We start from the raw sequence: 48,233 nt of genomic DNA, 5'->3' as shown, positions 1-48,233 counted from the left end.
ATAAAGGTGCGATCGACAACCTCACCATCCACACGCACACCACCGGAATTGAGCAGGTCACGCGCAACAGCCGAGTTCTTCACCAGGCCTGCTTTATTAAGCACAGCAGCGATCGGCATATCCTCAGCAGCAGACAGTTCGATTTCCGGCAGATCATCCGGCAGCTCGCCATCCTTCATACGGTTGCCAGCACCGCGATGCGCATTCGCCGCAGCCTCTTCCCCATGGAAGCGCGCAACGATTTCTTCGGCCAACTTGATCTTGATGTCACGCGGGTTGGCACCCGCCTCGACCTCGGCACGAAACGCATTGATCTCGTCCATGGACCGAAAGCTGAGCAGCTCGAAGTAACGCCACATCAGTGCATCCGGAATGGAAACCAGCTTGCTGTACATCACGCCCGGCGCTTCCTGAATACCGACGTAGTTGCCCAAGGACTTGGACATCTTTTTCACGCCATCCAGACCTTCGAGCAGCGGCATGGTCAGAATGCACTGGGGCTCCTGACCATAACCACGCTGCAATTCGCGCCCCATCAGCAAATTGAATTTCTGGTCGGTGCCACCCAGTTCGACATCCGCGCGCAGGGCAACCGAGTCATAACCCTGGACAAGCGGATAAAGGAACTCATGGATGGCGATGGGCTGATTGGTCGTATAGCGCTTGTCGAAGTCGTCACGCTCAAGCATGCGAGCGACGGTGTATTGCGAGGTCAGCCGTATGAAGTCCGCTGGCCCCATCTGATCCATCCAGGTGGAGTTGAAGGCTACTTCGGTTTTAGCCGGATCGAGAATCTTGAACACTTGAGCCTTATAGGTCTCGGCGTTCTCGAGAACCTGCTCGCGAGTCAGCGGAGGACGCGTGGCACTTTTGCCACTCGGATCACCGATCATCCCGGTGAAGTCACCAATAAGGAAGATCACCTGATGCCCCAGCTCCTGGAACTGGCGCAGCTTATTAATAAGAACGGTGTGTCCCAGGTGCAAATCCGGCGCAGTCGGATCGAAGCCAGCCTTAATACGGAGTGGCTGGCCGCGCTTGAGCTTTTCTACCAGCTCGGACTCGACCAACAATTCTTCTGCACCACGTTTGATCAGCGCTAGCTGCTCTTCAACCGACTTCATAACAGACCCGCAAGGCTCGAATTCAAAGGGAACCAACCATACAAGATCACGCGTCAAATACAAAATTTGGCCAGCGCAATGACGCCAATCCACCGGCAGAACGTCCGCGGACTTGCTTCACAGATGATTTGGTTATATTTTATACAGTTATTTCATCTTCATCATGTCATTCATCTTTTCCAATTCATCTTTTTCAAAGTCAAAACTACTTATGACCAACGAATCGTCTAAAGCGCCGCCGCTTTACCCGAAGACCCATCTGCTCGCAGCAAGCGGCATCGCTGCCCTCTTGAGCCTGGCGCTTCTGGTATTCCCTTCCAGTGATGTAGAAGCCAAAAAGACAACCTTGAGTCTTGAACTGGAAAGCCCTGCTGAACAACTGACACAAGATCAAGACGCTGCCGATGCAGCTCAAGCCACAAATGAGGCGGTAACTTCTCCTTTCGCCCAGATCGATAACGGCACCGAAGAGGTTCAGGAAACAGCTCAGGCCGCACCTGCAACTGAAGAGATCAAAAGCCCGAACCATCGGGAAGTGATCGTTGCAAAAGGCGACACGCTTTCGACACTGTTCGAAAAGGTCGGCCTTCCTGCCACCGCAGTGCATGAAGTGCTCGCCAGCGACAAACAGGCCAAGCAGTTCAGCCAGCTCAAGCACGGCCAGAAGCTCGAATTCGAACTCAACCCGCAAGGCCAACTGACCAACCTGCACAGCAAGGTCAGCGATCTGGAAAGCATTACCCTGACCAAAAATGACAAGGGCTATGTCTTCAACCGCATCACTACCAAGCCAACTGTGCGCTCGACCTACGCTCATGGCGTGATCAACAGCTCGCTGTCGCAATCGGCTGCACGGGCTGGTTTGTCGCACAGCCTGACCATGGACATGGCCAGCGTCTTCGGCTACGACATCGACTTCGCCCAGGATATTCGCCAGGGCGATGAGTTCGACGTGATCTACGAACAGAAAGTCGTCAATGGCAAGTCGATTGGCAACGGGCCCATCCTCTCCGCGCGCTTCACAAACCGCGGCAAGACTTACACCGCCGTTCGCTACACCAATAAACAAGGCAACAGCAGCTACTACACAGCTGACGGCAACAGCATGCGCAAGGCGTTCATCCGCACGCCGGTAGACTTCGCCCGCATCAGTTCGAAATTCTCCATGGGACGCAAGCATCCGATCCTGAACAAGATCCGCGCCCACAAAGGCGTTGACTATGCTGCACCGCGCGGCACGCCAATCAAGGCAGCGGGAGACGGCAAGGTATTGCTGGCCGGCCGTCGTGGCGGTTACGGCAACACCGTGATCATTCAGCATGGCAACACCTACCGCACGCTATACGGACACATGCAGGGTTTCGCCAAAGGCGTACAGACCGGCAGCTCCGTCAAGCAGGGTCAGGTCATTGGCTACATCGGCACCACCGGTCTTTCCACCGGTCCACATTTGCATTACGAGTTCCAGGTCAACGGGGTACACGTAGACCCGCTGAGCCAGAAACTCGCGATGGCCGACCCCATCTCCAAGGGCGAGCGCTCGCGCTTCCTCGCCCAAAGCCAGCCACTGATGGCGCGCATGGATCAAGAGAAAGCCACCATGCTGGCTTCGAAGCGCTAAGCAATGCCGCTCTATATAGGTGTGATGTCCGGGACCAGCCTCGATGGCCTGGACATTGCGCTGATCGAACTGAATGGGGCGATCAAGCTGATCGCCACGCATTACATTCCGATGCCTGAATCCCTGCGCGCCGAGTTGCTGGGTTTGTGCGCCACCGGGCCTGACGAGATTGCCCGCTCAGCCATTGCCCAACAGCACTGGGTGAAGCTCGCGGCAGATGGCATTCATGCCCTTCTGAATCAACACAACCTGAAAGCCCAGGACATCCTGGCGATTGGCAGCCATGGCCAGACCATCCGCCACGAGCCGGCACGCGGCTTCACCGTCCAGATTGGCAACCCTGCCCTGCTGACAGAACTGACCGGCATTACGGTCGTAAGCGACTTTCGCAGTCGAGACGTAGCGGCCGGCGGCCAAGGCGCACCTCTGGTTCCTGCATTTCACGAAGCACTCTTTGAAGAACAGGCAGGCAATCGTGCTGTGCTCAACATCGGCGGGTTCAGCAACCTCAGCCTGATCGAGCCCGGCAAACCGGTGGCCGGCTTCGACTGCGGACCTGGAAATGTGCTGCTCGATGCCTGGATTCACCAGCAACGAGGGGAAAACTTCGACCGCAACGGCCAATGGGCCGCCAGCGGCAAAGTGGAACCTGTGCTGCTCAAAGCACTGCTCAGTGACGCGTTCTTCGTGACCAAAGGCCCTAAGAGTACCGGCCGCGAAGTGTTCAACCTGCCATGGCTGACACAGCATCTTTCCGGTCTGCCACCGTTTGCCGCTGAAGATGTGCAGGCGACGCTGCTGGAGCTGACCGCGCTGACCATCATTGAATCGCTGCAAAGCGCCCAAGCGGATACCCGGGAGCTGCTGGTGTGCGGAGGTGGCGCGCACAACGCTACGCTCATGGCGCGCCTGGCCAGCCTGCTGCCGAACGCAACGGTCAGCAGCACCGCTACGCACGGGGTTGACCCGGACTGGGTCGAGGCCATGGCTTTCGCCTGGCTGGCCCATTGCTGCCTGGAAGGCATCGCGGCCAATCGCCCGAGCGTCACCGGTGCTCGCGGCCTGCGGGTACTCGGCGCCATCTACCCAGCCTGAAGCCAGACAGCAAAACGCCGCAGGACCCGGAAGTCTTGCGGCGCTGGATACTGCCTTGAAATGCGATCAGATCGAGAACGAAGAACCGCAACCACAAGTGGTGGTGGCATTCGGGTTCTTGATGACGAAACGCGAACCCTCCAAACCTTCCTGGTAATCCACCTCGGCACCTGCCAGGTACTGGAAGCTCATCGGGTCAACGACCAGGCTCACGCCCTCGCGCTCGACGATGGTGTCATCATCGGCCACTTCCTCATCGAAGGTGAAGCCGTACTGGAAACCTGAACAACCACCGCCCGTAACGAATACGCGCAGCTTCAAGCGATCATTCCCCTCTTCATCGACCAGGCTCTTCACCTTGTGCGCGGCACCGTGGGTGAATTGCAAAGCCGTGGGGGTGAAGGATTCGACGCTCATGCTAACTATCTCCCGGCGTTACGCCGCCATAATGCGTGATGACGCGCATTATCCGCTTCTCCGAGAAAATTGGTCAACTATTTGGGGAGCAGCGGCAAGCTTTGAGCTGCAAGCTTCAAGCTGCTCGCCGACAACTTGCAGCTTGCAGCTTGGCGCTTGAGGCTGATGTCAAGGCAACATACCTGCATGGGACAAGCCCAGACGCTCATCCAGACCGAACAGGATGTTCAGGTTTTGCACCGCCTGACCGGACGCGCCCTTGACCAGGTTGTCGATCACCGACAACACCACCACCAGGTCACCGTCCTGCGGACGATGCACAGCGATACGGCAAACGTTGGCGCCGCGCACGCTGCGGGTTTCCGGGTGGCTGCCCGCCGGCATCACATCAACGAAAGGTTCATTGGCATAACGTTTTTCAAACAACGCCTGCAAATCCACCGAGCGGTCAACCACTGTCGCGTAAAGCGTCGAGTGAATGCCACGGATCATCGGAGTCAGGTGAGGCACGAAGGTCAGACCGACGTCCTTACCCGCTGCACGCCGCAGGCCCTGGCGAATCTCGGGCAGGTGACGGTGACCTTTGACGGCGTACGCCTTCATGCTTTCCGACGTTTCGGAATACAGCGAACCTACCGAAGCACCACGACCGGCACCACTGACGCCGGATTTGCAGTCCGCGATCAAGCGCGTGGTATCGACCAGGCCAGCTTCAAGCAATGGCAGGAAACCCAATTGGGTGGCGGTTGGATAGCAACCCGGCACGGCGATCAAACGAGCCTGCTTGATCTGCTCGCGATTGACTTCCGGCAAGCCATAGACGGCCTCTTCCAGCAGTTGCGGGGCGCCATGCGGCTGGCCGTACCACTTGGCCCACTCGTCAGCGTCCTGCAGACGGAAGTCCGCCGACAGGTCGATAACCTTGGTCCCGGCCGCCAACAGCTCGCCGGCCAGTGCATGGGCCACCCCATGAGGCGTGGCGAAAAACACCACATCGCAGGCGCCCAAGGTCTTCACGTCCGGAACGCTGAATGCCAGGCCGTCGTAATGACCGCGCAGATTGGGATACATATCGGCCACGGCCAGGCCGGCCTCGGATCGGGAAGTGATGACGACCACTTCAGCTTGCGGATGCTGTGCCAACAGACGCAGCAGTTCGACACCGGTGTAACCCGTGCCGCCGACGATACCGACCTTGACCATAAAACTGCCCTCAACGAACCCACTGGAAAGCCGTCGATGATAGGGGCGGCGAGCGCCTGCGACAACCGTCAAGGTGACGTGCGGGCGCTCAAGCCTCTACTATTCGGGCTACCGTGAACCTGGGAATAATCAAAAATGCTTTATCTGTGGCTCAAAGCGCTTCATATCGTCAGCATGGTCTGCTGGTTTGCCGGCCTGTTTTACCTGCCGCGCCTGTTCGTCTATCACGCGCAAAGCGCAGACGCCATCAGCCAGGAACGCTTCAGCGTCATGGAGCGCAAGCTGTACCGCGGCATCATGGGGCCGGCGATGATTGCCACGCTGATCTTCGGCATCGCGCTGATTGGCCTGAACCCGAGCATCTTCAGTCAAGGCGGCTGGATTCACGCCAAGTTGACGCTGGTGGTGATCCTTATTGGCTACCATCACATGTGCGGCGCGCAGGTGAAACGCTTTGCCCGTGGCGAGAACACCCGCAGCCATGTCTTTTATCGCTGGTTCAATGAAGTGCCGGTTCTGCTATTGCTGGCTATCGTAATTCTGGTCGTCGTTCGACCGTTCTAACTTTAATCAGCCACCCCGGGGTACTGCCAATGTCGCTGCCTGCCTTGCTCGAACAACGCCTGCGCCTGCCCGTCGTGGCGGCGCCGATGTTTCTGATTTCCAATCCTCAATTGGTACTCGCCTGCTGTCGCAACGGCGTTGTCGGCAGCTTTCCTGCGCTGAACCAGCGCGAGAGCAGCGGCTTCAAGGCCTGGCTGGAAGAAATCGAAGCAGGCCTGGCGACATTGGAGAATCCCGCACCCTATGCGGTGAACCTGATCGTCCACAACAGCAATCCACGACTGCAAGCGGACCTGCAAATCTGCATCGAGCACAAAGTGCCGATTGTGATCACCAGCCTTGGCGCGGTGAAAGAGCTGGTCGATGCGGTTCACAGCTATGGCGGACTGGTTTTCCATGACGTAACGACGCGTCGGCATGCCGAGAAAGCCGCCGAGGCCGGCGTCGACGGTTTGATCGCTGTCGCGGCGGGCGCTGGGGGCCATGCCGGCACCTGGAGCCCGTTTTCGCTGGTCGCCGAAATCCGTCAGTTCTTCGACAAAACACTATTGCTCGCCGGCTGCTTGAACCATGGACACGAGATTCTCGCCGCGCAATTGCTCGGCGCGGATCTGGCCTACTTTGGTACGCGCTTTATCGGCACCACCGAAAGTCATGCACCTGACGCCTATAAAGACATGCTTCTGGCGTCCCGCGCCGCGGACATCATTCATACCCCTGCGGTGTCGGGTGTGCCTGCAAGCTTCATGCGGCAAAGCCTGGAAGCCGCCGGTTTCGACATGACAGCGCTGCAAAACAAGGGAGACGTCAATTTCGGTTCCAAGCTCAAACCCATAAGCGACGAGGCCAAGGCCTGGAAAACTGTCTGGTCCGCCGGACAGGGAGTTGGCGGGATCAGCGACGTGCCTGGCGTAGATCAACTGGTCGCACGGCTGGACGCGGAGTACCGCAAGGCCCTCGAGCTTTCGACACAGCTTGCGACACGCTGGCCACGCTAAGCGGAAAACTTGGCCAGTCATCCCCGGCTGGCCTTAAACTTGCGACGCATACCTCCCACTATTCAAAACCTCGCGACAAGGATGCCTCGCAATGAGTGACAACCGTTTCAAGATCGTTTTCAACGGCGCGCTACGACCGGGTGTCGAAATCACCACGGCCAAACTCAACCTGGCGGCGTTGTACAAAAGTGATGTTGCGGCAGTGGAACGGCTATTCACCGGGCAGGCGGTGACACTCAAACAGGGCCTGTCACAGGAGCAAGCGCAAACCTACCTGGAGGCGCTGGCCAAAACCGGGATCGATGCCCGGATTGAAGCCGAACCTGCGATTGAGTTGAGCCTGGCCGACATTCAACATGCGCCTGTCAGCAAGGCGGCCGCATTCGCTGACCCCGAGTCGCCCTATGCCCCGCCCCGCGCCAGCGTTGGCGATAACCTCCCAGAGTTTGCCGAGCTCAAACCCTTCAGCTTCGCGGGACGCATCGGCCGCCTGCGGTACCTGGCCTGGACCATGGTCCTGATCCTCGTGGTCATCGGCGCCGGCACGACCGCGGCTGTTTTCGCCATCGGGCTGATCAGCAGCGACTCATCTGCCGGGTTGATTCTTGGCGGGCTACTGGCGTTCTTCCTGTGCCTGGCCATTGGGCTCGTCAGCATCCAGATCTGCGTTCAGCGCCTGCACGACATCGGCTGGTCCGGCTGGCTCTGGTTGTTGCACCTCGTTCCAATCGTAGGCAGCGTCTTTCCGTTCGTGATCATGTGCGTGCCGGGCAACCAGGCAGTCAACCGCTACGGCCCTCCGCCTCCACCCAACAGCACCGCCGTCAAAGTCCTCTCATCGTTGTGGCTCGTACTTATTGCCGTCGTCTTCATTGGTGCACTGGCCGGCGGCTTCAGTACGCTGCAGCAACAATACGAAAGTGCCGCCGAAGCCAGCTACGACAGCAGTGTGATCGACCAAGTGGAAGTCGAGCCGGCCCAGGCCATCGAAATGCCGGATACCGCAGACGAAGAAACCGAACAAGTCCCGGCCCCTGTAGAATCTGCCAAAGAATGAACGGCGCTCCCCGCTCGTGACACCTGCGTCGCGGCGCGCAGCTGCTGCGATGGAGAACTGAATGACCCGTTACGCACTGATCACCGGCGCTTCCAGTGGCATCGGCCTGGCGATGGCCGAGGCGCTGGCTCGCCGTGGCCGCAGCTTGATTCTGGTGGCACGACAACGTGATCAGCTGGAAAGCATCGCCATTGAACTGACGCAGCGATTTGGCGTGGAAGTGTTGTTCCGAGCCTGCGACCTGGGCGAGCCGCTGAGGCTGTCCGGGTTCCTGCTGGAGCTGGAAGAAAGCGATCGGCAAATCGACTTGCTGGTCAACTGCGCCGGCATCGGCACCTGTGGCCCATTCCTCGCGCAAGACTGGATGACCGAGCAGGACCTGATCGAAGTGAACATTCTCGCCCTCACCCGCCTTTGCCACGCCATCGGTAACAGCATGGCGCTGCATGGGGGCGGACAGATCCTCAACGTCGCATCGCTCGCAGCTTTCCATCCCGGTCCCTGGATGAGCACCTATTACGCCAGCAAGGCCTACGTGCTGCATTTCTCCGAAGGGCTGCGCGTCGAGCTGAAGAAGTGCGCAGTCAAGGTTTCGGTGCTCTGTCCGGGCCCCACCCGCACCGCGTTCTACCGCACAGCACAGATGGACACCGACAAATTGGCCAACAGCAATCTGCTGATGAGCCCCGAGGAGGTCGCTCTCTACACCGTGCGCGCCCTGGAAAAAAACCGCGCCATCATTATTCCCGGTCGCCGCAACCGCTGGGTCGCCTGTCTGTCGCGGCTCGGGACGCGCTGGCTGAATCGGACAATCACTGGCATGGTCAACAAGGCTTACTGCCCACGCTGACGGCCGCAAGGCAAAAGGCTGGGCTCGAACAATCCCCATGGGTACACTCAGGCCAGCCCAAACAACGGAGAAAACAGCTGTGGATACTCTGTTCACCAAGATCATCAACCGGGAAATCCCGGCGAAGATCATCTACGAGGACGACCAGGTACTGGCCTTCCACGATATCGCCCCACAAGCGCCGGTACATTTTCTGGTGATCCCGAAGAAACCCGTGCGCACCCTCAACGACCTTACCGAGGACGACAAGGCACTGGCCGGGCATATTCTGTTCACTGCCCAGCGCCTGGCGCTGGAGCTGGGCTGTGAAGAGGGTTTCCGCGTAGTGATGAACTGCAACGAATTGGGTGGGCAGACCGTCTACCACATTCACATGCACGTCCTGGGTCAACGCCAGATGAACTGGCCACCGGGCTGATTGCTCCTCGCCTGTCTGTAGGAGCCAGCTTGCTGGCGATGGTCGTGAACGATATACGGGATGCCAGACAGCCCGCGTCGCCTGAACCACCATCGCCAGCAAGCTGGTTCCTACAGATACAGACGAAACCGTCGTGCAATGACCCAGCGCAAACCTTCCCCGGCCGATTGGGTTAAACTGGCGGCCGAGATTCTTCCCGGAGGTCAGCATGACTACCCAACGTCACTACTCGCCCATTGATCGTCTACTGCTGCAAGCCGATGCCGCCATGCGTACCCTGCTGCCTTTCAGCGGCCAGCCGTACCGTCCGTCGCCCGCCATCGTGCAGCCGGAAGCGCAAATGAGCGACGAAGACACCCGGCATGTCGCCGGCCTGATGCGTATCAACCATACCGGCGAAGTGTGCGCACAGGCGCTATACCAGGGGCAAGCGCTGACGGCCAAGCTGCCGCAGGTTCGCGCTGCCATGGAGCATGCTGCCGAGGAAGAAATCGACCATCTGGTGTGGTGCGAACAACGCATTCATCAGTTGGGCAGCCATACCAGTATTCTCAATCCACTGTTCTATGGCATGTCGTTCGGGATTGGTGCGGTGGCCGGGCTGATCAGCGACAAAGTCAGCCTGGGTTTCGTTGCCGCCACCGAACATCAGGTGTGCAAGCATTTGAACGAGCACCTGGAACAGTTGCCGGCAGAAGATGAGAAGTCCCGGGCGATTCTCGAGCAGATGCGTATCGATGAGGAGCATCATGCCGAGAGTGCTCTGGAAGCGGGTGGTTTCCGTTTTCCGGCGCCGGTGAAGTTCGGGATGAGTTTGTTGGCCAAGGTGATGACCAAGAGTACTTATCGGATTTGAGGTTTAGGTTGACTGGACGGGCCTTATCGCGACGGTTCGACGCTTCGACAAGCTCGCTCCTACAGGAGCGAGCCGTGACCCACGTATGAAAAAGGCGACTGCCGTGAGGGAGTCGCCTTTTTTGTGTTCGAAGTTCTTAGTTCGGCATGTTGCGCGCGTAGAAGATTTCGAGCATTTCGTGCTTCACACGTTCGGTCACCTGGGCGCGCTGCTCAGGGGACAGGCTACCGGTGGCGTCGCCGAACAGGTAGTTATCCAGTTCGAAGTTCTTCAGCAGCATTTTGGTGTGGAACAGGTTTTCCTGATACACGTTCACGTCGGTCATCTGATACGCGTCGCGCGTGTCGTCGGACAGGTAGTTCTGGATCGAGTTGATCTCGTGATCGATGAAGTGCTTCTTGCCTTCGACATCACGGGTGAAACCGCGTACGCGATAATCCACGGTCACGATGTCCGAATCGAACTGGTGAATCAGGAAGTTGAGCGCCTTGAGCGGTGAAATGACGCCACAGGTCGACACGTCGATATCGACACGGAAGGTAGCGATACCGTCATCCGGATGGATTTCCGGGTAGGTGTGCACCGTGATGTGGCTCTTGTCGAGGTGGGCCAGGATGATTTCCGGCAACGGGCCCGGGGACTCTTCGATCTGGCTCTCGGTCGGGGTCACCGGTTCTTCAGAGATCAGGATCGTAACGCTGGCGCCCTGCGGTTCGTAGTCCTGACTGGCGATGTTCAGGATGTTGGCACCAATGATATCGACAACTTCCGTGAGGATCTGCGTCAGACGTTTCGCGTTGTACTCTTCATTGATGTACTCGACGTAGGCCTGCTGGTCTTGCGGGGTTTCCGCGTAGCAGATGTCATAGATGTTGAAGCTCAAGGTCTTTGTCAGGTTATTGAACCCGTGGAGCTTGAGTTTGCTTTTCACCGTTAAAAACTCTCTATGTATTGCGGCCCGGCCGCGTGATCAAGCATGCCCGTCAGATGCGAACGACGCACCTGCGTAGGACGGTTAACACCTCTTCGCGATGGCGATTTTGGTTGTCTGATCGGGTAAGCGGCCTGTCGGCTGACGGGCCACCACCCTGAAAAAAGTGGCGCATTATGCAGACGTCAGCCATGGATCGCCAGAGTCTGCACTGCTTTTATGATAGTTGAATGTCGATTCAACCCAACTCGACGATTTCGTAGTCGTGGGTAATCGCAACGCCGGCGGCGCCGAGCATGATGGACGCCGAGCAATACTTCTCGGCAGAGAGCTCAATGGCGCGTTTGACCTGGGCTTCTTTCAGCCCACGGCCCTTGACCACAAAGTGCATGTGAATCTTGGTGAAGACCTTTGGATCCTCGCTCGCACGCTCGGCCTCGAGGAAGGCTTCGCAGCTTTCAACGGCCTGGCGGGATTTCTTGAGGATGCTGACCACATCGAAATTGCTGCATCCACCTACACCCAGCAGGAGCATTTCCATCGGCCGCACGCCCAGGTTACGACCACCGGCATCGGGCGGACCGTCCATGACCACGACATGACCGCTACCGGACTCGCCGAGGAACATGGCTTCGCCAGCCCATTGAATGCGTGCCTTCATCGCCAAGACTCCACTGTCTAAAAAAGGGTCGCCAGCTTAGCACAGGGCCCAGGATTGACAGCGCCCGCCTTCCTAGGACATAACCGGTCGCTTTGTAGGTAAATTCTCGAATATAGCAGGGAGTGTCTGTTAAGCTGACGCCAAATAGCTGGCGCTTAGCCAGCTCTGCAGCAACCTCAGCGCCTCATAAAAAAACCAAACACACCGTGCAGTCTTTTCGAGATACAACCATGGTTGCTATTGCCCCAACCCCCAAAATCAAGAACCTCGACAAGTTGTTGATGCATTGCCAGCGTCGGCGTCATGCCGCCAAGAGCAATATCATTTGTGCAGGCGACCGCTCAGAAACGCTGTTCTACATCATTAGGGGCTCGGTCACCATCCTGATCGAGGATGACGACGGCCGCGAAATGATCATCGCCTACCTCAACACCGGGGACTTTTTTGGTGAGTTGGGCCTGTTTGAGCAAGCCGGCCAGGAACAGGAACGCAGTGCCTGGGTTCGCGCGAAAGTCGAGTGCGAGGTCGCGGAAATCAGCTACACGAAATTTCGCGAGCTCTCCCATCAAGACCCCGACATTCTTTACGCGCTTAGCGGACAAATCGCACAACGCCTGCGTAACACCACACGCAAGGTCGGCGACCTGGCCTTCTTCGACGTGACCGGCCGTGTTGCCCGCTGCCTGTTGGAACTGTGCAAACAGCCCGACGCCATGACTCACCCCGATGGCATGCAGATCAAGGTTACGCGTCAGGAGATCGGGCGGATTGTCGGGTGCTCTCGGGAAATGGTCGGGCGTGTGCTCAAGGATCTGGAAGAGCGCAACCTGGTGAACGTCAAAGGCAAGACCATGGTGGTGTTCGGGACTCGATAAGCCCAAAACTCAACCGCCGAACATCTCTCCCAGCAGTTGCCGATAGAGTTCGTCCAGACGTGTCAGCGCATCCGGCGCCGTGAATTTCTCGTGCAGAGCGATGTGGCTCTGCGCACGGACGCGTTGCTCCAGGCCACAGGCCTCGTTGAAGCGATTGACGGCCGTGACCATCGATTCACGCTCGTCATCCAGCAGCATCGCCCCGTGCACCAGCCCCACCGGACGCTGTCCACCCTGACTCTGGCGCCAGCGCTGGGCGGTGCCGACCATCTTGCGTCCGTCCAGGTTGACGTTGAAGCGGCCGTCGCAAAATGCACCGTCGATTTCCCCAAGTGACGACGCGCCACCCAGTTCGTCGAGCAATTCACAGATCGGATTACACAGGCGCAGGTAGCCGGACTCGATTCGGTTCAAATCCCCTTCGCTGCGCGGTGGTGCGTAGACGAGGGCGATATTGAGGGTGGACGCCGATTGGGGAACCGGCTCTCCACCGGTTTCGCGCAGCAGCACAGGCCAGCCGGCAGCGGCACTGACTTCGCAGGCATGATCGAAATCGGGCAGACGATTCAGGCGGCGCGGCATGACCAATGCCCGGTCGCTGGGTTGCCAGAACAGCAGGCCGAACTCTGAAGCGCCGGCGCAGACCGAGGCGAGCAGGTCCTGTTCGGCTTGCAGGCCGGCTTCGATGGTCAGGGACAGGGCTCGCGACATGGGTGGCTCCGGCAGGCTTCAGTTCTTTGGGGGATTTGAAGGCCTCATCGCGGGCAAGCCCGCGATGGGGTCGACTCGATCAGTCGAGCGTGGAACCACTCACCGGAACACCACGTTCCGGGAAGAACAGGCGCTGCAACTCCATGCCCGGTTGCTCGGCGCGCATGAACGCTTCGCCCACCAGAAAGGCGTATACGTCGCTGATTTCCATCAGCTCCACATCCGCCCGATTGAGAATGCCGCTTTCAGTGATCACCAGGCGATCGCGCGGGATTCGCGGCAACAGGTCCAGTGTGGTTTCCAGGCTGACCTCGAAGGTGTGCAGATTACGGTTGTTCACACCCACCAACGGCGTGTCGAGGGTGTTCAATGCCCGCTCCAGTTCGTCGCCATCATGAACTTCCACCAGCACATCGAGGCCAACGCTCTTGGCCACCGCTGCCAGTTCGGCCATTTTCACGTCATCCAGCGCGGAGACGATCAACAGCACACAGTCAGCGCCTAATGCCCGCGCCTCGACGATCTGGTAGGGATCGATCATGAAGTCCTTGCGGATTACTGGCAGCTTGCAGGCGGCACGTGCCTGTTGCAGGTAAACATCGGCGCCCTGGAAGTAGTCGACGTCAGTGAGCACGGAAAGGCAGGTCGCGCCGCCCTTCTCATAGCTCCTGGCGATTTCCTCAGGCACAAAGTGCTCGCGGATCACGCCTTTACTTGGCGACGCTTTCTTGATTTCGGCAATCACCGCCGGCTGTTTCGACTTGGCCTGTGCGATCAATGCCTGGGCAAAGCCTCGCGGGGCGTCGGCCGCCTTGGCCAGGGTTTCCAGCTCCGCGAGGCTCACACGAGCATTACGCTCAGCGACTTCCTCGACCTTGCGCGCCAGAATTTTTTCCAGAACCGTGGGTACACTCATCCCTCATTCTCCACTTTGAATACCGCCGTAAACGCACCCAACTCCTCCAGTTTTTCTCGAGCGAGACCGGTGTGCAGCGCGTCATGCGCCAGGGCAACGCCCTCTTTCAGACTGCTGGCGTGATCGGCGGCGTACAGCGCAGCACCCGCGTTGAGCATGATCATTTCGGCAGCTTTCTGACCGTTTTCAGTTTTGCGCTTGCCCAGGGCATCGCGAATCAGCTCGTAGGAGGCTGCCGGGCTTTCTACCGCCAACCCATGCAGGCTCTGGCTCTTCATGCCCAGGTCTTCGGGCTCGACCCAATACTCGGTGATCTGGTCGTTTTTCAGTTCAGCCACAAATGTCGGCGCGGCCAGGCTGAATTCATCCAGACCGTCCTTGGAGTGCACCACCAGCACGTGTTTGCTGCCCAAGCGCTGCAATACTTCGGCCAGAGGCCGGCACAAGGCCTGGGTGAAAACACCTACCACCTGATGCTTGACGCCGGCCGGATTCGTAAGCGGGCCGAGCATGTTGAACAGGGTACGCAGGCCCAACTCCTTGCGCGGGCCGGCAGCATGCTTCATCGCGCTGTGGTGCGTCTGCGCAAACATGAAGCCGATGCCGACGTTATCGATGCAGCGCGCCACTTGCACCGGAGTCAGGTTCAAGTAGATACCGGCCGCCTCCAGCAAGTCGGCACTGCCGCTCTTGCCCGACACCGCGCGATTGCCATGCTTGGCCACGGTGCAGCCGGCGGCCGACACCACGAACGCAGATGCGGTCGACACGTTGAAAATATTGGCGCCGTCACCACCGGTGCCCACCACATCGACTACGCCATCAAGGGTGTTGAGTTCGACTTTGTCCGCCAGCTCGCGCATGACCGACACGGCACCCACGATTTCGTCGATGCTTTCACTCTTCATGCGCATGGCCATCATGAACGCGCCGATCTGCGCATCCGTGCATTGCCCGGTCATGATTTCGCGCATTACATCGCGCATCTCTTCGGTGCTGAGGTCGAGGTGATCGACGATACGGCTCAGGGCAGTCTTGATGTTCATTGAAAGTCCTTAGCGCGTGCCGCCGGTTTGTTTAAGAAAGTTGGCAAACAGTTCGTGCCCTTGTTCGGTCAGGATCGACTCAGGGTGAAACTGCACGCCCTCGATGTTCAGTGTCTTGTGACGCAGGCCCATGATCTCGTCGATCGAACCATCTTCCAGCTGGGTCCAGGCGGTCAACTCCAAACAGTCAGGCAGAGTTTCGCGCTTGACGATCAAGGAGTGGTAGCGAGTAACTGTCAGAGGATGATTCAACCCTTCGAACACGCCCTTGTCTTCGTGGAACACCGGGCTGGTCTTGCCGTGCATCACCTGACGGGCGCGGACCACGTCACCACCGAACGCCTGGCCGATGGATTGGTGGCCCAGGCAGACGCCAAGAATCGGCAATTTACCGCCAAAATGCTTGATCACGTCGATAGAAACGCCCGCTTCCGTCGGCGTGCAGGGACCAGGGGAAACCACGATCCGCTCAGGGTTCAGGGCTTCGATTTCGGCGATGGTAAGCTCATCGTTGCGCACGACCTTGACCTCGGCACCGAGCTCGCCGAGGTATTGCACAACGTTGTAAGTAAAAGAGTCGTAGTTATCGATCATCAGCAACATGGCTGGAAAACCTCTTGAATTCACTGACTTTAAAGGCTGCCTTCGAAGGAATGACCCGCAGCGTCCAGCACTCCGTCAACCAGAGCGGCATGGCATACGGGTCGCGCTCATCGGTCAGCTTTGCGGGGTTTGCTCAGCCAGGGCGACTGCACGGAACATCGCCCGACGCTTGTTCAGGGTTTCTTCCCACTCCAGCACCGGCACCGAGTCGGCGACGATGCCGCCCCCGGCCTGCACGTGCAGTTCGCCGTCCTTGATCACCGCGGTCCGAATGGCGATCGCGGTGTCCATGTTGCCGTTCCAGGCGAAATAGCCGACCGCGCCGCCGTAGACGCCCCGTTTGACCGGCTCCAGCTCGTCGATGATCTCCATTGCGCGAATCTTCGGTGCACCGGACAAGGTGCCCGCCGGCAGGATAGCGCGCAATGCGTCCATCGCCGTCAACCCGGCCTTCAACTGGCCAGTGACGTTGGAAACGATGTGCATGACGTTTGAGTAACGTTCGATGACCATCTTTTCCGTGAGTTTTACCGAGCCGACTTCCGACACGCGACCGGTGTCATTGCGCCCCAGGTCGATCAGCATCAGGTGTTCGGCGATTTCCTTGTCGTCGGACAGCAGGTCCTTTTCCAGGGCCAGATCCGCCTCTTCAGTGGCGCCGCGCGGCCGAGTACCGGCGATCGGGCGCACCGTGATCAGGTTGTCCTCGACCCGCACCAGCACTTCCGGCGAGCTGCCGACGACGTGGAAGTCGCCGAAGTTGAAGAAGTACATATAAGGCGTCGGGTTGAAGCAACGCAGCGCCCGGTACAGATCGATAGGCGCAGCCTTGAAGTCGATCGACATGCGCTGGGACGGCACGACCTGCATGCAGTCACCGGCGAGGATGTATTCCTTGATGGTGTCGACGGCTTTTTCGTAATCGTGCTGGGTGAAACTGGAGCGGAATACAGGATCAGCGGCTTGCTGCTGACTGAAATCCAGGCCCCGGCGCGGGGTGATCGGCTGACGCAGTTTTTCCAGCAACGCTTCCAGGCGCACGCGCCCTTGCTCGAAGGCGTCTTCCTGCGACGGATCGGCCAGGACGATCGCGTGCATCTTGCCGGCGAGGTTGTCGAATACCACCACGGCATCGGAGACCATCAGCAGAATATCCGGCACGCCCAGCGGGTCCGGGTTGGGGCATTTTCCGAGACGTTTTTCCACGTAACGCACGCAGTCGTAACCGAAGTAGCCCACCAGTCCGCCATTGAAGCGCGGCAGCCCCGGAATGGTCGGGACGTTGTAACGGGCCTTGAAGGTTTCGACGAACGCCAGCGGGTCTTCCACGTCATGGCTTTCGATCTCGACACCGTCATGGGTCACGCTGACGTGATGATCGTGTACCCGCAGCACGGTACGGCATGGCAGGCCGATGATCGAGTATCGGCCCCACTTCTCACCGCCTTGCACCGATTCGAGCAGGTAGGAATTAGGTTCGTCGGCCAGTTTCAGGTAGATCGACAGCGGCGTGTCGAAGTCGGCCAGGGTTTCGCAGGCAAGCGGAATGCGGTTGTAGCCGGCAGTGGCCAAGCGCAGGAATTCTTCGCGGATCATGGTGTAGCCTCGTGGCTTGAGGTGCGAACAGTCAGGTATGCAAACGCGCCGGACATACCGGCCAGGAAAAAGTCAGGCGCGCCAACGCCAGCGGGCCAGGGCCTTGATAACTTTCATCCAGAGTTTGCGAGTGACCACCACGATGGCGTTTCCAGAAGGGGATTGAACAGCGTCGCCCAACGTTATCTCAGCAGCCAGATCCAGGCAACCGGGAATTAACGTGCGCAGATCGTCAATGACCAGTGCTGGCGACTCTTCGGCAATCGGGCGACCGTGGTTGTAGCCATAGCTCAAGGCCACGCACTTGACCCCCGCCGCCTTCGCCGCCAGCACATCGCTGCGCGAATCGCCGACAAACAACGATTGCGACGCCGGGACGTTGGCCATTTTCATCACGAAAAACAGCGCAGCCGGGTCGGGTTTCTTCTGCGGCAGGGTATCGCCACCGATGATCCACTTGAAATAACGGCCGATTTTCATCTGATCCAGCAGCGGCGCGACGAAGCGCTCCGGCTTGTTGGTGATCAGGGCCATTTCCACGCCTTGCTTGCTCAACCACTTGAGGGTGTCACGCACACCGGGGTAAACCACTGTCAGCTCGTGGCCATCCTCATAGAAACCGTTGAATAACTGCAGGGCATGCTCGGCCTCGACCTCATCGACACCCTCGGCATCGATGTGATTGGCCAGGGCGCGGCGCACCAGCATGTGTACGCCATTGCCAACCCACTGGCGCACCGCATCGATACCGGCCGGTGGGCGCCCGAGCTTGAGCAGCATGTTGTCCACCGCCGCCGCGAGGTCAGGGACGGAATCGATCAGAGTGCCATCCAGATCAAACATCACCAGACGCGGCAGGCGGCCGGGGAACAGCTGCTCGAAGCCACTCATGGGCGAGTCAGCGCCAGTTCGGCGCGCATCTTCTCGATCACTTCCTGATAGTTCGGCGCATTAAAGATCGCCGAGCCCGCCACGAAGGTGTCGGCGCCAGCGGCGGCGATTTCACGGATGTTGTTGACGTTCACGCCGCCATCGATTTCCAGGCGGATATCGCGACCGGACGCATCGATCAGCGCGCGGGCTTCACGCAGCTTGTCGAGGGTGCCCGGGATGAATTTCTGCCCGCCAAAGCCCGGGTTTACGCTCATCAGCAGAATCATGTCGACCTTGTCCATCACGTACTTGAGCACGTCCAGCGGAGTCGCCGGGTTGAACACCAGGCCCGACTTGCAGCCGCCTTCGCGGATCAGTTGCAGGGAACGGTCGATGTGCTGAGTGGCTTCGGGGTGGAAGGTGATGTACGTCGCGCCCGCTTCGATAAAGTCACCGACGATGCGGTCCACCGGGCTGACCATCAGGTGCGCGTCGATCGGCGCGGTCACGCCATACTTGCGCAGCGCAGCGCAGACCATCGGGCCGATGGTCAGGTTCGGTACGTAATGGTTGTCCATGACATCGAAGTGTACGAAGTCGGCGCCGGCGGCCAGGACATTGTCCACTTCCTCGCCCAGACGGGCGAAGTCGGCGGAGAGAATCGACGGAGCAATTACGAAGGGCTGCATGACGCACCTTTTCTGAGCTAAATCACGATGGCGCGCATTGTATACCTCATGCTTTGGCGTGCGCACCGTGAGCGCGATGATCAGTAGGCCGAGCGATAGATCTTCTCGATATCAATGGCGCTCAACTTGCGCGGATTGTTGCGCATCAAGCGCTCGATACCTGCGGCTTCCGCCGCCATGGCGGGAATGGCATCCTCCGGGACCCCGAAACTGCGCAAACCTGGCGGAATTTCCACTGCCGCGCATAACTCGGTCATCGCCTCGACGGCTTTGTCGGCCGCTTCGTGGGCACTCAGGTGAGCGGTTTTCACCCCCATGGCTTCGGCAATATCCTGCATGCGCTCGACACAGGCCATCTTGTTCCAGGTCATGACATAGGGCAGCAACAAGGCGTTGCTGACACCGTGGGCGATGTTGAAACGCCCACCCAGCGGATACGCCAACGCATGCACCGCCCCAACACCGGCATTGCCGAAGGCCATGCCGGCCATCAAGCTGGCGGTGGCCATGTCTTCGCGCGCTTGCAGGTTGGATGGGTTGGCATAGGCCTTGGGCAGCGCCTTGGCGATCAGCTTGATCGCACCGATGGCCAGCGCATCGGTAATCGCCGAGGCGTTGATCGACAGATAGGCCTCGATGGCGTGCACCAGCGCATCAACGCCACTGGCGGCGGTCACGCTGCGCGGGCAGGTCAGGGTCATTTGCGGGCTGACCAGCGCCACGTCGGGCAACAGATAGTCACTGACGATGCCTTTTTTCAGCTGCGCGGCCTTGTCGGAGAGGATCGCAACGTTGGTCACTTCAGAGCCGGTGCCGGCGGTGGTTGGGATCGCGATCAGCGGTGGCCCCTTGCGCGGCACCTGGTCGATGCCGAACAGATCTTCCAATGCGCCGTGATAACCGGCGTACGCCGCGACACATTTGGCGATGTCGATGGCACTGCCACCCCCGAGGCCGATCAGGCCGTCATGTCCGCCTTCGCGGTAAACCCGCATGCAGTCTTCGACGATGGCGATTTCCGGATCGGGCAGCACACGGTCAAAAATCTCGTAAGTACGATCACCCAGCTGCGCCAGCGCCAGGGCAACCGTGCCGGACTTGACCAACGCCGCATCCGTGACGATCAGCGGGTTGTCGATGTCCAGACGGTTGAGTTCGGCGGACAACTGCTCGATGGCAGCGGCGCCCGTGATCAGTTTGTGAGCGATTTTGAACGAGGAAAGACTCATCGTGCGCAGCCTCTTATAGCTAGGGGAGCTGGGCACAATAGTAGCTGGGGAATTGGGGTTGTCTCCCATTCAGGTTGTGAATGGGAGACAGGGGACGGCATTTACACCTGCGCGGTCCGCAGTTTCTCGCTACGGCCACGCAGCCATTCCAGGGTCAGCAGCAGGATCACCGAGAAAGCGATAAGCAGCGTTGCGGCGGCGGCGATGGTCGGGCTGAGGTTTTCGCGAATGCCGCTGAACATCTGCCGTGGCAGGGTCGCTTGCTCAGGACCGGCGAGGAAAAGCGTCACCACCACTTCATCGAACGAGGTAGCGAAGGCAAACAGCGCCCCCGAGATCACGCCCGGCGCAATCAGCGGCAACGTCACCCGGCGGAACGTCGTCAGCGGCGAAGCCCCGAGGCTGGCAGCGGCGCGCACCAGGTTGTGGTTGAAGCCCTGCAAGGTCGCCGACACGGTAATGATCACGAACGGTACTCCCAGCACCGCATGCACCACGATCAGCGAGAAGAAGCTGTTGCCCAGGCCCAGTGGCGCGAAAAACAGATAACTCGCTACACCGATGATGACCACCGGCACCACCATCGGCGAAATCACCAGCGCCATTACCAGGGATTTGCCCGGGAAGTCCCCGCGCGTCAGACCAATCGCCGCCAGCGTGCCGAAAACCATCGCCAGTGCCGTAGCCGCCGGGGCGACGATGATGCTGTTCTTCAGCGCGCGCATCCATTCCGCCGAGGCGAAGAAATCGTGGTACCACTGCAACGAGAAGCCCTGCAGCGGATACACCAGGAAGCTGCCGGAGTTGAACGACAACGGGATGATCACCAGCACCGGCAGCACCAGGAACAACAGGATCAGGCCGCACAGAATCCGCAAACTGTAGAACCACACCCGCTCGATGGGCGACATATAAGGACTCAGCATTTCAATCTCCCCTTAGCTCAGACGCAGGCGACTGGCGCCCACCAGCCAGCTGTAAATCAGATAAAGCACGACGGTTGCCAACAGCAGCAGCCCACCGAGTGCGGTCGCCATACCCCAGTTGATGCTGGTGTTGGTGTAGAAGGCGACGAAGTAGCTGACCATCTGATCGTTCGGGCTGCCCAGCAGTGCCGGGGTGATGTAGTAGCCAATGGCAAGGATGAATACCAGCAGGCAACCAGCGCCGACACCGGCATAGGTTTGCGGGAAGTACACCCGCCAGAAACTCGCGAACGGATGGCAGCCGAGGGAAATCGCTGCGCGCATGTAAGTCGGCGAAATGCCCTTCATCACGCTGTAGATGGGCAGAATCATGAATGGCAGCAGGATGTGCACCATGGAGATGTAGACCCCGGTGCGGTTGAACACCAGCTCCAGCGGCTTATCGATGATGCCCATGGCCATCAGCGCGCTGTTGATCAGGCCGCCCGACTGCAGCAAAACGATCCACGCGGCGACCCGCACCAGGATCGACGTCCAGAACGGCAACAGCACCAGAATCATCAACAGGTTGCTCTGGCGCGCTGGCAGGTTTGCCAGCAGATAGGCCAATGGATACGCCAGCACCAGGCAGAGCGCAGTGATGATCAGGCCCATCCAGAACGTACGGGCGAAAATGTCGAGATAGATCGCTTGATCGGGGGTGGCCGGTGCCACCTCTCCAAGGTCATCGATGCGATGATCGACCGCAGCCAGCAGGTAATATGGCGTGATGCTGCTGGTGTTGCGGCGCACCGCTTGCCAATAGGCCGGATCGCCCCAGCGCTCATCGAGGCCTTCCAGCGCATCTTTATAAGAAGCCGGCAAATCGGCGAATGGCAAGGCACGGGCGGTTTTGGTCAGCAGGCTGCGATAGCCGGCCAATTCCATGTTCAGGCGCTTGGACAAGTCACCCAGGGTCTGATTCTTGCGGGCTTCGGCGAGGTCTTCGGCGGCCGCTTTGTACACAGGTTCTGCGGGCAGGCCGCGGCCGTCCCAACTGGCAATGGCCTCGACCGTGCGCGGCATGCCGCCGACCACTTCAGGGTTGCCAACGCTTTTGTAGAGCAGCGCCACGATCGGCACCAGGAACACCAGCAACAGAAACAGCACCAGCGGCGCAATCAACGCCTGGGCTTTCCAGCGGTTGACACGCTCGGCGTGCTTGAGCCGCTGCTTCAAAGTGGGGTCAGTGCCCGCGTTCGCGGGAACGGCGATAGCCATGGCGTACTCCGGAAATCTATTGTTCTAATTCAAACGAACGGTAGGAGCGGGCTTGCCCGCGATTGTGTCGGCGAATTCAACAGCAATGGCGACTGGCAGACCGCTATCGCGAGCAAGCTCGCTCCTACAGGGGTGAGTGGTTAGCCCACCCCGGCAAGGTGTTGCTTATTTGGCAGCCCAGGCGTTGAAGCGCTGTTCCAGTTGCTCGCCGTTGTCAGCCCAGAAGCTGACATCGATCTGCACCTGGTTGGCGATGTTTTCCGGGGTGGTCGGCATGTCTTTCAGGACATCCTTGTTCAACAGCGGCACAGCCTGGGTGTTGGCCGGGCCGTAGGCGATGTTTTCCGAGTAGGTCTTCTGCTGTTGCGGCTGCACCGAGAAGGCGATGAATTTCTTCGCCGCTTCGGCACGCGCCTTGTCCAGCCCACGTGGAATGGCCCATGCGTCAAAGTCATAGATGCCGCCGTTCCACACGACCTTCAGGTTGCTTTCTTTCTGCACCGCAGCGATACGACCGTTGTAGGCCGAGCTCATGACCACGTCACCAGAGGCCAGGTATTGCGGCGGTTGTGCGCCCGCTTCCCACCACTGGATGTTTGGCTTGAGTTCATCGAGCTTTTTGAATGCGCGGTCCTGGCCATCTTTGCCGGCCAGCACTTTGTAGACGTCTTTTGGCGCAACGCCGTCGGCCATCAGGGCGAATTCCAGGGTGTACTTGGCGCCTTTACGCAGGCCGCGCTTACCCGGGAATTGCTTGGTGTCCCAGAAGTCCGCCCAACTGGTTGGTGCGGTTTTCAGTTTGTCGGCGTTGTAGGCCAACACGGTGGACCACACGAAGAAGCCCACGCCGCAAGGCTGGATGGCGCCCTTGACGTAGTCTTCGGTCTTGCCGAACAGCGCAGGGTCGAGCTGCTCGAACATGTCTTCGTCGCAACCACGGGACAGCTCCGGCGATTCAACTTCCACCAGGTCCCAGGACACGCTCTTGGTGTCGACCATGGCCTTGACCTTGGCCATTTCACCGTTGTACTCGCCCGCTACGATCTTGCCGTTACCCGCCGCTTCCCACGGCGCGTAGAAGGCTTTGACTTGCGCCGCCTTGTTCGCCCCGCCAAAGGAGACGACGGTCAGGTCCGGGCCCGCCGCCATCGCGTGTGCCGCACCGATCATGCCCATGACCAGGGCGGTGAATTTCAGGGATCTCAACATTTATTGTTTTCTCCATGTGCAGGGTTGGTTGAAGCAGGGGGGCGATTAATTCGCCTCTAAAAGAGGGTCGAGCGCGCGAACGTGTTCGACCTGCCAGCCAAGCGGTACCACGTCACCGACGGCGAGCTGCGGATCGAGCTCGGCAATCGGTTGTTTCACGAAGAAGTCAGTCTTGCCGCAGACTTCCAGGCGAACTCGGACGTGGTCGCCCAGATAGATGAATTCCGCCACCCTCCCTGAGAAGCGGTTGACGCAGGACTCGCTCGAACCATTGAGGCTCACGCGCTCCGGACGAATCGACAGCGTGACGGGTTCGCCGGTCTTGCCGACATTGACCGCCAGGGCTTCAACCTTCTCACCACGACCTAACTCGACGACGCAGCGGTCGCCGGTCTGGCTGTGCAAACGGCCATTGAGACGGTTGTTCTCGCCGATAAAGTTAGCGACGAAGGTGTTTTTCGGTTCTTCATAAAGGTGGCGCGGTGGGGCGATCTGCTGGATTTCGCCCTGGTGGAACACCGCCACGCGGTCGGACATGGTCAGGGCTTCGCCCTGGTCGTGGGTCACGTAGACCACGGTTACGCCGAGGCGCTCGTGCAGGTGCTTGATCTCCATCTGCATGTGTTCACGCAGTTGCTTGTCCAATGCGCCGAGCGGTTCGTCCATCAGCACCAGTTGCGGTTCGAATACCAAGGCGCGAGCCAGGGCTACACGCTGTTGCTGTCCACCGGACAGTTGCGCCGGGTAGCGTTGGGCGAAGGTATCCAATTGCACCATGCTCAGGACACGTTTGACCCGCTCGCTGACATCACTTTTGTTCAGGCCACGCACGGTCAACGGGAACGCGAGGTTCTCCGACACGGTCATGTGCGGGAACAGCGCGTAGTTCTGGAACACCATACCGATGTCACGTTTGTGCGGCGGCACGTTGTTGATGGAGCGCCCCGCCAGAAGGATTTCACCGGCGGTCGGGGTTTCGAAACCGGCGAGCATCATCAGGCTGGTGGTCTTGCCCGAGCCCGAGGGCCCGAGCAAGGTGAGGAACTCGCCTTTGCGAATGTCCAGGTTGAGGTCTTTGACGATCAGGTTCTCGCCGTCGTAGCTCTTCTGCACTCCACGAAAGCTGACCAGAATGTCACTGGCCCCTGCGCTTGAATCAACCTGGCTCATACCCACACCTTTGTTATTGATGACTGCTGTGGACTAAGCCTAGTGGACGCTTTGGAGCACGCAAATCGGGGCGCAGGAGAGAATCGCCTCAGCAGGACGGAAGGTCGAGGGTAGGGATTGCCCTACAAGGATGGCGCGCATTGGCATCCGCAGTTGTGAGCTTCAAGCGGCAAACCGCAAGCAAGGGCAAAAGCGGTGCGCGGGCGTGTCGCAAATGGATATGAACACCGCATATACCCTGTAGGAGCGAGCTTGCTCGCGATTGCGAAGCGCGGGCTTGCACATTGAGATCTGACACACCGCATCGCGAGCATGCTCGCTCCTACAGGGCGGGATGCGTAGGCCTTAGAGGAGCTTATGCTCCATCGCGTACTTCACCAATTCGGCCAGGGAGGTGATGTTGAGTTTTTGCATCAGCCGCGCCTTGTGGGTGCTGATGGTCTTGTTGCTCAGGGCCAGTTGCTGGGCGATGTCATTGACGTTGGCGCCCTGGGCCAAGCGTTCGAACACCGAGAACTCGCGCTCCGAGAGCAGGGAATGCAAAGGCCGCGAATCGGTCAGACCGACTTCGAAGACCATGCGGTCGGCCAGTTCCGGGTCGATGTAGCGACCGCCGGAGGCTACTTTACGGATCGCCGTCAGCAATAGCGCCGGGTCGCTGTCCTTGGTGGCATAACCCGCCGCGCCAACTTTCAAGGCCCGTGCCGCCATTTGCGCTTCGTCGTGCATCGACAACACCAGGATAGCCGGCGGATTGTTCAGCGCGCGGATCCGCGGAATCGCCTCCAGGCCATTGACCCCGGGCATGGAGATGTCCAGCAGCACCACTTCACACGGGACATGACGCAAGGTCTCGAGCAATTGCTCGCCATTGCTCGCCTCCCCCGCCACCTGCAGATCCTTGGCCAGGCCAATCAACTGCTTGATGCCTTCGCGAACGATGGTGTGGTCTTCGGCTACCAGTACACGGATCACTTTCTTCTCCAGATCAGGCTTTATCCACCGGTACGCGCACACTTAACGTCGTGCCCTCCCCCGGCTCACTCTCCAGCAACAACTGCCCGCCCATGATCAGCACCCGCTCGCGCATGCCGACCAAACCAAAGGATGTTGGCCGACCAGTGGCGGCGATAAATCCTACGCCATCATCGCTGATCGTAAGACACAACTCGTCGCCTTCCAGAGTCAGTGTCAATTCGACAGTATGCGCCTGAGCGTGTCGCATGACATTGGTCAGTGCCTCCTGAAGGATTCGGAACAGGCCGATAGCCTTGGCATCACTGAGCACTGGCAGACTCTCCGGCACTTGCACCAGGCACGGGATCTGTGTGCGCGCCTCGAAGCGCCGTGCCTGCCATTCGATGGCCGAGGCAATCCCTGCATCGAGAATCGGTGGACGTAGCGCCGTCGCGACATCGCGCACCAATTGGAACAACTGGGCAATCAGGCGCTTCATGCTATTGAGGCGTTCGTTCAGACCCGGGTCCAACTGGGCGTAGGCCAGTTCGCACATGGACGTTTCCAGCTTCAATACCGTCAACATCTGACCCAACTCATCATGAACTTCGCGGGCGATCCGCGCCTTTTCCTCTTCCCTCACACTTTCCAGATGCGCGGACAACTCGCGCAGTTGTTCGCGTGAGCTGGCCAGCTCCAGTTCGATACGCTTGCTCTCGCTGATATCCCAGACAATACCGTCCCACACCGAGCTGCCATCCTCGAGTCGACGGGTAATCGCCTTGATCTCGGCCCAGCGCAACTCGCCCAAACGAGTGAGAATCCGTCCTTGCCACGACCAGTCGCTGTCAGTGTCCAGCGCCTGGTCCTGGGTCTGGTGGTAACTGGCCTTGTCATCCGGGTAAACCAGGCTGCGCAAGCCTTTGTCGCGATGAGCCAGGGTTGCCGGCGAGTAACCCACCAGGCTTTCACTACCCTCACTGATGTAGGCGAAGTCGATCTGCCCTGTGACCGGTGCACGCTCCAGGCGAAAGACCAGCCCCGGTACGTTGGCGGCGATCCCTTGCAGGCGAGCCTCGCTTTCCTGCAAGGCAGCCAGTGCGCGACGGCGCTCGGTCACATCGTTGAGGTAAACCACCAGGTATTCGCCACCACGAAAACGCAGAAAGCTCAGGGAAACATCGGTTGGGAGTATGCTGCCATCGGCCCGCAAGCAATTGGTTTCGAAGCTGAGCGGTCCTTCCTCACTGGCCCGCGCACGTTTCCACAGGTTCAACCAGCGGTCCATGTGCAGTCCGGGTTCGAAGTCGATCAGCGGCCGGTCGATGATGCCTCCCACGGGATAGCCGAGCATGGCTTCGGCCGCGCGGTTGGCATAGCGCACGTGGCTGTCCCAGTTCACCCAGAGGATACCGACAGTACTCTGGTCAATGGAAAACTGAGTCAGGCGCAGCGCTTCTTCACTGGCGACGCGCAGGGCAATGTCCTCCCGGGCGGCGAGCAGGCGCTGCTCCAGGCTGTGTTGCTGCCGACGCTGCCAGAACACGATGGCCATGCTGCTCAACATCAACACGGCCAACAGCAGGCTGAGGTTCTGCCAAAACCCCCGAGATTCGGTCAGGCGTGGATACTTGGGTTGCAGCCATTGATTGTGCAATTGCTCCAGGTCCTTGGCCGGAATCACCCGCAGTGCGCTTTCAACAATGCCGGCGAGTTCCGGCCAGTCGCGCCGCGTGGCCACGCGCAGCAGTTGGGGCAAACCGATGTCGCCGACCACCACCAAGCCCGCAAAATCCGGCTCAACCGACAGCCGCCCCAGTTGCGCTTCGTCTATCACCGCGTAGCTGGCCTGCTGGCTGACCAGCAACTGCAAGGCCTGGCGCTCGAGGGGAACGCCCTGAAGATTCAAATGCGGGTAATTGCTGCGCAGGTAGTCGGCGGTGGCGCTGGGCATGCGCACGGCAACGCGCACCTGGCTGTCGAGTTTTTCCAGCTCCACCAAACCCGTGGCTTTCTGGTCACTGACCACCAGTTGCGGCACCCGCATGTACGGGTCGGAAAACTGCCACAGGCGCAGGCCGGCGGGGGTTTGCGCCAGCCCAGGGGCGATGTCGATTTCGCCTTCGCGGAGGGCGGCCTCCAGTTGCGCCAGATCGGGAAAGTTGCGCCAACTCAGCTCGACCTTGAGCGACTTCGCCAACCACTTCATCAGCTCGATGTTCACCCCGGACAGACGCTGCAACCGGCGATCGTACTGCGCAAAGGGAGCCTGCAAGACTACGCCGACGCGGAGTTCATTGTGCTGCACCAGCCATTGTTGCTGGCTGGCAGACAGTGGCGCGACCTGCACAGGTGGCGCAGGCGTGGCCCAGCTCATCAAGGGAAACCACAAACAGCCGATAACCCACAGGCAGCGAAAACGCTTCATCGAAATCTCACACACTGACAAATACTGACCAACCCATTAGGCTGCCGGAATAACTTCTGGCCTGGAATATCCGATGCCCCCTGTCTTTCGCCTGGCACTGCCAGCATTGTGCCTGTCGCTGATCCTGCCTTGTGCCTTTTCCGTCGAGGCCGCTGACCCGACACCCGCTGCTGCGCAACAACCCGCCGACGAGAAGCCGTTGGAACGTCAGCCGCTGCTTGAGCGTAGCCAGGAAGAATCGACAGCACTTGAACGAAAAATCCCGGCGCAGGAACAGCAACAACTGCAGGCCGGCAGCGATACGTTTCTGGCCTTGTGGAAACCGGCCAATACTGCCGAACCCAAGGGTGCAGTCATTATCATCCCGGGCGCCGGTGAAACCGTTGACTGGCCGCAAGCAATCAGTCCACTGCGCCAAAAACTTCCGGACGCGCAGTGGAGCAGCCTGAGTATCACTCTGCCCGATCAACAAAGCGATGTCATCGCGCCCCGGGTTATCGAAGTCCCTTCCACGGTAAAAGCGCCTGATGTCGGCAGCAAGGACTCGACCACTGCCACCCCCATCGAGCAGGCGGCCGGCGGTGAAACCGATATGGTTGACAAGGCGGTTGCCGAAACCAGCGACGAACAAGCCAAAGCCGATGCCGAGCGGATCTTCGCACGCATCGATGCCGCCATGGCCTACGCTGAACAACAAAGCGCTCGCAGCATCGTGCTGCTCGGCCATGGCACGGGTGCCTATTGGGCGGCGCGCTATCTGAGCGAGAAACAGCCCCCGCAGGTGGAAAAGTTCGTGATGGTTGCGGCCCAGGCGCCCACGGCGGTTAAGCCTGAGCTGGTGGAATTGACGCCAACCCTGAAGCTGCCTACGGCCGACATCTTCTACATGGACAAGCGGCTGGATCGCAACGCAGCGCTGGAACGCCTGCAGGCCAGCAAGCGCCTGAAGGCGTCGGCATACAGCCAGGTGTCGCTCAAGACGATACCGGGCAACGATAAAGACCAGCAGGAACAATTGGTGCGTCGGGTGCGAGGGTGGTTGAATCCTCAGTCCCAAACGGATTGATAGACCGAGTCGCCTCCATCGCGAGCCTGCTCGCGATGGGCGCACCAACAATCTCCCTGCTAAAAATCCCGTTTCTGACGAATCAACGTGTAGGCACTATGCAATTCGCGCGTCATATCAGTGGCCTCTCGCACCTGGGCTGCCGTGGCGCCGCTGCCGGCGACCTTGTCGGGATGATGCCGACTGAGCATGCGTCGATAGGCGCGTTTGATCTGCGCCGGTTCTGTGTCAGCGGCCACCCCCAGTAACTGCATGGCGTCCTTGTAAACCTGGGTACTGTTGGGCATTGAGCGTCTGGCGGGCTCGTAATCCGCCGCCAGTGCCTGCACCTGATATGACTTCCAGCCGAGCCACTTGCCCCATTGTGCGATCAGCTTGCGCTCGGCAGTACCGGCGCGACCGTCAGCCCAGACCATTCGCCAGCAGGCGCGCAATACGCCTTCGGCCGCATGAGGCTGAACACTCAGTCGGCGCAGGTAGCGGCGTAATGGGTCATGACCTGACTTTCCCCGGTTGAATGCCGCGATGGCCCGCTGCCTGGCCGCCTCAGTCATCTCCAGCGACTCCATTTCCCGTCTCGCCTGCTGGATGTGGCCGTCCATCACCCTACCGTTACTCTTGGCCAACCGCCCCAGCAGCACGAACAACAATTCATCGTTACGCAGAGCCGACCGACCACCGAGCATTTCGCGCAACTGCGCCCAACTGTGCAATTGCAAGCGTCGATCCAGTGCCTGGCCCAGTAAAGCGCCAAGCAAGGCCCCCGGAATGCTGGCGACAAAAAAGCCTGCTCCGGCTCCAATCAGAGTCCCTGGCCACAACATGTCAGCGACTCGCTTCGATCAAGGTTTCGACTTGCGCGAGTCGCTCGAGCGTGCCGACATCCACCCAACGACCACACAACCGCTCCCCAGTCACTTGCCCTTCAGCCATCGCCTTGCGCAACAGCGGCGCCAGCTTGAACGCTCCGGCCGAACAGCCATCGAACAATTGCGGGTGCAGCACAGCGATACCGCTGTAGGTCAGGTTCGACCCTTGCGGTTGACCGTCCTGTACTTCACCATCGACCAGCAGAAAATCACCGCCCGGGTGATGAAGCGGGTTATCCACAAGCACCAAATGAGCCAGGCCGGTGATTGGCTGGTGCAACACGCTGAAATCGTAATCGGTCCAGATATCGCCATTAACCACCACAAACGCTTCATCGCCGAGCAACGGCAACGCACGGAAGATTCCGCCGCCAGTTTCCAGCGGCTCACCTTCCGGCGAATACTCAATGCTCACGCCATACCGTGAGCCGTCACCCAGATAGTCTTCAATCTGCTGACCCAGCCACGCATGGTTGATCACGATGTCGGTGAATCCTGCACCAGCCAGTGCGTGCAGGTGATACTCGATCAACGGAACGCCGTTGGCTCGCACCAGGGGCTTGGGTGTCGTCAGTGTCAGGGGGCGCATGCGTTCCCCTTGCCAGCCGCGAGAATCATTGCCTTCATGCATTGGCTCCGGCACGCAGACTGAGAAGTAGCACATCCAGTTCGGCCAGTTCTGGCCGGCGAGCGATCACCGACTCTATATAAGCAAAGAATCGCGGCACGTCAGCCAGGTAACGTGGCTTGCCGTCACGGTGGCAGATGCGGGCGAAAATGCCGATGACCTTCAAATGACGCTGAACGCCCATCAGGTCGCTGGCCCGCAGGAAGTCCTCGAAGTCAGGCTGTACCGGAATGCCCAGGGTAGCGGCCTGCTTCCAGTAATTTTCCAACCAGCCGAGCACCCGCTCTTCCGGCCAACTGAGGAAAGCATCCTTGAACAGGCAAGTGACGTCATAGGTCACGGGGCCGTAGACCGCGTCCTGGAAATCCAGCACGCCGGGGTTGGGTTCACTGAGCATCAGATTGCGCGGCATGTAGTCGCGATGAACCAGCACTTTGGGCTGGGCCAGGGCACTGTCGATCAACAACTGCGTCAAGTTATCCCAGAGCACTTGTTGAGCCGGGTCGAACTCGATACCCAACTCGTGCTTCACATACCACTCGGGGAACAACTCCAATTCGCGACGCAGCAGCGCGACGTCATAACTGGGAAGCGGCGCAACCATCGGCAACTGCTGAAAAGCGAGCAAGGCTTGCAACGCATCGCTGAACAAACCGTCTGCATTTTCATTGTCAATGACGTCCAGATACGTCTTGTTGCCCAGGTCATTGAGCAAAAGAAACCCGCGCTCGAGGTCTTCGGCATAAATTTTCGGCACATTTATTCCGGATTTCGCCAATAAAAAAGCGATATCCACGAAGGGTTTGCAGTTTTCCTGGGGTGGAGGAGCGTCCATGACGATAAAACTTCTTCCCGCTCCCTCCCACCGGAAATAGCGTCGAAAACTCGCGTCACTACTGGCCGCAGTCAACGTGGCCGGGGGTACGGCGCCCCAACCCTGCTCTGCAAAGAGGACCGCCAATTGCTCATCGAGCCAAACTTTCAGGTGTTGCAAACGTACATCTTGGTCAGGCATTACAAGGGTCTCCGACGGCCCTAGCCGTCAAGCGGGTCATGCTTTATTATCCAGCATCTTTTTCAGACCATCGAGAGGCGTGCGGCCCACACCGCGGGCAGATGGCACGCAGGAAGCCCGGACTAATAAGATGGCATTGAAATCCCCCGCGTTTCGTAAAAAATTTCCGTTGTTGGTTACCGGCAGTCTGCTGGCCCTGCAACCTTTAGCCACTTCGTACGTGGTCGCTGCGGAACAGTATGACTGCTCCGTCTCTGCTTCGGGTGCCTGGGACTGTGCGCCCAAGACGCCGGCGGCGGCATTGCCACCGCGTCCCGTCCATGACGGCAGCGCAGTCAGCTCCAGTGGCGACGCTCCGGCGCAGACCGGCTCAAGCGAAGAAACAGGCACCAAGCCTGTGCTGGTTACCGAATCAAAAGGTCGCGGCCTCAAGTCCCGTAGCGAAGACTACAGCCACCTTGACTGGGTTCCGCGCGAGAAGCTCACCGCAGCGCAATTGGCCGAAACCGGTCCTTACTGCTCTGGTTCCTATATCGAACCGATTCGTCCTGGCATGAATGACAAGACGAATAAAAGTGACGCCCCGACCTTCGTCGGCGCCAAGGCATCGCGTTACAAGCAGGATGAGCAGATTGCTACCCTCGCCGGCGACGTGGTCCTTCGCCAGGGCAGCATGCAGGCGGAAGCCGACGAAGCGAACCTCTACCAGGCTGAAAGCCGTGGTGAACTGGACGGCAACGTGCGCATACGCGACAACGGCGCGCTGATCGTCGGTGACCACGCCGAAGTGCAACTCGACACCGGCGAAGCCAAGGTCGACAACGCCGAATACGTGATGCACAAATCGCGTATTCGCGGTAACGCGCTGTACGCCAAGCGTGCCGAGAACGCGATCATCCGCCTCAAGGATGGTACGTACACCACGTGCGAACCGAACAGTAACGCCTGGCAGCTCAAGGGCAACAACATCACCTTGAACCCGGCCACCGGTTTCGGTACCGCGACCAACGTGACACTGCGGGTCAAGGACATTCCAGTCCTGTACACGCCGTACATCTACTTCCCGATCGACGACCGTCGCCAGTCCGGCTTCCTGCCGCCGACCATCGGCAGCGGCAGCGACACCGGCTTCCTGTTGGTCACGCCGTACTACTTCAACCTGGCACCGAACTACGACGCCACGTTGTACCCGCGCTACATGAGCAAGCGCGGCCTGTTGATGGAAGGCGAGTTCCGCTACCTGACCAAATCCAGCGAAGGTCAGTTCGGCGCCGCGTACCTCAACGACGAGGATACCGATCGCAGCAAGCAGACCGACTACGAAAAAACCCGCTACATGTACAACTGGCAGCACAAGGGTGGTCTGGACTCTCGCGTCTACACCCAGGTTGACTACACCAAGATCAGCGATCCGTATTACTTCCAGGATCTGCAGACTGACCAGATTGGCGTGAAAAGTGAGGACTACGTCAACCAGCAGGGCTCGGTCAGCTACCGTGGCGACAGTTATACCGCTCGCATAAATGCACAGGCCTATCAACTGGCGACCGTTTCGAATATCACTCCGTATGATCGTCTGCCGCAGATCACCTTCGTTGGTCAGTTGCCGATGCACCCTAACGGCCTGAATTTCGACTACGAGACCGAGCTCGTACGGTTTGATCGTGACTTGAAGACCGGTCAGTTCTCCGATGAAAATGGCACACTGTCGCCTCGCCTGGACACCAACGTGTTCGGCCTGGCTCGTGCCAACGGTGACCGTCTGAACCTCAAGCCGGGTGTCAGCCTGCCAATGAACTGGACCTATGGCTTCGTGAAGCCATCGCTCAAGTATCAATACACCCAGTACCAACTGGATCTCGACGCACAGGGCAAAGCCGACATCGCCGGCCAGGACGCCGAAGGCAATCGCCTCAACGGCACCTTCAGCAGCAACCAGAACCGTGGCGTGCCGATTGCCAGCATTGACAGCGGCCTGTACTTCGATCGCAACACCAACTGGTTCGGCAAAGACTATCGCCAGACCCTCGAACCTCGTCTGTTCTACCTCTATGTTCCGGAGAAAGACCAGAGCGATATCCCTGTGTTCGACACCGGCGAGTACACCTTCAACTACTCGTCGCTGTTCCGCGACAACCGCTTCTCAGGATCTGACCGCGTCGGTGACGAGAACAAACTGTCGTTGGGTGTGACCAACCGCTGGATCGAAGACAATGGCTTCGAACGTCAGCGCATCAGCGTGGGCCAGGCCTACTACTTCAAAGACCGCAAAGTACAGTTGCCGGGTATCGATGCACGAACCCGCAAAGACTCGCAGTCGGACGTTTCGCCCTACGCACTGGAATACGAATACCGCTGGAACCGTGATTGGCGCACCACTGCCGATTACAACTGGGACCCGGACAGCCGCAGCCCTCGCTCCGGCAGCGCGATGTTCCATTACCAGCCAGAAGACAACCCGAACAAGGTCATCAACGCCGGCTATCGCTATCGTAATGACCAGGTCCGTTACGACCAGAACACCGGTAAATGGTCGGTGGGTGGTGGTGACTACGGCACACCGGGCCAACCTGGCTACGTGAAGGACTACTACAAGATCCAGCAGCACGACTTCTCGGTTATCTGGCCGATCGTGCCGCAGTGGAACGCCATCAGCCGCTGGCAGTATGACTACAACCGCAACCGTACCCTGGAAGCCTTTGGTGGTTTTGAGTACGACAATTGCTGCTGGAAACTGCGCCTGATCAACCGTTACTGGGTTTCCTACGACGAATTCAGTCAGGAAGCGCCACAAAACGAAAAAGGCGACCACGGCGTCTTCCTACAAATCGTTCTGAAAGGTCTCGGCGGCCTCACCGGCGCCAAAGTAGAGAGCTTCCTCGACAAAGGCATCCAAGGTTATCGTGAACGTGAAGACCAAGCTTTCTGATTGTCTGCGCCCGCTCGTACTGGGCGCGCTGTTCCTGGGTACTGCGGCGAATGCCGCAGTTCAGTCCATCGATAAAGTGGTGGCCATTGTCGATAACGATGTGGTCATGCAGAGCCAACTGGACCAGCGTGTTCATGAAGTTCAGCAAACCATCGCCAAGCGCGGCTCTGCCATACCGCCGGCCGGCGTGCTGGATCAGCAGGTGCTGGAGCGCCTGATCGTCGAAAACCTGCAACTGCAGATCGGCGAACGTTCCGGCATTCGCATCACTGACGAAGAACTGAACCAGGCGGTTGGCACCATTGCCCAGCGCAATAACATGTCGCTTGAACAGTTCCGCACCGCACTGTCGCGTGATGGCCTGTCCTACGAGGACGCTCGCGAGCAGATTCGTCGCGAGATGATCATCAGCCGTGTGCGCCAGCGTCGTGTGGCCGAGCGCATTCAGGTTTCCGAGCAAGAAGTGAAGAACTTCCTCGCCTCTGACCTGGGTAAAATGCAGCTGTCCGAAGAGTTCCGCCTGGCCAACATCCTGATCCCTACGCCGGAAAGCGCCAACTCCGACGCGATTCAGAATGCAGCCAAACAGGCAGACGCGGTTTACCAGCAACTGCAGCAAGGCGCTGACTTTGGTCAAATGGCAATTGCCAAATCCGCCAGCGAAACCGCACTGGAAGGCGGCGACATGGGCTATCGCAAGGCTGCCCAGTTGCCACCTCCGTTCGATCGCATGCTGAGCACCATGAAAGTCGGTGATATCACTCCGCCGATGCGCACCCCGGGCGGTTTCATCATCCTGAAGATCCTCGACAAGCGTGGCGGCGAAACCCAGACACGTGACGAAGTTCACGTGCGTCATATTCTGGTCAAGCCAAGCCCGATCCGCGACGAGGCAAAAACCAAGGCGCTGGTTGAGTCGCTCTACAGCCGCATCGAAGCGGGTGAAGATTTCGGTGAGCTGGCCAAAAGCTATTCGGAAGATCCGGGTTCCGCCCTCAACGGCGGTGACTTGAACTGGATCGATCCAAATGCACTGGTACCCGAATTCCGCGAAGTGATGGCCAAGACCCCACAAGGTCAGTTGTCCAAGCCGTTCCAGACCCAATACGGCTGGCACGTACTGGAAGTCCTTGGCCGTCGCGCGACCGATAGCACCAACCAGGCGCGGGAGCAGCAAGCCATGACCGTGCTGCGTAACCGCAAATACGACGAAGAGCTGCAAACCTGGCTGCGTCAGATCCGTGACGAAGCCTATGTAGAAATCAAACTTCCTGGCGCAGACCAGGCAGCGCAGTGAAACCCAAACGTTTCGCGCTGACACCCGGCGAACCAGCGGGCATCGGTCCAGACCTGTGCCTGTTGCTCGCCTCGCAACCCCAGCCACACCCCCTGATTGCCATTACCAGCCGCGACCTGCTTGTTGAGCGGGCCGCGCAGCTGGGCGTAGCCGTCGATTTGCTATTGGTGACGCCGGACAACTGGCCGAATGTACCCGCGCCAGCCAACAGCCTGTACGTCTGGGACACACCGCTCGCGGCGCCCGTGACGGCAGGCCAGCTCGACGCGGCCAATGCCCCATTCGTTCTGCAAACCCTGACCCGCGCAGGCCAGGGCTGCCTGGACGGGCATTTCGCCGGCATGATCACCGCGCCGGTGCACAAGGGCGTGGTCAACGAGTCGGGGATCGCCTTTTCCGGCCACACCGAGTTTCTTGCCGACCTGACGCATACCGCACAGGTGGTGATGATGCTCGCCACTCGCGGCTTGCGCGTGGCACTGGTCACCACCCACCTGCCCCTGCGCGACATTGCCGATGCAATCACGCCGGAGCGCCTGGAGCGGGTCACGCGGATCCTGCACACCGACCTGCAGCAAAAATTCGGCATCGCCCGGCCACGTATCCTGGTCTGCGGGCTCAACCCCCATGCCGGTGAAGGCGGTCACCTGGGCCATGAAGAAATCGACATCATCGAACCCACCCTTGAGCGCCTGCGCGGCGAAGGCATGGACCTGCGAGGTCCCCTGCCAGCCGACACGCTGTTTACCCCAAAATATCTGGAGCACTGCGACGCGGTGCTGGCGATGTACCACGATCAGGGGCTGCCCGTACTGAAATACAAAGGTTTCGGCGCGGCAGTCAATGTGACTCTGGGCCTGCCGATCATCCGCACCTCAGTCGACCACGGCACCGCCCTGGACCTAGCCGGCAGCGGCAAGATCGACAGCGGCAGCCTGCAAGTCGCCCTGGAAACCGCCTACCAGATGGCCGAGACCCGTTTATGACCGAGCACTACCAACACAAGGCGCGCAAACGCTTTGGCCAAAACTTCCTGCACGATGCCGGCGTTATCGACCGCATCCTGCGCGCCATTCATGCCAAACCCGATGACCGACTGCTGGAAATCGGTCCAGGTCAGGGTGCCCTCACCCAGGGTTTGCTGGGCAGCGGAGCCCAGTTGGACGTGGTGGAGCTGGACAAGGACCTGATCCCGATCCTCAACCAGCAGTTCGCCGGCAAGAGCAATTTCAACCTGCATCAAGGCGACGCGTTGAAGTTCGACTTCAACAGCCTGAACGCCGCGCCGAACAGCCTGCGAGTCGTCGGCAATCTGCCGTACAACATCTCCACGCCACTGATTTTCCACCTGCTCAACAACGCAGGGATCATCCGTGACATGCACTTCATGCTGCAAAAGGAAGTGGTCGAGCGCCTCGCTGCGGGTCCTGGCGGCGGCGACTGGGGTCGCCTGTCGATCATGGTTCAGTATCACTGCCGTGTAGAGCACCTGTTCAATGTGGGGCCGGGTGCATTCAACCCGCCACCGAAAGTCGATTCGGCCATCGTTCGCCTGGTGCCGCATGCCGTCCTGCCGCATCCGGCCAAGGATCATCGCCTGCTGGAGCGTGTCGTGCGCGAAGCCTTCAACCAGCGCCGCAAGACCCTGCGCAACACCCTCAAATTACTGCTGAGCAGCGACGACATTACTGCCGCTGGCGTCGACGGCAGCTTGCGTCCGGAACAGCTCGACCTGGCCGCCTTCGTGCGCCTGGCCGACAAACTCAGCGAACAATCCCCGCAAAAGCCCGCCGCCGACTGACAGGCTTCGAACGCCATCGGGTAGGACACCAGCCATCATGTCTGGTTTACTACCCGATACTTGGCCTAGACTGAGTCTCATCAGCTACGCCCCGCGTCCCGCTTCGTTTTTAAGGCCTTTTGAATGTCCGATCCTCGTTATCAGGTCGACGTCAGCGTCGTCACCCGCTATCTGGCAGAACAATCGCAACCCGAGCACAACCGCTTTGCCTTCGCCTACACCATTACCGTGCACAACAATGGCGAATTACCCGCCAAATTGCTGTCTCGGCACTGGGTGATCACTGATGGTGACGGTCATGTCGAGGAAGTGCGTGGCGCCGGGGTCGTGGGTCTGCAACCGTTGATTGCGGTCGGTGATAACCATACCTACAGCAGTGGCACGGTGATGACGACCAAGGTCGGCACCATGCAAGGCACCTATCAAATGATTGCCGACGATGGGAAACACTTCGACGCCATCATCGCCCCCTTCCGGCTGGCCGTGCCGGGAGCACTGCACTGATGGCAACGTACGCCGTCGGAGACTTGCAAGGGTGCCTCGAACCGCTCAAGTGCTTGCTTGAGCAGGTCGCCTTCGACCCGACCCGTGACAAATTGTGGCTCGTGGGCGATCTGGTCAACCGCGGCCCACAGTCCCTGGAAACCTTGCGCTTCCTTTATGGCATTCGCCAGTCTCTCGTGTGCGTGCTCGGCAACCACGACCTGCACTTGCTGGCGGCCGGGCACAACATCGAGCGCCTGAAGAAATCCGATACCCTGCGCGAAATCATTCAGGCTCCTGACAGTGCAGACTTGCTTGAGTGGCTGCGCCAACTGAAGCTCATGCATTACGACGAGCAGCGCAACATTGCCCTGGTACACGCAGGCATCCCGCCACAGTGGTCCTTGCGCAAGGCCCTCAAGTACGCGGCAGAAGTCGAGGAAGTGCTGCGTGACGACAACCGCCTGACGCCTTACCTCGACGGCATGTACGGCAACGAACCGCTGAAATGGGACAACAACCTCAAAGGCGTGTCTCGCCTGCGAGTGATCACCAACTATTTCACCCGCATGCGCTTCTGCACCAGCGAGGGCAAGCTGGATCTCAAGAGCAAGGAAGGCGTTGATACCGCCCTGCCCGGCTACGCCCCCTGGTTCAGCCACAAAGAGCGCAAGACCAAGGACGTGAAGATCATCTTCGGCCACTGGGCAGCGCTTGAAGGCCGGTGTAGCGAGCCTGGAATCTTTGCCCTCGATACCGGTTGCGTCTGGGGTGGATCGATGACCCTGATGAACGTCGACACCCTCGAGCGCCTTCAATGCAAATGTGACGATCACGGCCATGCCCTGCCGCCAGTCGTCCCATCCACTTCCGTATCTACGCCAGCCAGCGCCCAGCGCTAGACTGCGCGTTCAGCCGAGCCACAGGAACCCGCCATGAGCGAATTCAAACGCATCCCCCCAGAACAGGCCCAGGCCCTGCGCGAAAAAGGCGCGGTGGTCGTCGATGTCCGAGACCCTGCGACATTCGCCGCCCTGCACATCAGTGGCTCGAAGCATCTGGACAATCATTCCCTCCACGCTTTCGTCCAGGGTGCTGACCTGGACGCGCCGACGGTGGTGGTCTGCTATCACGGCAACTCCAGCCAGGGAGCGGCCGCCTATCTGGTCGGCCAGGGCTTCTCGGATGTCTACAGCCTGGATGGCGGTTTTGAGCTGTGGCGTACGACCTACCCGACAGAAACATCCCAAGACCCTGGCGAATAATTTTTTGTAACACGCAAGCCCCGGCTCCCGCGGGCTTGCGCGACACCAGACGAACGGTCTGCCACAACTAATTACGTATCCGCCCTTTACCTCCCGAATTCCCAACTATCCTTAAGCGCAGGCCATCCAAAACAGGGGAGAGCCGGTACACCGGCGCGCGGATCATCGGGAGTAGCCTTCGCAATTGTCAGTAGCGAGGGGTTTCTGGGGGGTAAACAGCAACTGCCTGTTCGGTTGCTGCCAGCATCGACTGAGTGATCCGGCGTCGGCTCCACGTATCGAGCGAGGTGACGTCATGAGTATCTTTAGCCACTTCCAACAACGCTTCGAGTCCACACGCCAGGAAGAACTCTCGCTGCAAGAGTACCTGGAGCTGTGCAAAACGGACCGCAGTGCCTACGTTTCCGCCGCCGAGCGACTTTTGCTGGCCATCGGAGAACCGGAGCTGCTGGATACTTCCACCAACTCGCGGCTTTCGCGAATTTTCTCCAACAAGGTGATCCGGCGTTATCCGGCCTTTGAAGACTTCCACGGGATGGAAGAATGCATTGACCAGATCGTGTCGTATTTCCGCCATGCCGCTCAGGGCCTGGAGGAGAAGAAACAGATTCTCTATCTGCTTGGCCCTGTCGGCGGCGGTAAATCGTCCCTGGCCGAGAAACTCAAACAACTGATCGAAAAGGTGCCCTTCTACGCCATCAAGGGCTCGCCGGTTTTCGAATCGCCCCTGGGTCTGTTCAACGCCACCGAAGATGGCGCGATCCTTGAGGAAGACTTCGGCATTCCACGGCGCTACCTCAATACCATCATGTCGCCTTGGGCGACCAAGCGTCTGGCCGAGTTCGGTGGAGACATCAGCCAGTTCCGCGTGGTGAAACTCTATCCTTCGATCCTCAACCAGATCGCCGTGGCCAAGACCGAGCCGGGAGATGAAAATAACCAGGACATCTCGGCACTGGTGGGTAAGGTCGATATCCGCAAACTGGAGGAATTCCCGCAGAACGATGCCGACGCCTACAGCTACTCGGGTGCCTTGTGCCGGGCCAACCAGGGCTTGATGGAATTTGTCGAAATGTTCAAGGCGCCGATCAAGGTGCTGCACCCATTACTGACGGCCACTCAGGAAGGTAACTACAACAGTACCGAAGGCCTGGGCGCCATTCCGTTTACCGGCATCCTGCTCGCCCACTCCAACGAGTCGGAATGGCACACCTTCCGCAACAACAAGAACAACGAAGCCTTCATTGACCGGATCTACATCGTCAAAGTGCCGTACTGCCTGCGCGTCAGCGACGAAGTGAAGATCTACGACAAGCTGCTGTTCAACAGCTCGCTGGCCAAGGCGCACTGCGCGCCCGACACCTTGAAGATGCTCGCCCAGTTCACTGTGCTTTCTCGCCTGAAAGAGCCGGAAAACTCGAACATCTATTCGAAGATGCGTGTGTACGACGGCGAAAACCTCAAGGACACCGACCCGAAGGCCAAGTCGATCCAGGAATACCGCGACAACGCCGGTGTCGATGAAGGCATGAACGGCCTGTCGACGCGCTTCGCGTTCAAGATCCTGTCCAAGGTGTTCAACTTCGACCCACACGAAATCGCCGCCAACCCGGTCCACTTGCTGTATGTGCTGGAACAGCAGATCGAACAGGAACAATTCCAGGCTGAAACCCGCGAGCGCTACCTGCGCTACCTCAAGGAATACCTAGCTCCTCGATACATCGAGTTCATCGGCAAGGAAATCCAGACGGCCTACCTCGAGTCCTACAGCGAGTACGGCCAGAACATCTTCGATCGCTACGTGCTTTACGCCGACTTCTGGATCCAGGACCAGGAATACCGCGACCCGGAAACCGGCGAAATCCTCAATCGCGTGGCATTGAACGAAGAACTGGAAAAAATCGAGAAACCGGCCGGCATCAGCAATCCGAAGGACTTCCGCAACGAAATCGTCAACTTCGTGCTGCGCGCTCGAGCCAACAACAACGGCAAGAACCCGACCTGGCTCAGCTACGAAAAACTGCGGGTGGTCATCGAGAAGAAAATGTTCTCCAACACCGAAGACCTCCTGCCGGTCATCAGCTTCAACGCCAAGGCCAGCAAAGAGGATCAGCAGAAACACAACGACTTCGTCACACGAATGGTCGAGCGCGGTTACACCGACAAACAGGTACGGCTGCTGTCCGAATGGTACCTGCGAGTCAGGAAATCTCAGTGAAGCAGCTACAAGCTACAAGTTACAAGCTGCAAGGAAAAAGCGGTTGAGTCCCGGTTTCGGGAGTTGAAGGCGCTTCCACTTGCAGCTTGAAGCTTACAACTTGAAGCTCCCCGGAGGGGCCTATGAGCTATGTGATCGACCGACGTCTCAATGGCAAGAACAAGAGCACGGTAAACCGCCAGCGGTTTCTGCGGCGCTATCGTGATCACATAAAAAAGGCTGTCGAAGAGGCAGTCAGCCGCCGTTCCATCACTGACATGGAACACGGCGAACAGATCAGTATTCCCGGCCGCGACATCGACGAGCCGGTGCTTCATCATGGTCGCGGGGGCAAGCAAACCGTCGTACACCCCGGCAACAAGGAGTTCACCACCGGCGAACACATCGCCCGTCCGCCAGGAGGTGGTGGCGGCAGAGGGCCCGGCAAAGCAGGCAACTCCGGCGAAGGCATGGACGAATTCGTCTTCCAGATCACCCAGGAAGAATTCCTCGAATTCATGTTCGAGGACCTCGAGCTACCGAACCTGGTCAAACGTAACCTGACAGGCACGGACACGTTCAAGACCGTTCGCGCAGGGATCAGCAACGAAGGCAATCCCTCACGGATCAACATCATCCGCACCTTGCGGTCAGCCCATGCGCGGCGCATAGCCTTGTCCGGCAGCAGCCGGGCAAAACTGCGCGACGCTAAAGAGGAACTTCTGCGACTCAAGCGCGATGAACCCGACAACCTCGGCGATATTCTGGAAATTGAAGCGGAAATTGAAAAACTCAGCGCGCGCATTCACCGCGTTCCATTTCTCGACACTTTCGACCTGAAGTACAACCTGCTGATCAAGCAGCCCAATCCCAGCTCAAAGGCCGTCATGTTCTGCCTGATGGACGTATCCGGCTCCATGACACAAGCGACCAAGGACATCGCCAAGCGCTTCTTCATTCTTCTTTATCTGTTCCTCAAGCGTAACTACGACAAGATTGACGTGGTATTCATTCGCCACCACACCAGCGCCCGGGAAGTCGACGAGGAGGAGTTTTTCTACTCTCGCGAGACGGGCGGCACCATCGTCTCCAGCGCGTTGAAGCTGATGCAAGAGATCATGGCCGAGCGCTATCCGGCCAACGAATGGAACATCTACGCGGCCCAGGCTTCCGACGGGGATAACTGGAACGATGACTCGCCGATTTGCCGCGACATCCTGATCAACCAGATCATGCCGTTTGTGCAGTACTACACTTACGTTGAGATCACCCCCCGCGAACACCAGGCACTGTGGTTCGAGTACGAGCGCATCGCCGAAGCCTTTTCCGACACTTTTGCCCAGCAACAACTGGTCTCGGCCGGGGATATCTATCCGGTCTTCCGTGAACTCTTCCAGCGCAGGTTAGTGACATGACCGCCAAAGAGCAGAAGCGCCAACCCATTTCCACCGGTTCCGAGTGGACGTTTGAGCTGATCCAGGCCTACGACCGGGAAATCAGTCGTATTGCGGCTCGTTACGCGCTCGATACCTACCCCAACCAGATCGAAGTGATCACCGCCGAGCAGATGATGGATGCCTATGCCTCGGTCGGCATGCCGCTGGGCTACCACCACTGGTCCTACGGCAAACACTTCCTGAGCACTGAAAAATCCTATTCGCGAGGCCAAATGGGACTGGCCTACGAGATCGTGATCAACTCGGACCCTTGCATCGCCTACCTGATGGAGGAAAACACCATCTGCATGCAGGCTTTGGTGGTGGCGCATGCCTGCTATGGACACAACAGCTTCTTCAAGGGCAATTACCTGTTCCGCACCTGGACAGACGCCAGCTCGATCATCGATTACCTGGTATTTGCCAAGCAGTACATCATGCAATGCGAGGAGCGCCACGGCATCGACGCGGTCGAGGACCTGCTCGACTCCTGCCATGCGCTGATGAACTACGGGGTCGACCGTTACAAACGCCCCTACCCGATTTCTGCCGAGGAGGAACGCCGCCGGCAAAAGGATCGGGAAGAGCATATGCAGAAACAGATCAACGACCTGTGGCGAACCATTCCCAAAGGCGCCGACAAGTTCAGCGACAAGGACAACGCACGCTTCCCCGCAGAGCCGCAGGAAAACATCCTGTACTTCATCGAAAAACATGCGCCGCTGCTGGAGCCCTGGCAGCGGGAGATCGTACGAATCGTGCGCAAGATCGCCCAATACTTCTACCCGCAACGCCAGACCCAGGTGATGAACGAAGGCTGGGCCACCTTCTGGCACTACACCCTGATGAACGACCTGTACGACGAAGGCCTGGTCACCGACGGCTTCATGATGGAATTCCTCACCTCGCACACCAGCGTGGTCTTCCAGCCCGGCTTCGACAGCCCTTATTACAGCGGCATCAACCCCTATACCCTGGGCTTCGCGATGTACCGGGACATCCGGCGCATGTGCGAAAACCCTACCGAGGAGGATCATCGCTGGTTCCCGGACATCGCTGGCTCCGACTGGCTATCCACCATCAAGTTCGCCATGAGCAGTTTCAAGGATGAGAGTTTCATCCTGCAGTACCTGTCACCTACGGTGATCCGCGACCTGAAGCTGTTCAGCATTCTCGATGACGATCAGAAGGACGATTTGCTGGTACCCGCGATTCATGATGAAGAAGGCTACCGCACCATCCGCGAAATCCTGGCCGCGCAGTACAACCTGGGCAATCGCGAACCCAACGTGCAGATCTACAGCATTGACCGCCGGGGTGACCGATCCCTGACCCTTCGTCACCAGCAACATGACCGTAAACCTTTGGGCGAGTCCACCGAGGAAGTACTCAAGCACCTGCATCGCCTGTGGGGCTTCGACATTCACCTGGAAACCCTGCAAGGGGATCAGGTGATGAAAACCCACCATGTTCCACCGCGAAACGAGCAAAGCGAGGGCGACTACGGCCGACTGGACCTGGCCGTCATTCATCTTTGAACCTGTTTTCGCCTCCGAAAGCCCGGCACAACGGTTATCCTGTCGGGCTAACGGAGGTTTTTTATGCAGATCTATAAGGTCGGTGGAGCGGTTCGTGATCGCCTGCTGGGCAAACCGGTTACCGATATTGATTGGGTGGTGGTCGGTGCCACCACTGAAGAAATGCTCGCCAAGGGCTTTCGTCCGGTAGGGTCTGACTTTCCCGTTTTCCTGCACCCCAAAACCGGCGAGGAGTACGCTCTGGCCCGCACCGAGCGCAAGAGTGGCCGTGGTTATGGCGGGTTCACCTTTCACGCCAGCCCTGAGGTCACCCTTGAAGAAGACCTGATCCGCCGCGACCTGACCATCAATGCCATGGCCGAGGATGATCAGCAGAACCTGACCGACCCTTACCATGGACAACGCGACCTTGAAGCTCGCCTGCTTCGGCACGTTTCGCCTGCTTTCGCCGAAGATCCGCTCCGCGTCCTGCGCGTTGCCCGATTTGCGGCGCGTTACGCCTGCCTGGGCTTTACCGTCGCACCTGAAACACTGGAACTGATGCGCGAGCTAAGCGGGTCGGGGGAACTGGAAGCACTGACCGCAGAGCGCAGCTGGAAGGAGATTTCCCGGGCGCTGATGGAAGATCAACCTCAGGTTTTCATCCAGGTATTGCGCGACTGCGCTGCCTTGAAGGTACTGATGCCGGAAGTCGACGCGCTGTTTGGCGTCCCGCAACCGGAGGCTCACCACCCGGAGATCGATACAGGCGTTCACACCCTGAGCGTGCTGGAACAGGCCGCCCGGCACCGCCAACCGCTGACCGTGCGCTGGGCCTGCCTGCTGCATGACTTGGGTAAGGGCCTCACACCTGAAGACCAATGGCCCAGGCACATTGCCCACGAACACACGGGCCTGAAGCTGATCAAGGCAGTCAACGAGCGCTTCAAGGCGCCAAAGGATTGCCAGGAATTGGCGCTACTGGTGGGTCAGTACCACACCCATGGCCACCGGGCCCTGGATTTGAAGCCATCGACGCTACTGGAGTTGTTGCAGAGTTTTGATGTTTACCGTCGGCCGCAACGATTCGAAGAGTTCATTGCGGCGTGCGAGATGGACGCGCGGGGCCGCAAAGGTTTCGAAGAGCGAAGTTATCCACAGGCCGACTACCTGCGCGGCGCGGCTGACGCGGCTCGCGGGGTCGCGGTTCAGCCGCTGTTGGAGAAGGGATTCAAGGGGCCCGAGCTGGGCGAGGCGATAAAGTGCGAGCGGCTCAAGGCGTTGAAAGCCTACAAGCAGGCGGCGCCCAACTGAAAATCTCGCGAGCAGTCTCGCTCCCACAGAAGGGCCGGATAACCACCGGCCACTGTGGGAGCGAGCCTGCTCGGGACTGTTGTCAGTCGCCCAGTAAATTTGAAGGCGTCAACTGCCCCCCACGCCACTCAAACGCCACCGGCGCCAGCACTTGGTCAATCTGCGCCTCTTCCCACAATTGGGCAAAGGTTTTGCCAACCCCCGGATGCACACGATCCGGCGCAATCAGCGACAAAGGCCACAGGACGAAAGCGTTCTTGAGAATCTCCGCCCGCGGCAGGACAAGGCCGTCGAAGTTGCCCACCAGATCGCCAAACAGCAGGACATCGATATCCAGCGGCAGCCCTTTGCGGTCCGGTGCATAGCGACCATTGTCCGCTTCGATGAACTTGAGCCGGCGATCAAGCTCCATCAGTGGCAGATCGGTGTAGGCCGAGACCACAAAATTGAAAAAAGGGCCGCTCTTGATGCCCACCGGCTGGCTTTCGAATACGGCCGAACAGCGTATATCCGAGAGAAAACCCGCCAGGGCTTCCAGGCCAGCCTGCAAATGGGTTTCGCGCTCGATATTGCTACCGAGGCCGAGGTACACCTGGGTCAGAGGCATCCGCGCTCGATCTCCACGCCCACACCACCGGTAGCCGCCGGGACGGCACCTGGCTTGGTCAGCTTGAGGCGGACCCAGGAGATATTGAACTCACTCATCAACACCGCCACCAGACGCTCGGCAAAAGTCTCGACCAACTGGAATTGCGCCTGCTCGGCAAACGCCTGGATGCGCGTTGAAACGCTTGCGTAATCGAGGGCCAGGGTCAGGTCATCACCCGCAGCGGCCGGTCGATTATCCCATGCGAAGCTCAGATCAAGACGCAGACACTGTCGGATGCCTCGCTCCCAGTCGTAGGCACCGATTACGGTGTCAACTTCCAGGCCCTCGATAAACACTCTGTCCAAGCACTTTTCTCCGCTGCACGACAAGGGCGCAATGCGCCGTTAGAATCAGGGCGTCCCCGCCCGGAATAGTTAGCATGTTTTGGTTACTGGCGACTCTCGCCTACCTGCTCGGCTCGCTGTCCTTCGCCATTTTGCTCAGCCGCCTGACCGGAAATCCCGACCCGCGAATGAGTGGCTCGGGCAATGCCGGCGCCACCAACATGTTGCGCCTGGCCGGCAAAAAGCTCGCCATCCTCACCTTGCTCGGCGACCTCTGCAAAGGCCTGCTGCCGGTATTGATCGCTGGGCTTGCGGGCCTGTCGTTGCAAGAACAGGCCTGGATCGGCGTCTGCGCCGTCATCGGTCACCTGTTCCCTGTGTACTTCCGCTTTCGTGGTGGAAAAGGTGTCGCCACCGCCGCCGGCATGCTGCTGGGCCTTTATCCGCCGGCAGCCCTGCTGGCGGTATGCGCATGGCTGCTGACGTTTTATCTGACCCGCACCAGCTCACTGGCTGCCCTTATCGCCACCCCGCTTACCCTGCCGCTGCTGGCCTGGCAGGAACCGGCGGCCCTGCTGCCCATGAGCGCGCTCACGGGGCTGATCGTCTGGCGCCATCGCGGCAATCTACGCGACCTGCTCGCCGGGCGCGAACGACATTTCTAGATGCCGCAGGTGAGCGCCGCTCATCATAGCCCCGACAACTGCTCCATCGGCCAACGCGCCTGCACGCTGATTGCGAGGCTTTCGTGCTGGCCGGCCTGCAAACGCTGGCAACCAGCAAACGCTATCATCGCGCCATTATCGGTACAGAACTCGGGGCGAGCGTAGAACACATCACCCTTCAGATCCCCGAGCATTTTCTCAAGCGATAAGCGCAGTGCCTTGTTTGCGCTGACGCCGCCGGCAATCACCAGGCGCTTCATACCCGCTTGTTTAAGGGCACGCTTGCACTTGATGGTCAAAGTCTCTACCACGGCCTCCTGGAACGCCAGCGCGATGTCGCAACGGGCTTGCTCGCTGTCGTCCCCGGCGCTGACGCTCTGCTGCCAGGTGTTGAGGGCAAAGGTTTTCAGGCCACTGAAGCTGAATGCCAGGCCTGGACGGTCGCACATCGGACGCGGGAAGGTGAAACGTCCTGCAACCCCACGCGCCGCCAGGCGTGCGATTTCCGGACCGCCCGGATAATTCAGACCCATCA

46 protein-coding genes and 1 pseudogene (2 of these 47 only partly in view) are annotated in these 48,233 nt (G+C 59.2%); 22 read left to right on the top strand and 25 right to left on the bottom strand.

What is annotated here, in order from left to right:
- Positions 1-1,124, bottom strand: partial view of a tyrosine--tRNA ligase gene (gene tyrS, locus AB4N33_RS24420; RefSeq protein ID WP_476458845.1) — the 5' portion only. The gene continues 76 nt to the left of window position 1, outside the view; 1,124 of the gene's 1,200 nt are visible here — the first part of the coding sequence; its start codon is at positions 1,122-1,124; its stop codon lies off the left edge, out of view.
- A 211-nt stretch (positions 1,125-1,335) separates the two neighbouring features.
- On the opposite strand from tyrS, the gene AB4N33_RS24415 reads away from it, so the two are divergent.
- Together AB4N33_RS24415 and AB4N33_RS24410 are read left to right on the top strand one after the other, a co-directional pair.
- The gene (locus AB4N33_RS24415; protein ID WP_460120401.1) at positions 1,336-2,745 is read left to right on the top strand and encodes a peptidoglycan DD-metalloendopeptidase family protein; all 1,410 of its coding nucleotides are present in this window, start codon (positions 1,336-1,338) and stop codon (positions 2,743-2,745) included.
- A gap of 3 nt (positions 2,746-2,748) precedes the next feature.
- A complete protein-coding gene (locus AB4N33_RS24410; RefSeq protein WP_476458424.1) occupies positions 2,749-3,840 on the top strand; it encodes an anhydro-N-acetylmuramic acid kinase in 1,092 nt (363 codons plus the stop codon).
- A 66-nt stretch (positions 3,841-3,906) separates the two neighbouring features.
- Here AB4N33_RS24410 and erpA read toward each other — a convergent pair whose 3' ends face one another.
- Positions 3,907-4,257 (bottom strand): iron-sulfur cluster insertion protein ErpA, encoded by a 351-nt coding sequence (erpA, locus tag AB4N33_RS24405; RefSeq protein ID WP_007906865.1) that lies wholly within the window; start codon positions 4,255-4,257, stop codon positions 3,907-3,909.
- Positions 4,258-4,425: 168 nt separating this feature from the next.
- A complete protein-coding gene (gene argC, locus AB4N33_RS24400; protein WP_476458423.1) occupies positions 4,426-5,460 on the bottom strand; it encodes an N-acetyl-gamma-glutamyl-phosphate reductase in 1,035 nt (344 codons plus the stop codon).
- Between the two features lie 135 nt (positions 5,461-5,595).
- Here argC and hemJ point away from each other — a divergent pair, with 135 nt between their 5' ends.
- The 6 genes from hemJ to coq7 all read left to right on the top strand — a co-directional run bounded on the left by hemJ (position 5,596) and on the right by coq7 (position 10,203).
- Positions 5,596-6,024 carry a protoporphyrinogen oxidase HemJ gene (hemJ, locus tag AB4N33_RS24395; protein ID WP_460140813.1) on the top strand — a complete coding sequence of 143 codons (429 nt, stop codon included), beginning with the start codon at positions 5,596-5,598 and terminating at the stop codon, positions 6,022-6,024.
- 29 nt (positions 6,025-6,053) lie between these two features.
- A complete protein-coding gene (locus AB4N33_RS24390; protein WP_476458422.1) occupies positions 6,054-7,022 on the top strand; it encodes an NAD(P)H-dependent flavin oxidoreductase in 969 nt (322 codons plus the stop codon).
- Between the two features lie 91 nt (positions 7,023-7,113).
- Entirely contained in the window at positions 7,114-8,079 is a 966-nt protein-coding gene (locus tag AB4N33_RS24385) for a DUF805 domain-containing protein (RefSeq protein WP_476458421.1), read from the top strand.
- Positions 8,080-8,140: 61 nt separating this feature from the next.
- Positions 8,141-8,929, top strand: a complete 789-nt coding sequence (locus tag AB4N33_RS24380; protein WP_460120387.1) for an SDR family NAD(P)-dependent oxidoreductase — start codon at positions 8,141-8,143, stop codon at positions 8,927-8,929.
- A 79-nt stretch (positions 8,930-9,008) separates the two neighbouring features.
- Positions 9,009-9,347 carry a histidine triad nucleotide-binding protein gene (locus tag AB4N33_RS24375; RefSeq protein ID WP_017128660.1) on the top strand — a complete coding sequence of 113 codons (339 nt, stop codon included), beginning with the start codon at positions 9,009-9,011 and terminating at the stop codon, positions 9,345-9,347.
- A gap of 208 nt (positions 9,348-9,555) precedes the next feature.
- The gene (gene coq7 / locus AB4N33_RS24370) at positions 9,556-10,203 is read left to right on the top strand and encodes a 2-polyprenyl-3-methyl-6-methoxy-1,4-benzoquinone monooxygenase (protein WP_460140811.1); all 648 of its coding nucleotides are present in this window, start codon (positions 9,556-9,558) and stop codon (positions 10,201-10,203) included.
- Between the two features lie 136 nt (positions 10,204-10,339).
- Here coq7 and speD read toward each other — a convergent pair whose 3' ends face one another.
- Positions 10,340-11,134: an adenosylmethionine decarboxylase gene (speD, locus tag AB4N33_RS24365; RefSeq protein ID WP_460120383.1), complete on the bottom strand. Its 795-nt coding sequence runs from the start codon at positions 11,132-11,134 to the stop codon at positions 10,340-10,342.
- Positions 11,135-11,372: 238 nt separating this feature from the next.
- The gene (locus tag AB4N33_RS24360) at positions 11,373-11,795 is read right to left on the bottom strand and encodes an OsmC family protein (RefSeq protein WP_285419348.1); all 423 of its coding nucleotides are present in this window, start codon (positions 11,793-11,795) and stop codon (positions 11,373-11,375) included.
- 230 nt (positions 11,796-12,025) lie between these two features.
- Between AB4N33_RS24360 and crp the strand changes: the two genes are divergently transcribed.
- Entirely contained in the window at positions 12,026-12,670 is a 645-nt protein-coding gene (gene crp, locus AB4N33_RS24355) for a cAMP-activated global transcriptional regulator CRP (RefSeq protein WP_460120381.1), read from the top strand.
- A gap of 9 nt (positions 12,671-12,679) precedes the next feature.
- Here the strand turns inward: crp and AB4N33_RS24350 are convergent, their stop codons facing one another.
- The 14 genes from AB4N33_RS24350 to AB4N33_RS24285 form a co-directional block, all read right to left on the bottom strand.
- Positions 12,680-13,381, bottom strand: coding sequence for a lipoate--protein ligase family protein (locus AB4N33_RS24350; RefSeq protein WP_460120379.1), 702 nt, complete (start codon positions 13,379-13,381; stop codon positions 12,680-12,682).
- Between the two features lie 79 nt (positions 13,382-13,460).
- Positions 13,461-14,297, bottom strand: coding sequence for an indole-3-glycerol phosphate synthase TrpC (gene trpC / locus AB4N33_RS24345; RefSeq protein WP_460120377.1), 837 nt, complete (start codon positions 14,295-14,297; stop codon positions 13,461-13,463).
- A complete protein-coding gene (gene trpD / locus AB4N33_RS24340; protein WP_460140808.1) occupies positions 14,294-15,343 on the bottom strand; it encodes an anthranilate phosphoribosyltransferase in 1,050 nt (349 codons plus the stop codon). Before trpD ends, trpC begins: the two co-directional genes overlap by 4 nt.
- Positions 15,344-15,352: 9 nt before the next feature.
- Positions 15,353-15,946, bottom strand: coding sequence for an aminodeoxychorismate/anthranilate synthase component II (locus tag AB4N33_RS24335; RefSeq protein WP_201191896.1), 594 nt, complete (start codon positions 15,944-15,946; stop codon positions 15,353-15,355).
- A gap of 114 nt (positions 15,947-16,060) precedes the next feature.
- The gene (trpE, locus tag AB4N33_RS24330; RefSeq protein ID WP_476458420.1) at positions 16,061-17,542 is read right to left on the bottom strand and encodes an anthranilate synthase component I; all 1,482 of its coding nucleotides are present in this window, start codon (positions 17,540-17,542) and stop codon (positions 16,061-16,063) included.
- A gap of 72 nt (positions 17,543-17,614) precedes the next feature.
- Entirely contained in the window at positions 17,615-18,433 is an 819-nt protein-coding gene (locus AB4N33_RS24325; RefSeq protein WP_476458419.1) for a phosphoglycolate phosphatase, read from the bottom strand.
- Entirely contained in the window at positions 18,430-19,104 is a 675-nt protein-coding gene (rpe, locus tag AB4N33_RS24320) for a ribulose-phosphate 3-epimerase (RefSeq protein WP_460120366.1), read from the bottom strand. Before rpe ends, AB4N33_RS24325 begins: the two co-directional genes overlap by 4 nt.
- A gap of 80 nt (positions 19,105-19,184) precedes the next feature.
- On the bottom strand, positions 19,185-20,333 hold the full coding sequence (locus tag AB4N33_RS24315; protein WP_460120364.1) for an iron-containing alcohol dehydrogenase: 1,149 nt from the start codon (positions 20,331-20,333) through the stop codon (positions 19,185-19,187).
- 101 nt (positions 20,334-20,434) lie between these two features.
- Entirely contained in the window at positions 20,435-21,259 is an 825-nt protein-coding gene (locus AB4N33_RS24310) for an ABC transporter permease (RefSeq protein WP_460120361.1), read from the bottom strand.
- 12 nt (positions 21,260-21,271) lie between these two features.
- Positions 21,272-22,519, bottom strand: a complete 1,248-nt coding sequence (locus AB4N33_RS24305; RefSeq protein ID WP_476458418.1) for an ABC transporter permease — start codon at positions 22,517-22,519, stop codon at positions 21,272-21,274.
- A gap of 165 nt (positions 22,520-22,684) precedes the next feature.
- On the bottom strand, positions 22,685-23,728 hold the full coding sequence (locus AB4N33_RS24300; RefSeq protein ID WP_460120358.1) for an ABC transporter substrate-binding protein: 1,044 nt from the start codon (positions 23,726-23,728) through the stop codon (positions 22,685-22,687).
- A gap of 45 nt (positions 23,729-23,773) precedes the next feature.
- Positions 23,774-24,898, bottom strand: coding sequence for an ABC transporter ATP-binding protein (locus tag AB4N33_RS24295; RefSeq protein ID WP_460120356.1), 1,125 nt, complete (start codon positions 24,896-24,898; stop codon positions 23,774-23,776).
- Between the two features lie 345 nt (positions 24,899-25,243).
- Positions 25,244-25,873 (bottom strand): response regulator, encoded by a 630-nt coding sequence (locus AB4N33_RS24290; protein ID WP_368555640.1) that lies wholly within the window; start codon positions 25,871-25,873, stop codon positions 25,244-25,246.
- 13 nt (positions 25,874-25,886) lie between these two features.
- Positions 25,887-28,283, bottom strand: coding sequence for a PAS domain-containing sensor histidine kinase (locus tag AB4N33_RS24285; RefSeq protein ID WP_476458417.1), 2,397 nt, complete (start codon positions 28,281-28,283; stop codon positions 25,887-25,889).
- A gap of 73 nt (positions 28,284-28,356) precedes the next feature.
- Between AB4N33_RS24285 and AB4N33_RS24280 the strand changes: the two genes are divergently transcribed.
- On the top strand, positions 28,357-29,349 hold the full coding sequence (locus AB4N33_RS24280) for an alpha/beta hydrolase family protein (RefSeq protein ID WP_476458416.1): 993 nt from the start codon (positions 28,357-28,359) through the stop codon (positions 29,347-29,349).
- A gap of 59 nt (positions 29,350-29,408) precedes the next feature.
- On the opposite strand, the gene AB4N33_RS24275 is transcribed toward AB4N33_RS24280, so the two are convergent.
- From AB4N33_RS24275 to AB4N33_RS24265, 3 genes and pseudogenes are all read right to left on the bottom strand, one after another.
- A complete protein-coding gene (locus AB4N33_RS24275) occupies positions 29,409-30,173 on the bottom strand; it encodes a TerB family tellurite resistance protein (protein ID WP_460140803.1) in 765 nt (254 codons plus the stop codon).
- Position 30,174: 1 nt separating this feature from the next.
- Positions 30,175-30,845 (bottom strand): annotated as a pseudogene (gene murU, locus AB4N33_RS24270) (N-acetylmuramate alpha-1-phosphate uridylyltransferase MurU).
- The gene (locus AB4N33_RS24265) at positions 30,842-31,861 is read right to left on the bottom strand and encodes an aminoglycoside phosphotransferase family protein (protein WP_476458415.1); all 1,020 of its coding nucleotides are present in this window, start codon (positions 31,859-31,861) and stop codon (positions 30,842-30,844) included. Before AB4N33_RS24265 ends, murU begins: the two are co-directional and overlap by 4 nt.
- A 130-nt stretch (positions 31,862-31,991) precedes the next feature.
- Between AB4N33_RS24265 and AB4N33_RS24260 the strand changes: the two genes are divergently transcribed.
- The 11 genes from AB4N33_RS24260 to AB4N33_RS24210 all read left to right on the top strand — a co-directional run bounded on the left by AB4N33_RS24260 (position 31,992) and on the right by AB4N33_RS24210 (position 46,100).
- Positions 31,992-34,790, top strand: a complete 2,799-nt coding sequence (locus AB4N33_RS24260) for an LPS-assembly protein LptD (protein ID WP_476458414.1) — start codon at positions 31,992-31,994, stop codon at positions 34,788-34,790.
- Positions 34,765-36,087, top strand: a complete 1,323-nt coding sequence (surA, locus tag AB4N33_RS24255; protein ID WP_476458413.1) for a peptidylprolyl isomerase SurA — start codon at positions 34,765-34,767, stop codon at positions 36,085-36,087. Before AB4N33_RS24260 ends, surA begins: the two co-directional genes overlap by 26 nt.
- Positions 36,084-37,073 carry a 4-hydroxythreonine-4-phosphate dehydrogenase PdxA gene (gene pdxA, locus AB4N33_RS24250; RefSeq protein WP_476458412.1) on the top strand — a complete coding sequence of 330 codons (990 nt, stop codon included), beginning with the start codon at positions 36,084-36,086 and terminating at the stop codon, positions 37,071-37,073. The genes surA and pdxA overlap by 4 nt, the downstream gene beginning before the upstream one ends.
- Entirely contained in the window at positions 37,070-37,888 is an 819-nt protein-coding gene (rsmA, locus tag AB4N33_RS24245; protein WP_460140799.1) for a 16S rRNA (adenine(1518)-N(6)/adenine(1519)-N(6))-dimethyltransferase RsmA, read from the top strand. Before pdxA ends, rsmA begins: the two co-directional genes overlap by 4 nt.
- 123 nt (positions 37,889-38,011) lie before the next feature.
- Positions 38,012-38,392, top strand: coding sequence for a Co2+/Mg2+ efflux protein ApaG (apaG, locus tag AB4N33_RS24240; RefSeq protein WP_460140798.1), 381 nt, complete (start codon positions 38,012-38,014; stop codon positions 38,390-38,392).
- Positions 38,392-39,273 carry a symmetrical bis(5'-nucleosyl)-tetraphosphatase gene (locus tag AB4N33_RS24235; protein WP_476458411.1) on the top strand — a complete coding sequence of 294 codons (882 nt, stop codon included), beginning with the start codon at positions 38,392-38,394 and terminating at the stop codon, positions 39,271-39,273. Before apaG ends, AB4N33_RS24235 begins: the two co-directional genes overlap by 1 nt.
- A 33-nt stretch (positions 39,274-39,306) precedes the next feature.
- Entirely contained in the window at positions 39,307-39,636 is a 330-nt protein-coding gene (gene glpE / locus AB4N33_RS24230) for a thiosulfate sulfurtransferase GlpE (RefSeq protein ID WP_460140796.1), read from the top strand.
- Between the two features lie 295 nt (positions 39,637-39,931).
- Positions 39,932-41,854, top strand: coding sequence for a PrkA family serine protein kinase (locus tag AB4N33_RS24225; protein ID WP_460120329.1), 1,923 nt, complete (start codon positions 39,932-39,934; stop codon positions 41,852-41,854).
- Positions 41,855-41,976: 122 nt separating this feature from the next.
- Complete coding sequence (locus AB4N33_RS24220; RefSeq protein ID WP_460120326.1) at positions 41,977-43,248, top strand: YeaH/YhbH family protein; 1,272 nt, start codon at positions 41,977-41,979, stop codon at positions 43,246-43,248.
- The gene (locus AB4N33_RS24215) at positions 43,245-44,807 is read left to right on the top strand and encodes a SpoVR family protein (protein WP_460140794.1); all 1,563 of its coding nucleotides are present in this window, start codon (positions 43,245-43,247) and stop codon (positions 44,805-44,807) included. The genes AB4N33_RS24220 and AB4N33_RS24215 overlap by 4 nt, the downstream gene beginning before the upstream one ends.
- 63 nt (positions 44,808-44,870) lie before the next feature.
- Positions 44,871-46,100 carry a multifunctional CCA addition/repair protein gene (locus tag AB4N33_RS24210; protein WP_460120322.1) on the top strand — a complete coding sequence of 410 codons (1,230 nt, stop codon included), beginning with the start codon at positions 44,871-44,873 and terminating at the stop codon, positions 46,098-46,100.
- Positions 46,101-46,182: 82 nt separating this feature from the next.
- On the opposite strand, the gene folK is transcribed toward AB4N33_RS24210, so the two are convergent.
- Both folK and folB read right to left on the bottom strand, forming a co-directional pair.
- Complete coding sequence (gene folK / locus AB4N33_RS24205) at positions 46,183-46,707, bottom strand: 2-amino-4-hydroxy-6-hydroxymethyldihydropteridine diphosphokinase (RefSeq protein WP_476458410.1); 525 nt, start codon at positions 46,705-46,707, stop codon at positions 46,183-46,185.
- On the bottom strand, positions 46,698-47,054 hold the full coding sequence (gene folB, locus AB4N33_RS24200) for a dihydroneopterin aldolase (protein WP_460120318.1): 357 nt from the start codon (positions 47,052-47,054) through the stop codon (positions 46,698-46,700). Before folB ends, folK begins: the two co-directional genes overlap by 10 nt.
- Positions 47,055-47,128: 74 nt before the next feature.
- On the opposite strand from folB, the gene plsY reads away from it, so the two are divergent.
- Positions 47,129-47,698 carry a glycerol-3-phosphate 1-O-acyltransferase PlsY gene (gene plsY / locus AB4N33_RS24195; protein ID WP_460120316.1) on the top strand — a complete coding sequence of 190 codons (570 nt, stop codon included), beginning with the start codon at positions 47,129-47,131 and terminating at the stop codon, positions 47,696-47,698.
- 23 nt (positions 47,699-47,721) lie between these two features.
- Here plsY and tsaD read toward each other — a convergent pair whose 3' ends face one another.
- Positions 47,722-48,233: the end of a tRNA (adenosine(37)-N6)-threonylcarbamoyltransferase complex transferase subunit TsaD gene (gene tsaD, locus AB4N33_RS24190; protein WP_460120314.1), read on the bottom strand. 514 nt of this gene lie beyond the right edge of the window; 512 of the gene's 1,026 nt are visible here — the last part of the coding sequence; its start codon lies off the right edge, out of view — the gene reads right to left on this strand; it ends in the stop codon at positions 47,722-47,724.

It is taken from the genome of Pseudomonas sp. S1_E05, assembly GCF_056337105.1.
This window is presented reverse-complemented; position numbering and strand designations above follow the sequence as displayed.

What these genes read in the sequence shown, in the direction of transcription:
- erpA (WP_007906865.1), bottom strand. Translation starts at nt 4,257, where the DNA reads ATGAGCGTCGAATCCTTCACCCCCACGGCTTTGCAATTCACCCACGGT.
- AB4N33_RS24215 (WP_460140794.1), top strand. Translation starts at nt 43,245, where the DNA reads ATGACCGCCAAAGAGCAGAAGCGCCAACCCATTTCCACCGGTTCCGAG.
- AB4N33_RS24220 (WP_460120326.1), top strand. Translation starts at nt 41,977, where the DNA reads ATGAGCTATGTGATCGACCGACGTCTCAATGGCAAGAACAAGAGCACG.
- AB4N33_RS24410 (WP_476458424.1), top strand. Translation starts at nt 2,749, where the DNA reads ATGCCGCTCTATATAGGTGTGATGTCCGGGACCAGCCTCGATGGCCTG.
- apaG (WP_460140798.1), top strand. Translation starts at nt 38,012, where the DNA reads ATGTCCGATCCTCGTTATCAGGTCGACGTCAGCGTCGTCACCCGCTAT.
- trpE (WP_476458420.1), bottom strand. Translation starts at nt 17,542, where the DNA reads ATGATCCGCGAAGAATTCCTGCGCTTGGCCACTGCCGGCTACAACCGC.
- crp (WP_460120381.1), top strand. Translation starts at nt 12,026, where the DNA reads ATGGTTGCTATTGCCCCAACCCCCAAAATCAAGAACCTCGACAAGTTG.
- AB4N33_RS24305 (WP_476458418.1), bottom strand. Translation starts at nt 22,519, where the DNA reads ATGGCTATCGCCGTTCCCGCGAACGCGGGCACTGACCCCACTTTGAAG.
- AB4N33_RS24225 (WP_460120329.1), top strand. Translation starts at nt 39,932, where the DNA reads ATGAGTATCTTTAGCCACTTCCAACAACGCTTCGAGTCCACACGCCAG.
- AB4N33_RS24325 (WP_476458419.1), bottom strand. Translation starts at nt 18,433, where the DNA reads ATGAGTGGCTTCGAGCAGCTGTTCCCCGGCCGCCTGCCGCGTCTGGTG.
- AB4N33_RS24315 (WP_460120364.1), bottom strand. Translation starts at nt 20,333, where the DNA reads ATGAGTCTTTCCTCGTTCAAAATCGCTCACAAACTGATCACGGGCGCC.
- AB4N33_RS24235 (WP_476458411.1), top strand. Translation starts at nt 38,392, where the DNA reads ATGGCAACGTACGCCGTCGGAGACTTGCAAGGGTGCCTCGAACCGCTC.
- trpC (WP_460120377.1), bottom strand. Translation starts at nt 14,297, where the DNA reads ATGAGTGTACCCACGGTTCTGGAAAAAATTCTGGCGCGCAAGGTCGAG.
- coq7 (WP_460140811.1), top strand. Translation starts at nt 9,556, where the DNA reads ATGACTACCCAACGTCACTACTCGCCCATTGATCGTCTACTGCTGCAA.
- argC (WP_476458423.1), bottom strand. Translation starts at nt 5,460, where the DNA reads ATGGTCAAGGTCGGTATCGTCGGCGGCACGGGTTACACCGGTGTCGAA.
- AB4N33_RS24285 (WP_476458417.1), bottom strand. Translation starts at nt 28,283, where the DNA reads ATGAAGCGTTTTCGCTGCCTGTGGGTTATCGGCTGTTTGTGGTTTCCC.
- rpe (WP_460120366.1), bottom strand. Translation starts at nt 19,104, where the DNA reads ATGCAGCCCTTCGTAATTGCTCCGTCGATTCTCTCCGCCGACTTCGCC.
- trpD (WP_460140808.1), bottom strand. Translation starts at nt 15,343, where the DNA reads ATGAACATCAAGACTGCCCTGAGCCGTATCGTCGATCACCTCGACCTC.
- AB4N33_RS24295 (WP_460120356.1), bottom strand. Translation starts at nt 24,898, where the DNA reads ATGAGCCAGGTTGATTCAAGCGCAGGGGCCAGTGACATTCTGGTCAGC.
- AB4N33_RS24260 (WP_476458414.1), top strand. Translation starts at nt 31,992, where the DNA reads ATGGCATTGAAATCCCCCGCGTTTCGTAAAAAATTTCCGTTGTTGGTT.
- AB4N33_RS24385 (WP_476458421.1), top strand. Translation starts at nt 7,114, where the DNA reads ATGAGTGACAACCGTTTCAAGATCGTTTTCAACGGCGCGCTACGACCG.
- folK (WP_476458410.1), bottom strand. Translation starts at nt 46,707, where the DNA reads ATGCCTCTGACCCAGGTGTACCTCGGCCTCGGTAGCAATATCGAGCGC.
- AB4N33_RS24335 (WP_201191896.1), bottom strand. Translation starts at nt 15,946, where the DNA reads ATGTTGCTGATGATCGATAACTACGACTCTTTTACTTACAACGTTGTG.
- AB4N33_RS24280 (WP_476458416.1), top strand. Translation starts at nt 28,357, where the DNA reads ATGCCCCCTGTCTTTCGCCTGGCACTGCCAGCATTGTGCCTGTCGCTG.
- AB4N33_RS24415 (WP_460120401.1), top strand. Translation starts at nt 1,336, where the DNA reads ATGACCAACGAATCGTCTAAAGCGCCGCCGCTTTACCCGAAGACCCAT.
- AB4N33_RS24380 (WP_460120387.1), top strand. Translation starts at nt 8,141, where the DNA reads ATGACCCGTTACGCACTGATCACCGGCGCTTCCAGTGGCATCGGCCTG.
- AB4N33_RS24390 (WP_476458422.1), top strand. Translation starts at nt 6,054, where the DNA reads ATGTCGCTGCCTGCCTTGCTCGAACAACGCCTGCGCCTGCCCGTCGTG.
- AB4N33_RS24300 (WP_460120358.1), bottom strand. Translation starts at nt 23,728, where the DNA reads ATGTTGAGATCCCTGAAATTCACCGCCCTGGTCATGGGCATGATCGGT.
- glpE (WP_460140796.1), top strand. Translation starts at nt 39,307, where the DNA reads ATGAGCGAATTCAAACGCATCCCCCCAGAACAGGCCCAGGCCCTGCGC.
- AB4N33_RS24360 (WP_285419348.1), bottom strand. Translation starts at nt 11,795, where the DNA reads ATGAAGGCACGCATTCAATGGGCTGGCGAAGCCATGTTCCTCGGCGAG.
- hemJ (WP_460140813.1), top strand. Translation starts at nt 5,596, where the DNA reads ATGCTTTATCTGTGGCTCAAAGCGCTTCATATCGTCAGCATGGTCTGC.
- AB4N33_RS24310 (WP_460120361.1), bottom strand. Translation starts at nt 21,259, where the DNA reads ATGCTGAGTCCTTATATGTCGCCCATCGAGCGGGTGTGGTTCTACAGT.
- AB4N33_RS24275 (WP_460140803.1), bottom strand. Translation starts at nt 30,173, where the DNA reads ATGTTGTGGCCAGGGACTCTGATTGGAGCCGGAGCAGGCTTTTTTGTC.
- plsY (WP_460120316.1), top strand. Translation starts at nt 47,129, where the DNA reads ATGTTTTGGTTACTGGCGACTCTCGCCTACCTGCTCGGCTCGCTGTCC.
- AB4N33_RS24210 (WP_460120322.1), top strand. Translation starts at nt 44,871, where the DNA reads ATGCAGATCTATAAGGTCGGTGGAGCGGTTCGTGATCGCCTGCTGGGC.
- AB4N33_RS24265 (WP_476458415.1), bottom strand. Translation starts at nt 31,861, where the DNA reads ATGCCTGACCAAGATGTACGTTTGCAACACCTGAAAGTTTGGCTCGAT.
- AB4N33_RS24350 (WP_460120379.1), bottom strand. Translation starts at nt 13,381, where the DNA reads ATGTCGCGAGCCCTGTCCCTGACCATCGAAGCCGGCCTGCAAGCCGAA.
- rsmA (WP_460140799.1), top strand. Translation starts at nt 37,070, where the DNA reads ATGACCGAGCACTACCAACACAAGGCGCGCAAACGCTTTGGCCAAAAC.